51 protein-coding genes are annotated in these 51,630 nt (G+C 72.9%); 20 read left to right on the top strand and 31 right to left on the bottom strand.

Translation table 11 applies throughout. From position 1 onward, the window contains the following. The first annotated feature begins 102 nt into the window (after positions 1-102). Complete coding sequence (locus ACZDWJ_RS16640; protein WP_463522718.1) at positions 103-474, top strand: helix-turn-helix domain-containing protein; 372 nt, start codon at positions 103-105, stop codon at positions 472-474. Between the two features lie 40 nt (positions 475-514). Here the strand turns inward: ACZDWJ_RS16640 and ACZDWJ_RS16635 are convergent, their stop codons facing one another. Then, entirely contained in the window at positions 515-1,108 is a 594-nt protein-coding gene (locus ACZDWJ_RS16635) for a ClpP family protease (RefSeq protein WP_463522716.1), read from the bottom strand. After that, positions 1,105-1,713 (bottom strand): ClpP family protease, encoded by a 609-nt coding sequence (locus ACZDWJ_RS16630; RefSeq protein ID WP_463522714.1) that lies wholly within the window; start codon positions 1,711-1,713, stop codon positions 1,105-1,107. The genes ACZDWJ_RS16635 and ACZDWJ_RS16630 overlap by 4 nt, the downstream gene beginning before the upstream one ends. A 113-nt stretch (positions 1,714-1,826) precedes the next feature. On the opposite strand from ACZDWJ_RS16630, the gene map reads away from it, so the two are divergent. After that, the gene (gene map / locus ACZDWJ_RS16625; protein WP_463522712.1) at positions 1,827-2,594 is read left to right on the top strand and encodes a type I methionyl aminopeptidase; all 768 of its coding nucleotides are present in this window, start codon (positions 1,827-1,829) and stop codon (positions 2,592-2,594) included. A gap of 124 nt (positions 2,595-2,718) precedes the next feature. On the opposite strand, the gene ACZDWJ_RS16620 is transcribed toward map, so the two are convergent. Continuing rightward, positions 2,719-3,966 (bottom strand): cytochrome P450, encoded by a 1,248-nt coding sequence (locus ACZDWJ_RS16620; RefSeq protein ID WP_463522710.1) that lies wholly within the window; start codon positions 3,964-3,966, stop codon positions 2,719-2,721. A 66-nt stretch (positions 3,967-4,032) separates the two neighbouring features. Further along, positions 4,033-5,283, bottom strand: a complete 1,251-nt coding sequence (locus ACZDWJ_RS16615; RefSeq protein WP_463522708.1) for a cytochrome P450 — start codon at positions 5,281-5,283, stop codon at positions 4,033-4,035. A gap of 121 nt (positions 5,284-5,404) precedes the next feature. Between ACZDWJ_RS16615 and ACZDWJ_RS16610 the strand changes: the two genes are divergently transcribed. Together ACZDWJ_RS16610 and ACZDWJ_RS16605 are read left to right on the top strand one after the other, a co-directional pair. After that, positions 5,405-6,568, top strand: a complete 1,164-nt coding sequence (locus tag ACZDWJ_RS16610) for a steroid 3-ketoacyl-CoA thiolase (RefSeq protein WP_463522706.1) — start codon at positions 5,405-5,407, stop codon at positions 6,566-6,568. A 203-nt stretch (positions 6,569-6,771) separates the two neighbouring features. Beyond that, complete coding sequence (locus ACZDWJ_RS16605; protein ID WP_463522720.1) at positions 6,772-7,707, top strand: type IV toxin-antitoxin system AbiEi family antitoxin domain-containing protein; 936 nt, start codon at positions 6,772-6,774, stop codon at positions 7,705-7,707. Positions 7,708-7,792: 85 nt separating this feature from the next. Here ACZDWJ_RS16605 and ACZDWJ_RS16600 read toward each other — a convergent pair whose 3' ends face one another. Together ACZDWJ_RS16600 and ACZDWJ_RS16595 are read right to left on the bottom strand one after the other, a co-directional pair. Next, positions 7,793-8,668, bottom strand: a complete 876-nt coding sequence (locus tag ACZDWJ_RS16600) for an SDR family oxidoreductase (protein WP_463522704.1) — start codon at positions 8,666-8,668, stop codon at positions 7,793-7,795. A 2-nt stretch (positions 8,669-8,670) separates the two neighbouring features. Beyond that, positions 8,671-9,456 (bottom strand): SDR family oxidoreductase, encoded by a 786-nt coding sequence (locus tag ACZDWJ_RS16595; RefSeq protein WP_463522702.1) that lies wholly within the window; start codon positions 9,454-9,456, stop codon positions 8,671-8,673. A 38-nt stretch (positions 9,457-9,494) separates the two neighbouring features. On the opposite strand from ACZDWJ_RS16595, the gene ACZDWJ_RS16590 reads away from it, so the two are divergent. The 4 genes from ACZDWJ_RS16590 to ACZDWJ_RS16575 are packed head-to-tail and all read left to right on the top strand — an operon-like array spanning position 9,495 to position 13,007. Then, entirely contained in the window at positions 9,495-10,250 is a 756-nt protein-coding gene (locus tag ACZDWJ_RS16590) for an enoyl-CoA hydratase family protein (RefSeq protein WP_463522700.1), read from the top strand. 5 nt (positions 10,251-10,255) lie between these two features. Continuing rightward, positions 10,256-11,146: a CoA transferase subunit A gene (locus tag ACZDWJ_RS16585; RefSeq protein ID WP_463522698.1), complete on the top strand. Its 891-nt coding sequence runs from the start codon at positions 10,256-10,258 to the stop codon at positions 11,144-11,146. Beyond that, positions 11,143-11,937 (top strand): CoA-transferase subunit beta, encoded by a 795-nt coding sequence (locus ACZDWJ_RS16580; RefSeq protein WP_463522696.1) that lies wholly within the window; start codon positions 11,143-11,145, stop codon positions 11,935-11,937. Before ACZDWJ_RS16585 ends, ACZDWJ_RS16580 begins: the two co-directional genes overlap by 4 nt. Next, positions 11,934-13,007, top strand: a complete 1,074-nt coding sequence (locus ACZDWJ_RS16575; protein ID WP_463522694.1) for an NAD(P)H-dependent flavin oxidoreductase — start codon at positions 11,934-11,936, stop codon at positions 13,005-13,007. Before ACZDWJ_RS16580 ends, ACZDWJ_RS16575 begins: the two co-directional genes overlap by 4 nt. A gap of 116 nt (positions 13,008-13,123) precedes the next feature. Here ACZDWJ_RS16575 and ACZDWJ_RS16570 read toward each other — a convergent pair whose 3' ends face one another. Beyond that, entirely contained in the window at positions 13,124-15,217 is a 2,094-nt protein-coding gene (locus ACZDWJ_RS16570; RefSeq protein ID WP_463522692.1) for a M4 family metallopeptidase, read from the bottom strand. Positions 15,218-15,457: 240 nt separating this feature from the next. Between ACZDWJ_RS16570 and ACZDWJ_RS16565 the strand changes: the two genes are divergently transcribed. Then, the gene (locus ACZDWJ_RS16565; RefSeq protein WP_463522690.1) at positions 15,458-15,943 is read left to right on the top strand and encodes a hypothetical protein; all 486 of its coding nucleotides are present in this window, start codon (positions 15,458-15,460) and stop codon (positions 15,941-15,943) included. Positions 15,944-15,989: 46 nt separating this feature from the next. On the opposite strand, the gene ACZDWJ_RS16560 is transcribed toward ACZDWJ_RS16565, so the two are convergent. The 4 genes from ACZDWJ_RS16560 to ACZDWJ_RS16545 are packed head-to-tail and all read right to left on the bottom strand — an operon-like array spanning position 15,990 to position 19,854. Continuing rightward, on the bottom strand, positions 15,990-17,153 hold the full coding sequence (locus ACZDWJ_RS16560) for an acetyl-CoA C-acetyltransferase (RefSeq protein WP_463522688.1): 1,164 nt from the start codon (positions 17,151-17,153) through the stop codon (positions 15,990-15,992). Positions 17,154-17,189: 36 nt separating this feature from the next. Next, positions 17,190-17,822, bottom strand: coding sequence for a TetR/AcrR family transcriptional regulator (locus tag ACZDWJ_RS16555; RefSeq protein WP_463522686.1), 633 nt, complete (start codon positions 17,820-17,822; stop codon positions 17,190-17,192). Between the two features lie 15 nt (positions 17,823-17,837). Then, positions 17,838-18,644: an SDR family oxidoreductase gene (locus ACZDWJ_RS16550; RefSeq protein ID WP_463522684.1), complete on the bottom strand. Its 807-nt coding sequence runs from the start codon at positions 18,642-18,644 to the stop codon at positions 17,838-17,840. 10 nt (positions 18,645-18,654) lie between these two features. Then, complete coding sequence (locus tag ACZDWJ_RS16545) at positions 18,655-19,854, bottom strand: acyl-CoA dehydrogenase family protein (RefSeq protein ID WP_463522682.1); 1,200 nt, start codon at positions 19,852-19,854, stop codon at positions 18,655-18,657. A gap of 42 nt (positions 19,855-19,896) precedes the next feature. On the opposite strand from ACZDWJ_RS16545, the gene ACZDWJ_RS16540 reads away from it, so the two are divergent. The 6 genes from ACZDWJ_RS16540 (at position 19,897) to ACZDWJ_RS16515 (ending at position 26,524) form a co-directional block, all read left to right on the top strand. Next, on the top strand, positions 19,897-21,423 hold the full coding sequence (locus ACZDWJ_RS16540) for a FadD3 family acyl-CoA ligase (RefSeq protein WP_463522680.1): 1,527 nt from the start codon (positions 19,897-19,899) through the stop codon (positions 21,421-21,423). A gap of 2 nt (positions 21,424-21,425) precedes the next feature. Then, the gene (locus tag ACZDWJ_RS16535) at positions 21,426-22,574 is read left to right on the top strand and encodes an acyl-CoA dehydrogenase family protein (RefSeq protein WP_463522678.1); all 1,149 of its coding nucleotides are present in this window, start codon (positions 21,426-21,428) and stop codon (positions 22,572-22,574) included. Next, positions 22,574-23,482 carry an acyl-CoA dehydrogenase family protein gene (locus ACZDWJ_RS16530; protein ID WP_463522676.1) on the top strand — a complete coding sequence of 303 codons (909 nt, stop codon included), beginning with the start codon at positions 22,574-22,576 and terminating at the stop codon, positions 23,480-23,482. Before ACZDWJ_RS16535 ends, ACZDWJ_RS16530 begins: the two co-directional genes overlap by 1 nt. After that, positions 23,482-24,474, top strand: coding sequence for an acyl-CoA dehydrogenase family protein (locus tag ACZDWJ_RS16525; RefSeq protein ID WP_463522674.1), 993 nt, complete (start codon positions 23,482-23,484; stop codon positions 24,472-24,474). The genes ACZDWJ_RS16530 and ACZDWJ_RS16525 overlap by 1 nt, the downstream gene beginning before the upstream one ends. A 352-nt stretch (positions 24,475-24,826) precedes the next feature. Continuing rightward, positions 24,827-25,636 carry a cutinase family protein gene (locus ACZDWJ_RS16520; protein WP_463522672.1) on the top strand — a complete coding sequence of 270 codons (810 nt, stop codon included), beginning with the start codon at positions 24,827-24,829 and terminating at the stop codon, positions 25,634-25,636. Between the two features lie 39 nt (positions 25,637-25,675). After that, positions 25,676-26,524 (top strand): cutinase family protein, encoded by an 849-nt coding sequence (locus ACZDWJ_RS16515; RefSeq protein WP_463522670.1) that lies wholly within the window; start codon positions 25,676-25,678, stop codon positions 26,522-26,524. Between the two features lie 35 nt (positions 26,525-26,559). On the opposite strand, the gene ACZDWJ_RS16510 is transcribed toward ACZDWJ_RS16515, so the two are convergent. From ACZDWJ_RS16510 to ACZDWJ_RS16470, 9 genes are all read right to left on the bottom strand, one after another. Next, positions 26,560-27,579 carry a S66 family peptidase gene (locus ACZDWJ_RS16510; protein ID WP_463522668.1) on the bottom strand — a complete coding sequence of 340 codons (1,020 nt, stop codon included), beginning with the start codon at positions 27,577-27,579 and terminating at the stop codon, positions 26,560-26,562. Positions 27,580-27,643: 64 nt separating this feature from the next. After that, entirely contained in the window at positions 27,644-28,285 is a 642-nt protein-coding gene (locus ACZDWJ_RS16505) for a flavin reductase family protein (RefSeq protein WP_463522666.1), read from the bottom strand. Positions 28,286-28,354: 69 nt separating this feature from the next. Next, a complete protein-coding gene (gene hsaC / locus ACZDWJ_RS16500; RefSeq protein ID WP_463522664.1) occupies positions 28,355-29,254 on the bottom strand; it encodes an iron-dependent extradiol dioxygenase HsaC in 900 nt (299 codons plus the stop codon). Then, positions 29,251-30,174: a 4,5:9,10-diseco-3-hydroxy-5,9,17-trioxoandrosta-1(10),2-diene-4-oate hydrolase gene (hsaD, locus tag ACZDWJ_RS16495; RefSeq protein WP_463522662.1), complete on the bottom strand. Its 924-nt coding sequence runs from the start codon at positions 30,172-30,174 to the stop codon at positions 29,251-29,253. The genes hsaC and hsaD overlap by 4 nt, the downstream gene beginning before the upstream one ends. Beyond that, positions 30,174-31,340, bottom strand: a complete 1,167-nt coding sequence (hsaA, locus tag ACZDWJ_RS16490) for a 3-hydroxy-9,10-secoandrosta-1,3,5(10)-triene-9,17-dione monooxygenase oxygenase subunit (RefSeq protein WP_463522660.1) — start codon at positions 31,338-31,340, stop codon at positions 30,174-30,176. The genes hsaD and hsaA overlap by 1 nt, the downstream gene beginning before the upstream one ends. Positions 31,341-31,443: 103 nt before the next feature. Further along, the gene (locus tag ACZDWJ_RS16485; RefSeq protein ID WP_463522658.1) at positions 31,444-31,830 is read right to left on the bottom strand and encodes a VOC family protein; all 387 of its coding nucleotides are present in this window, start codon (positions 31,828-31,830) and stop codon (positions 31,444-31,446) included. 177 nt (positions 31,831-32,007) lie between these two features. Beyond that, positions 32,008-33,102 (bottom strand): 4-hydroxy-2-oxovalerate aldolase, encoded by a 1,095-nt coding sequence (gene dmpG, locus ACZDWJ_RS16480; RefSeq protein WP_463522656.1) that lies wholly within the window; start codon positions 33,100-33,102, stop codon positions 32,008-32,010. Between the two features lies 1 nt (position 33,103). Next, positions 33,104-34,006, bottom strand: a complete 903-nt coding sequence (locus ACZDWJ_RS16475; RefSeq protein WP_463522654.1) for an acetaldehyde dehydrogenase (acetylating) — start codon at positions 34,004-34,006, stop codon at positions 33,104-33,106. Positions 34,007-34,050: 44 nt separating this feature from the next. Next, positions 34,051-34,848: a 2-keto-4-pentenoate hydratase gene (locus tag ACZDWJ_RS16470; RefSeq protein ID WP_463522652.1), complete on the bottom strand. Its 798-nt coding sequence runs from the start codon at positions 34,846-34,848 to the stop codon at positions 34,051-34,053. Positions 34,849-34,882: 34 nt separating this feature from the next. Between ACZDWJ_RS16470 and kstD the strand changes: the two genes are divergently transcribed. Further along, the gene (kstD, locus tag ACZDWJ_RS16465) at positions 34,883-36,601 is read left to right on the top strand and encodes a 3-oxosteroid 1-dehydrogenase (protein ID WP_463522650.1); all 1,719 of its coding nucleotides are present in this window, start codon (positions 34,883-34,885) and stop codon (positions 36,599-36,601) included. Beyond that, positions 36,601-37,485: a MaoC/PaaZ C-terminal domain-containing protein gene (locus ACZDWJ_RS16460; RefSeq protein ID WP_463522648.1), complete on the top strand. Its 885-nt coding sequence runs from the start codon at positions 36,601-36,603 to the stop codon at positions 37,483-37,485. The genes kstD and ACZDWJ_RS16460 overlap by 1 nt, the downstream gene beginning before the upstream one ends. Positions 37,486-37,499: 14 nt before the next feature. On the opposite strand, the gene ACZDWJ_RS16455 is transcribed toward ACZDWJ_RS16460, so the two are convergent. The 3 genes from ACZDWJ_RS16455 to ACZDWJ_RS16445 are packed head-to-tail and all read right to left on the bottom strand — an operon-like array spanning position 37,500 to position 40,717. Beyond that, on the bottom strand, positions 37,500-38,015 hold the full coding sequence (locus ACZDWJ_RS16455) for a hypothetical protein (protein WP_463522646.1): 516 nt from the start codon (positions 38,013-38,015) through the stop codon (positions 37,500-37,502). Further along, entirely contained in the window at positions 38,015-39,229 is a 1,215-nt protein-coding gene (locus ACZDWJ_RS16450) for a DUF480 domain-containing protein (protein ID WP_463522644.1), read from the bottom strand. Before ACZDWJ_RS16450 ends, ACZDWJ_RS16455 begins: the two co-directional genes overlap by 1 nt. A gap of 9 nt (positions 39,230-39,238) precedes the next feature. Continuing rightward, positions 39,239-40,717 carry a cryptochrome/photolyase family protein gene (locus ACZDWJ_RS16445; protein ID WP_463522642.1) on the bottom strand — a complete coding sequence of 493 codons (1,479 nt, stop codon included), beginning with the start codon at positions 40,715-40,717 and terminating at the stop codon, positions 39,239-39,241. 68 nt (positions 40,718-40,785) lie between these two features. Between ACZDWJ_RS16445 and ACZDWJ_RS16440 the strand changes: the two genes are divergently transcribed. Continuing rightward, positions 40,786-41,517, top strand: a complete 732-nt coding sequence (locus ACZDWJ_RS16440; RefSeq protein WP_463522640.1) for a dienelactone hydrolase family protein — start codon at positions 40,786-40,788, stop codon at positions 41,515-41,517. Further along, positions 41,514-42,581 carry an AbrB family transcriptional regulator gene (locus ACZDWJ_RS16435; RefSeq protein ID WP_463522638.1) on the top strand — a complete coding sequence of 356 codons (1,068 nt, stop codon included), beginning with the start codon at positions 41,514-41,516 and terminating at the stop codon, positions 42,579-42,581. The genes ACZDWJ_RS16440 and ACZDWJ_RS16435 overlap by 4 nt, the downstream gene beginning before the upstream one ends. On the opposite strand, the gene ACZDWJ_RS16430 is transcribed toward ACZDWJ_RS16435, so the two are convergent. From ACZDWJ_RS16430 to uvrB, 3 genes are read right to left on the bottom strand one after another with little or no spacing between them, the layout of a single operon-like run. Further along, positions 42,535-43,854 carry an MFS transporter gene (locus tag ACZDWJ_RS16430; protein WP_463522636.1) on the bottom strand — a complete coding sequence of 440 codons (1,320 nt, stop codon included), beginning with the start codon at positions 43,852-43,854 and terminating at the stop codon, positions 42,535-42,537. The two genes, ACZDWJ_RS16435 and ACZDWJ_RS16430, sit on opposite strands and share 47 nt — an antisense overlap. Positions 43,855-43,898: 44 nt before the next feature. After that, entirely contained in the window at positions 43,899-44,339 is a 441-nt protein-coding gene (locus tag ACZDWJ_RS16425; RefSeq protein ID WP_463522634.1) for a VOC family protein, read from the bottom strand. Between the two features lie 21 nt (positions 44,340-44,360). After that, the gene (gene uvrB / locus ACZDWJ_RS16420) at positions 44,361-46,499 is read right to left on the bottom strand and encodes an excinuclease ABC subunit UvrB (RefSeq protein ID WP_463522632.1); all 2,139 of its coding nucleotides are present in this window, start codon (positions 46,497-46,499) and stop codon (positions 44,361-44,363) included. A 72-nt stretch (positions 46,500-46,571) separates the two neighbouring features. Between uvrB and ACZDWJ_RS16415 the strand changes: the two genes are divergently transcribed. After that, positions 46,572-46,871: a hypothetical protein gene (locus ACZDWJ_RS16415; RefSeq protein ID WP_463522630.1), complete on the top strand. Its 300-nt coding sequence runs from the start codon at positions 46,572-46,574 to the stop codon at positions 46,869-46,871. Between the two features lie 29 nt (positions 46,872-46,900). Here ACZDWJ_RS16415 and ACZDWJ_RS16410 read toward each other — a convergent pair whose 3' ends face one another. From ACZDWJ_RS16410 to ACZDWJ_RS16390, 5 genes are all read right to left on the bottom strand, one after another. Then, positions 46,901-47,863, bottom strand: coding sequence for a hypothetical protein (locus ACZDWJ_RS16410; protein ID WP_463522628.1), 963 nt, complete (start codon positions 47,861-47,863; stop codon positions 46,901-46,903). A 150-nt stretch (positions 47,864-48,013) separates the two neighbouring features. Next, entirely contained in the window at positions 48,014-48,562 is a 549-nt protein-coding gene (locus ACZDWJ_RS16405) for a hypothetical protein (RefSeq protein ID WP_463522626.1), read from the bottom strand. Further along, on the bottom strand, positions 48,559-49,659 hold the full coding sequence (locus tag ACZDWJ_RS16400) for an MCE family protein (protein ID WP_463522624.1): 1,101 nt from the start codon (positions 49,657-49,659) through the stop codon (positions 48,559-48,561). The genes ACZDWJ_RS16405 and ACZDWJ_RS16400 overlap by 4 nt, the downstream gene beginning before the upstream one ends. Continuing rightward, positions 49,656-50,801, bottom strand: coding sequence for an MCE family protein (locus ACZDWJ_RS16395; protein WP_463522622.1), 1,146 nt, complete (start codon positions 50,799-50,801; stop codon positions 49,656-49,658). The genes ACZDWJ_RS16400 and ACZDWJ_RS16395 overlap by 4 nt, the downstream gene beginning before the upstream one ends. Beyond that, on the bottom strand, positions 50,798-51,630 hold an 833-nt coding region (locus ACZDWJ_RS16390), incomplete at its 5' end, for an MCE family protein (RefSeq protein ID WP_463522620.1). The genes ACZDWJ_RS16390 and ACZDWJ_RS16395, both read right to left, overlap by 4 nt.

Here is a 51,630-nt window from a genome sequence, read left to right as displayed (position 1 = left end):
GCTACGACGAGACCTGCCCGTCCTCCGACGGCGCATGCGCCCTGGTGATCGTCTCAGCCGAAGCCCTGGCGGCCCTCCGCGCGCTCCTCGTACCGTCGAGGGATGGGTGAGCTGCTCGCGTTCTCGGTCCGTCCCTCCGATGCTGCGTCAGTCGCTCCTGCCGCCCCGACTCCGCCGGCGCGACCGGCCGAGCCGGAGCCGCTGTGGCGCGAGCTGGTCGGCGCCCGTCTCCGCGAGGCCCGCACCGCGGCCGGACGCACGCTGGGCGACGTCGCCCGCGAGGCCGGCATCTCGCTGCCCTACCTCTCCGAGATCGAGCGCGGCCGCAAGGAGCCGAGCTCGGAGGTGCTCGCCGCCGTGGCCGGAGCGCTGGGGCTGGGCCTGGTCGACCTCACCGCGGCCGTCACCCGCACCCTCGTCTCCTCGCCTCTGCGTGGGACCGCGCCGCGCGGCCCGGTCGCGCTCGCCGTCTGAGCCCGTCCGCCCGTCCGGCGCACCCCCTCCGGCTCCTCGGTCACGGCGCCCGGCTCTCCAGGACGCCGTCGGCCAGGCCGTAGGCCACCGCCTGGGCCGCGGTGAGGATGAGGTCGCGGTCGGTGTCCTCGCGCAGCCGCTCCACGCTCTGGCCGGTGTGCTCGGAGAGCACCTGCTCCATCTCGCCGCGCAGCCGGACGATCTCCGCGGCCTGCACCTGGAGGTCGGGCAGCGCACCGCGTCCGCCGCCGCTGGGCTGGTGCAGCACCACGCGCGAGCGCGGGAGCACGAACCGGCGTCCCGGCGTGCCGGCCGCCAGCAGCACCGCGGCCGAGGACGCCGCCTGCCCGATGCAGGTCGTGCCGACCGGCGAGCGGACGAAGCGCATCGTGTCGTAGACGGCGAGCATGGCCGTCACCGAGCCGCCCGGGGAGTTGAGGTAGAGGCTGATCGGCTGGTCGGGGTCCTCGGCCTCCAGGTGCAGCAGCTGGGCGATGACGGCGTTGGCGACGCCGTCGTCGATCTCGGTGCCGAGGTAGACGATGCGCTCGCTGAGCAGCCGGCTGTAGACGTCGAGGGACCGATCGCCGCGCGGGCTGCGCTCGATCACGTTCGGGATCATGTAGGTGCTCATGCGCGTGCTCCCGCCAGGCCGAAGGTCGCGCCCGGACGGCCCGGCGTCACCGAGCCGACCGTCTCCAGCACGGCGTCCGCGATGCCGTACTCGACCGCCTCCTCGGCGGTGAACCAGCGATCGCGCCGGGCGTCGCGCTCGACGCGAGCGACCTCCTGCCCGGTGTGCTCGGCGATGAGGGCCATCATGACGTTCTTGGTGTGCTCGAGGTTCTCGGCCTGGATCTCGATGTCGATGGCGGTGCCGCCGATGCCGGCCGAGCCCTGGTGCAGCAGCACCCGGGTGTGCGGCAGGACGAAGCGCTTTCCCGGCGTCCCGGCGCCGAGCAGGAACTGGCCCATGCTGGCGGCCAGGCCGAGGCCCAGGGTGCTGACGTCGTTGGGGATCAGGCGCATCGTGTCGTAGATCGCCAGACCGGCGCTCACCGAGCCACCGGGGGAGTTGATGTAGAGGCTGATGTCGCGCACCGGGTCCTCGGCCGAGAGCAGGAGCAGCTCGGCGCACAGCCGGTTGGCGATGTCGTCGTCGACCTCCTGGCCGAGCAGGAGGATCCGCTGGTGGAGCAGCCGGTCGGCCGCGGTGGGCGTGTGGACGGTCGTGGTCATGGCTCCACCCTGGGCCGCCCCCGGCCGGCGTCCCAGGGATTCTGCTGCGGGGCGATCTGCCCTCGGCAGAGCCGCGTCGTCCGGCGACCGTGCCGCCCGCCTAGGCTGATCCCATGATCGAGCTGCGCACCCCCGCCCAGATCGAGGAGATGCGGGCCGCCGGCCGGTTCGTCGCCTCGGTCATCACCCGCCTCGCCGAGGTGGCCGACGTCGGGGTGAACCTGCTCGAGCTCGACGCCGAGGCGCACCGGATGATCCGGGAGGCCGGCGCGGAGTCCTGCTACATCGACTACCACCCCAGCTTCGGCGCGTCCCCGTTCGGCAAGGTGCTGTGCACCTCGGTCAACGACGCCGTCCTGCACGGACTCCCCCACGACTACCGGCTGCGCGACGGCGACCTGCTCAGCGTCGACTTCGCGGCCTCGGTGGACGGCTGGGTGTCGGACTCGGCGCTGAGCGTCGTCGTCGGCACCCCGCGCGAGGAGGACCTGCGGCTCATCGAGGTCACCGGGCGCGCGCTCGAGGCCGGCATCGCCGCAGCCAGGCCGGGCAACAAGATCGGCGACATCTCCCACGCCATCGCGACCGTCGCCCGCGAGGCCGGCCTGCGGATCAACACCCAGTTCGGCGGCCACGGCGTCGGGCGCACCATGCACGGCGACCCGCACGTCCCCAACGACGGGCGCCCGGGCCGGGGCTTCAAGCTGCAGCCGGGCCTGGTGATCGCGATCGAGCCGTGGTTCCTGCACACCACCGACGAGATCCTCACCGACCCCGACGGCTGGACGCTGCGCAGCGCCGACGGCTCGCGCGGCGCGCACATGGAGCACACCGTCGCGATCACCGCCGACGGGCCGCTGGTGCTCACCGCACGCGACTGAGACCGGTCGACGGGGCCGCGGCCGACGGCGCTCCGGCATGGGACCGCCCCGCCCGCCATCGGGGGGATGAGGCGGGAGGGGCGGCGTCGGGGGACGTCCCGGGACGTCGGATCGTGCGAGAGCGTCAGGAGTAGGCGACCTCGAGCCGCTTGATGCCGTTGACCCAGGCGTGCCGCAGCCGGTCGGGCTCGGCGAGCTTGCGGATGTCGGGCGCGTGGTCGGCGAGGGCGTCGAAGATGACCCGGATCTCCTGGCGCGCCAGGTTCGCGCCCAGGCAGTAGTGCGCGCCGTGGCCGCCGAAGCCGACGTGCGGGTTGGGGTCGCGGGTGATGTCGAAGCGGAAGGGGTCCTCGAAGACGTCCTCGTCGAAGTTGGCGCTGGCGTAGAACAGCCCGACGCGCTGGCCCTTGCGGACCGCGACGCCGCCGACCTCGGTGTCGTTCAGGGCCGTGCGCTGGAAGACGCTGATCGGGCTGGCCCAGCGGACCACCTCGTCGACCATCGTCTCGGGGCGCTCGCGCTTCCACAGCTCCCACTGCTCGGGGTGGTCGAGGAAGGCGTTCATGCCGTGGGTGATGGCGTTGCGCGTGGTCTCGTTGCCGGCCACCGCGAGCAGGATGACGAAGAAGCCGAACTCGTCGTCGGTGAGGCCGCGATCGCCCTTGTGGGCGGCGATGAGCTTGGTGACGATGTCCTCTCGCGGGTTCGCCTTGCGGTCGGCGGCGAGCATCATCGCGTAGCCGAGGATCTCCGCCGCGGCGATCTCCGGGTTGCCCTCGATGTCGGGGTCGTCGTCGGAGGCGAGCATCTGGTTGGACCAGTCGAAGAGCTTGTGCCGGTCCTCCTGCGGGACGCCGATCAGGTCGGCGATGGCCTGCAGCGGCAGCTCGGCGGCCACCTGCTCGACGAAGTTGCCCGAGCCGGCGGCGACCGCCTCGGTGACGATCGTGCGCGCGCGGGAGACCATCGTCTCCTCGAGCTCGTTGATCGAGCGCGGGGTGAAGCCGCGGGAGACGATCGCCCGGTGGGCGGTGTGGTGGGGCGGGTCCTGGTTGAGCAGGATCGTGCGCTGCAGCTCGATCTGCTCGCGCAGCATGCCCTCGGAGAAGCGGATGATCGCGCCGTTCTCCTCCGCCGACCAGTCGCGGCTGTTCTTCGAGACGGCGGCGACGTCGGCGTGCCGCGTCACCGCGAAGTAGCCCGAGCCCGACTCCGGCGCCATGCCGTCGTAGGTGCCCGGCGCCTGCTCGACCCAGGTGACCGGGAACTGGCGGCGTGCGGCGGCGAAGGCCTCGTGCGGGATGCCCCGCACGATGAGGGACGGATCGGTGAAGTCGGAGATGTCCTCGGGCAGGACGTCGCTGACGGTCACGGGCGGGCTCCTCGGGGTGTCGTGGGGTGGCGGTGTGTCGTCCGGACGGTGGGCGATGCGGCGGCGTCAGCGCTGGTAGGCGACGCGCAGCTCCTTGACGCCGTTGAGCCAGCCGCTGCGCAGGCGGCGGGGCTCGCCGCGCTGCTCGATGCGCACGCCGGCCGCGGCGGCGTCGGCCAGGGCGTTGAACATGAGGTCGACCTCGAGCCGGGCCAGGTTGGCGCCGATGCAGTAGTGGGCGCCGTGACCGCCGAAGGCCTGGTGCGGGTTGGGGTTGCGGGTGACGTCGAAGGCAAAGGGGTCGGTGAAGACCGTCTCGTCGAAGTTGGCGCTGGCGTAGAGCAGGCCGACGCGCTCGCCGGCGGGCACGGTGACGCCGCCGATCTCGACGTCGCGCAGGGCGGTGCGCTGGAAGGCCGTCACCGGGGTGGCCCAGCGGATGATCTCGTCGGTGGCGGTGCGCGGGCGGTCGGCGCGGAAGAGCTCCCACTGGGCGGGGTTGTTCAGGAAGGCGTGCATGCCCCACGTGATGGCGTTGCGGGTGGTCTCGTTGCCGGCCACGGCGAGCAGGATCATGAAGAACCCGAACTCGTCGTCGGTGAGGCCGCGGCCGTCGACGTCGGCGGAGACCAGCCGGGTGACGATGTCGTCCTGCGGGTTGCGGCGGCGCTCGTCGGCCAGCGCCATGGAGTAGCCGAGGATCTCGGCGAAGGCCACCATCTGGTCGCCCTCGACCTCGGGGTCGTCGTAGCTCATCAGCTGGTTGGACCAGCTGAACAGCCGCCCGCGGTCCTCCTGCGGGACGCCGAGCAGCTCGGCGATGGCCTGCAGCGGCAGCTCCGCGGCGACGTCCTCGACGAAGTCGCCCTCGCCCTTCTCGATCGCCTCGGCGACGATCGTCGTCGCGCGCTCGCGCAGGTTGTCGTGCAGGGCGTTGATGGCGCGGGGGGTGAAGGCGCGGGAGACGATCTGGCGCAGCTTGGTGTGGTCGGGCGCATCGTGGTTGATGAGCAGGAAGCCCGAGCCCTCGCGCTCGTCCTTGGTCATCCCGGGCGCGAACCGCATGATCACGCCGTTGGCCTGGGTGGAGAAGTCGGTCTGGTTCTTCGAGACCGCGGCGACGTCGGCATGGGTGCTGACCGCCCAGAAGCCGGTGTGGTCGGGGAAGCCGGCGCGGGCGTCCTCGTCCTGGGCGACGAACGACACCGGTGCCGTGCGTCGCATCGCCAGCAGCTCCTCGTGGGGCACGCGCTCGGCCAGGACGTCGGGGTCCGTGGGGTCGAACGAGGCGAGCGGCACGTCAGGGGCGAGGGTCACGGTGATCTCCCGGGTCGGTGGAACCTGTTCTAGTGATCAGGGTTACATACCCGCAGTACGCAGGGAAGGGCATCTCGGCGAGTCTTGCCGAAAAACAGGAACTTGTTCTAGTTTTCGACGCATGGGCAATCCCGTGATCATCGACGCCGTCCGCACCCCCCTCGGCCGCCGCAAGGGCTGGCTGGCCGGCGTCCACCCGGCCGTGCTGCTCGGCTTCGTCCAGCGCGAGGTCTGCGAGCGGGCCGGCCTCGACCCCGCGCTCGTCGAGCAGGTGATCGGCGGCTGCGTCACGCAGGCCGGCGAGCAGAGCAACGACATGGTGCGCCGCGCCTGGCTGCACGCCGGGCTCCCCCAGCACACCGCCGGCACCGCCATCGACGCCCAGTGCGGCAGCGGCCAGCAGGCCGCCCACCTCGTCCACGACATGGTGGCCGCCGGCTCGATCTCGGTGGGCATCGCCTGCGGCGTCGAGGCGATGTCGCGCATCCCGCTCGGCGGCAACGTGCCCCCCGGTCTCGGCGACCCGCGTCCGGACGACTGGACCATCGACATGCCCAACCAGTTCGAGGCCGCCGACCGCATCGCCCGCCACCGCGGGATCAGCCGCGCCGACCTCGACGCGTTCGGCCTGGCCTCCCAGCAGAAGGCGCGCGTCGCCGTCGACGAGGGCCGCTTCAAGCGCGAGATCGCCCCGTTCACCGCGCCCGTCCTCGACGCCGAGGGCAACCCGACCGGCGAGACCCGGGTGGTCGACGCCGACCAGGGGCTGCGCGAGACCACCGCCGAGGGCCTCGCCGGCCTGCGCACCGTCCTCCCCGACGGCCTGCACACCGCCGGCACGTCGTCCCAGATCTCCGACGGCGCCTCCGCCGTCCTGATCATGGACGAGGACCTCGCCCGCTCCCTCGGCCTCACCCCCCGCGCCCGCATCCGCACCCACACGCTCGTCGGCTCCGACCCGTACTTCCACCTCGACGGCCCCGTCGACGCCACCCGCCGCATCCTCGAGCGCGCCGGCATGACGATGGCCGACCTCGACCTCTTCGAGGTCAACGAGGCCTTCGCCTCCGTCGTCCTCTCCTGGGCCTCGGTGCACCAGCCCGACCTCGACCGCGTCAACGTCAACGGCGGCGCCATCGCCCTCGGCCACCCCGTCGGCTCCACCGGCGTCCGCCTGATCACCACCGCCCTCCACGAGCTCGAGCGCCGCGACGCCTCCACCGCCCTCCTCTCGATGTGCGCCGGTGGCGCCATGGCCACCGGCACGGTGCTGGAGCGGGTGTAGGGGGCGTACGCGCGCAGTTTCATCGGCTGACCGATGAAACTGGTGGTTGCACGCTGAAACTTCATCGTCCAGGTGACAGTTTCAGGCGCAGATCGACACCCGGGAAGGCCTCGATCCGTCCACAGGCCCTCGCCTGACGCGGTCGCTCACAGATGGCAGCCCGACACTCGATCAAGGCGCCTCCGCTCGCCAGGGTGGACGCCATGGTCGATCACCTCGCCGACGACATCGGCGTCATCCTCCGACGGGACGCCCTGCTCGATGGCGTCGACGATCACGAGCTCCGCCGTCTGGTGCGCTCCGGATTCCTGGTCAAGCTGCGTCACGGCGCCTACGCGCTGGGCGAGCCCTGGAACGACGGCACGGCGGCCGACAGGGTGCTGATGCTCGCACGGGCCGTGATGCGGCGTTGGGGGACGCGCGTCGTTCTCTCCCACGACAGCGCGTGCCTGCTCCAGGGAGGACCGACGCGCGGGATGGACACCAGCCAGGTCCACGTCACGGATCTCTTCCGCCGCGGGGATCGGCATCAAGCCCGCGTGGTGCACCACCGGGGCACGCTGCTCGTCGGAGATGTCACCCGGGCTGACGACCACTGGATCACGAGCCCCACGCGGACCGCCCTCGACACCGCGAGCCGTCACGCTCGCAGCACGGCCGTCGCGATCATGGACGACTTCGTCCACCGCGGACTGACGACCGTGGCCGAGCTCGAGGCCGGCTCTCAGCGGCGCGAGCCGTGGCCGGATCACGCCGCCCTGCGTCGCAGCGTCGACCTCGTGCGCACCGGTTCGGAGTCGGTCGGCGAGACGCTCCTGCGCCTCGCTCTTCACGATCTCGGGCTGCCGGAGCCGCTCCGTCAGCTCGAGGTCCACGACGGACGCGGACGGTTCGTGGGCCGCGTCGACCTCGCCATCCCCTCGATGCGCCTTCTGATCGAGTTCGACGGCATGGAGAAGTACCACCGATTCCGACGGCCCGGTGAGTCGATTGCCGACATGGTGATGCGGGAGAAGCATCGCGAGGACCAGCTACGGGAGGCGACGGGGTGGATGCTGATCCGCGTCACCTGGGCGGACCTCCGCGATCTGCCGGAGCTCGCGCGTCGCATTCGCGCGGCCGCGCGTCTGGCGGCGTGATCTGCGCACGAAACTGGCGCCTGCACGGTGAAACTTCAGCGTGCGAGCGCCAGTTTCATCGGTCAACCGATGAAACTGCTCGGCCTCACGCCCCGTACACCGGCTCCGGATCAACCGACTCGGCGAGCAGGCGGCGGAGGGCGGGGCCGACCTCGGGGGCGTCCCAGCGGCGGCCGAGGTCGTGGGAGGCGTCGTGGCGCCAGCCGGACTCGACGGTGAGGCGGGAGCCGTCGATCTCGAGGACGCGGCCGGTGACGTCGGCGGCCTCCTCGGAGGCCAGCCAGGCGACGATCGGGGAGTTGTCCTCGGGCAGGGCCATGGCGGAGGTGTCGAAGGCGCCCTCGGTCATGCGGGTCTTGGCGACGGGGGCGATGGCGTTGACGGTGACGCCGTAGCGGCCCATCTCGGCGGCGGCGACGAGGGTGAGGCCGGCGATGCCGGCCTTGGCGGCGGAGTACGTGCCCTGGCCGATGGAGCCCTGGAGGCCGGCGCCGGAGGAGGTGTTGATGACGCGGGCAGCACGCTGACGACCCTCCTTGGCCTCGGCGCGCCAGTACGCCCCGGCGTGGCGCAGGGGCGCGAAGTGGCCCTTGAGGTGCACCCGGACGACGGCGTCCCACTCCTCCTCGGAGGTGTTCACGAGCATCCGGTCGCGCACGAAGCCCGCGTTGTTGACCAGGATGTCGAGACCGCCGAAGACGTCGATGGCCTGCTGCACCATGGCGGCGGCCTGGGCGAAGTCGGCGACGTCGGCGCCGTTGGCGACGGCCCGGCCGCCGGCGGCCTCGATCTCGGCGACGACGGCGTCGGCGGGGCTCTCGCCGTCGCCCTCGCCGGCCAGGGTGACGCCGTAGTCGTTGACGACGACGGCGGCGCCGTGGCGGGCGAGCTCGAGGGCGTGGGCGCGGCCGATGCCGCGGCCGGCTCCGGTGACGATCGCGATGCGACCTTCCAGCAGCATGGTCAGCCTTCCTGGGATGACGCGGCCGCGTGCGCGCGGCCGATGTGGAGGAACACGGGGGGCTCGCCGCCGCCGTCGCAGGCGACGCGGGCGCCGGAGACGTAGGAGGCCAGCGGGCTGGCGAGGAAGGCCACGACGTGGCCGACCTCCTCGGGGCGGGCCATACGGCCGGCCGGGATGGTGGCCTCGACGGCGGCGACCTGGGCGTCGTCGCCGTAGTGGTCGTCGGTGTGCTCGGTGCGGCACAGCCCGACGTCGACGGCGTTGACCCGCACCCGCGGCCCCCACTCCATCGCCAGCGATCGGGTCAGGGAGTCGACGCCGGCCTTCGCGGCGGCGTACGCGGCGATGGTGGGCGCCGGACGGTGCGCGGAGATCGAGGAGATCATGACGATCGCGCCGCCCTCGGGCTGCTGCTGCATGACGGCGTTCGCCGCCTGCGCGCAGGCCAGCGGTGCGAGGAGGTTGAGGCCGACGATGCGCTCGTGGAAGCGCGACGAGGCGGTGGCGGCGTCGGTGGCCGGGGCTCCCCCGGCGTTGTTGACCAGCACGTCGAGGCGTCCGTGGTCGGCCACCACGGACGTCACCAGCGCGGCGACCGCCTCGGGGTCGCGGACGTCGCAGACCCGGTGGGTCGTGCCCGGCAGCGGGTCGTCGACGTCGCTGCGCCCGCAGGTGACGACGGTGGCGCCGGCGGCGACGAGCACCGCGGAGATGCCCCGGCCGATGCCGCGCTGGCCCCCGGTGACGAGGGCGACGCGACCGGCGAGGTCCAGGGCGAGCGACATGCTGACGACCATACCAAGCAAGTGTTAGGTTGGCATCTATGCCGATCACCTCCGAGCTCCGATCCGACGGCATCCGCGTCGTGACGATGGAGCATCCGCCGGTCAACGCCCTGCCGGTCCAGGGCTGGTACGACGTCGCGGCCGCCCTCGACGCCGCCACCGCGGATCCCGCCACCAAGGTCGTCGTGCTGCGCGCCGAGGGACGCGGCTTCAACGCCGGCGTCGACATCAAGGAGATGCAGCACACCAGCGGCTTCGAGGCGCTCCTCGGCGCCAACCGCGGCTGCTACGCCGCCTTCAAGGCCGTCTACGAGTGCGCGGTGCCGGTGATCTCGGCCGTCAACGGGTTCTGCGTCGGCGGCGGGGTCGGCCTGGTCGGCAACAGCGACGTCGTCATCGCCAGCGACGACGCCTACTTCGGCGTCCCGGAGGTCAACCAGGGCGCGCTCGGCGCGGCCACCCACATGGCCCGCCTGGTCCCCCAGCACATGATGCGCACCCTCTACTTCACCGCGCGCACCATCAAGGCCGTCGACCTCGTGCAGTTCGGCTCCGTGCTCGAGACCGTCCCCCGCGCCGAGCTCCTCGACGCCGCCCTCGCCGTCGCCGGCGAGATCGCCGCCAAGGACGGCCGGGTCATCCGCGCCGCGAAGGCCGCGCTCAACGGCATCGACCCGATCGACGTCAACAAGAGCTACCGCTTCGAGCAGGGCTTCACCTACGAGCTCAACCTCGCGGGCGTCGCCGACGAGCTGCGCGACGAGTTCGCCGGCACCACCAAGGCGAAGGGCTGATCGCGATGGGCGCCACGCCGCGCGACAAGCGCATGAGCATCGACGACGTCGTCGCCTCCCTCGAGGACGGCATGACGATCGGCATCGGCGGCTGGGGTCCGCGGCGCAAGCCGATGGCCCTCGTCCGCGCGATCCTCCGCTCGGACCTCACCGACCTCACCCTCGTCAGCTGGGGCGGCGCCGACGTCGGCCTGCTCACCCGCGCCGGGAAGGTCCGCCGGCTGGTCTACGCCTTCGTCAGCCTCGACTCGGTGCCGCTGGAGCCCAACTTCCAGCGCGCCCGCCAGCTCGGCACGATCCCGGAGGTCGTCGAGCTCGACGAGGGCATGTTCCAGACCGGGCTCAGGGCCGCGGCCGAGCGGCTGCCGTTCCTGCCGATGCGCGCGGGTCTGGGCTCCGACGTCCTGGTCAACAACCCCGACCTCCGCACGGTCACCAGCCCCTACGACGAGGGGTTCGGCCACGAGGAGCTCGTCGCGGTGCCGGCGCTGCGCCTCGACGTCGCGCTCGTGCACCTCAACCGCGCCGACAGGCACGGCAACGCCAGCTACCTCGGCCCCGACCCGTACTTCGACGACCTCTTCGCGATGGCCGCCGACCGCACCTACGTCAGCGTCGAGCAGGTCGTCGACACCGCCGGCCTCACCGTCGACACCCCGGTGCAGCGGCTGCTCCTGAGCCGGATGATGGTCACCGGCGTCGTCGAGACCCCGCACGGCGCGCACTTCACCACCTGCACGCCGGACTACGAGCGCGACGAGCGCTTCCAGCGCGCCTACGCCGCCGCGGCCGGCGGCACCGAGGAGGAGTGGGCGGCCTTCGAGCAGCGCTTCCTCGCCGGCGACGAGGACGCCTACCAGGCCGCCGTCCGGGCCTTCGCCGAGGAGCAGTCGTGAGCCAGCCAGTGAGCCAGTCCCCCACCCGCGCCGACGTCTGCGCCGCCGCGATCGCCGACGCCTTCGCCGACGACGGCGAGATCTTCGGCAGCCCGATGGGCCTCCTGCCGATGCTCGGCGTCCGCCTGGCCCGCCTCACCAGCAACCCCGACCTCGTCATCTCCGACGGCGAGTCGCTGCTGCTCGGCGGCACCCCGCCGCTGTTCGCCAAGGCCGACGTCGTCGAGGGCTGGATCCCGTTCCGCCGGGTCTTCGACGTCGTGGCCTACGGCAAGCGCCACGTGATGATGGGCGCCACCCAGATCGACCGCGACGGCAACCAGAACATCTCCGCCATCGGCCCGTTCGACCGACCCACGCGCCAGCTGCTCGGCTCGCGCGGCGCCCCGGGCAACACGGTCAACAACCGGACGTCGTACTGGGTGCCGCGCCACGGCCCGCGGGTCTTCGTCGAGCACGTCGACGTCGTCTCCGGCGTCGGGCCGCGTCGCGCCCGCGAGGCCGGCCCGGCCGCGGCCCGGTTCAACGACATCCACCGCATCGTCACCAACCTCGGCGTCCTCGACGTCCGCGGGCCCGACGACACGGTGCGGCTGATCTCGGTGCACCCCGGCGTCACGGTCGAGGAGGTCGTCGACGCCACCGGCTTCGAGCTCGCGATCGCCGACGACCTCATCACGACGCGCGAGCCCACCGAGACCGAGCAGATCCTCATCCGCGAGGTGCTTGACCCGAAGGGTCTGCGCTTCAAGGAGGTCCCAGAGCCTGCGTCCACCGAGGAGTCGCGATGATCGAGCAGCTGATCCGCACCCCGTTCACCGACCTCGTCGGCGTGCGCCACCCCGTGGTGCAGACCGGCATGGGCTGGGTCTCCGGGCCGCGCCTGGTGAGCGCGACCGCCCGCGCGGGCGGGCTGGGCATCCTGGCCAGCGCCACGATGACCTTCGCCGAGCTCGAGCAGGCCATCATCGAGGTCACGGGACGCATCCCCGAGGGCACGCCGTTCGGCGTCAACCTGCGCGCCGACGCCGGCGACGCCGCGGACCGCTGCCGGCTGCTGATCGACCACGGCGTCAAGGTCGCGTCGTTCGCGCTGGCGCCGAAGCCCGAGCTGATCGCCACGCTCAAGGAGCACGACATCGTCGTGATGCCCTCGATCGGCGCGGCCAAGCACGCCCGCAAGGTCGCCTCGTGGGGCGCCGACGCGGTGATGGTGCAGGGCGGCGAGGGCGGCGGCCACACCGGCCCGGTGCCCACCACGCTGCTGCTGCCCACGGTGCTCGACGCCGTCGACATCCCGGTGATCGCCGCCGGCGGCTTCTTCGACGGACGCGGCCTCGCCGCCGCCCTCTCCTACGGCGCCGCCGGCGTCGGCATGGGCACCCGCTTCCTGCTGACCTCGGACTCCGCGGTGCCCCAGGCCGTCAAGGAGCTCTACCTCGGCCACGACCTCACCGGCACCGTCGTCACCGCGAAGGTCGACGGCATGCCGCACCGGATGCTGCGCACCGACCTGGTCGCCGAGATCGAGGAGACCAGCACCCTGCGGCGTCTGGGCCCGACGATGCGGCGCACCCTGGAGTTCAAGCGCGACAGCGGCATGGGCTGGGGCCGCCTGCTCAGCGACGGTCGCGCCATGAAGCGCACCCAGGGCCGCACCCTCGGCCAGATGGCGCTGGCCGCGAACACCCCCACGATGCTCAAGGCCGGCCTGGTCGAGGGCGACACCTCGGCCGGCGTGCTGGCCAGCGGCCAGGTGGTCGGCGTCATCGACGACCTGCCCAGCTGCGAGGAGCTGCTCGACCGCGTCGTCACCCGGGCGGCCGCCGAGCTCTCCCGGGCTCGCACCTACGTGCTCTGACGCCGCTCTGACGCTGCTCTGACGCCGACGGCCCGCCCGCTCCCCCGAGGGAGCGGACGGGCCGTCGTGGTGGTGAGGCGGAGCGAGCCCAGGATCAGCCCAGGATCAGCCCAGGATCAGCTGAGCGTCAGCGCGGTGTCGTCGATGACGAAGCTCGTCTGGGCCGAGGCGTCCTCGGTGCCGGAGAACGAGACCGTGATCGTCTGGCCGGCCAGGCTGGAGACGTCGAAGGACTTGAGCGCGTACCCGGTGTTCGCGTTGAGGTTCGAGTAGGTCGCCAGCGTGGTCGAGCCCGCCTTGACGGTGAGCTTGTCGTACGCCGTGGCCGTGGTGGTCTCGGCGGTGTCGACGTGCAGGTAGAGGCTGAGCGTGGCCTTGCAGCCCGACGGGATCGTCACCGACTGGGTGACGGAGTCGGTGTGCGCCGAGCCGTAGCCGTTCAGCCACGCCTTGTAGCTGCCCGAGCGGGCGGCCTCGCCGGTGTCGGTGGTGATGACGCCGGTGCTGGCCGTCCAGGAGGTGGTGCCGGACTCGAAGCCCGGGTTGAGCAGCTTGTTGCCCGTGGCGGTGCAGGTGGCGGTGCCGCCACCGGTGCCGCCGCCCGTGCCGCCGCCGGCGGTGCAGGTCGGGTCGCCGGCCTGGGCCGGGACGCTGACGGCGTCCCAGGCGGCCTTCACGGCGTTGAACTCGGTGCACGAGGTCGGGTAGAGGTTCTTGGCCGCGGTGAGGGTCCAGGTGCGGTACTTCAGGTACGACGACGCAGAGGTCTTCTGCTGCATCGCGTTGTACATGATCGTCATGGCCTTCTGGATGCCGATGCCGGTGACCGAGGAGCCGTTGCAGGTCGGGCTGGTGGGCTGGCCGTTGGTGGGGCTGGTGCCCTCCGCGAGCAGGTAGAACCAGTGGTTGCCCGGGCCGGCGGCCGCGTGGACCTCCTGGGTCGGGGTGCTGCTGGAGTAGCAGTTGTCGTCGCCGGCCAGCGACGGGTCGTACATGTAGCGGATCGGGCCGGAGCCGACGAGGTTGACCTGCTCGCCGACGGTGAAGTCGGGCTTGTCGGTGGGGTTGTTGGCGAACCACTCGGTGGAGGCGCCGAAGGTGTCGGCGACGAACTCCTGGGTGTTGCCGCCGGAGATGCCACCGGGCGTGTGGTCGTCGACGCCGTGGCCGAACTCGTGGGCGACGACGTCGATCGAGCCGATCCACTTGCTGCCGGTCTGGGTGTGGCCGACCTGCACCTGGGTGCCGTCGTAGTAGGCGTTGACGTCGTTGAGGCCGACGCGGATCGGCACCCAGCCGCCGGCGCCGTCCATGCCGCTGCGGCCCAGCCAGGTGCTGAGCATCTGGCGCTCCTGCTCGGCGGCGTAGAAGGCGTCGACGCAGCCGGTCTCCTTCGAGGTCGCGACGCCGGTGCCCCAGCTGTCGGTGGACTTGGTGAGGGTGGTGTTGGTCGCGGCGTCCTGGCAGACCAGCGACGAGGCGTTGCTGTTCTTCATCGAGAACGACGAGCCGCTGCCCGAGGTCGGGATCGAGACGGTGCCGGCGTAGGCCGAGGAGCCGGTGCCCTCGGCGATGTGCTCCTGGGTGCGCAGGACCGTGCCGGTGAGGGCGTCGACGTCGACGGTCAGGCGGGAGGCCTCGCCGTCGCGGATGCCGCGGACGGTGGTCTCCCAGGCCAGGTGGCTGGTGCCGCGCTGGACGACGACGAGGCGGGTGGCGGAGTCGTAGCGACCCGAGCGCACCTGGCGCAGCGCGGTGCCGCGGGCGGTGCCGCGGGCGACCTTCGGGGTGACCGAGGCGAGGCTGACCGGGCGGGTCTGGGCGACGCTGGTGCCGAGCAGCGCGCCGTCGGCGTTCGTGGTGACGACGAAGTCGCCGCCGACGACCGGCAGGTGGCGGTAGGTGCGGTCGTAGGCGACGTAGGACAGGCCGTGGGAGGTCTGCGCGCTCCGCTCGACGAAGTCGTCGTGGGCCGAGGGCTTGAGCACCGACGAGCGGCGTGCGACCAGGCTGCGGGCGGTGTCACGGGCGCGACGCTGCGCCACGGCGGGGCTGACCTGACGACCGGCGTCGAGGCTGGTGGTGCGGGCGGTGCCGTGGTCGGAGGCACCCGGGGTTCCCGGGGCGGCGGCCTGGGCGGCGGTGAGGCTGGCGGTGGCCAGCGCGGGGGCGAGGGCGACGCCGAGGGCGCCCACGAGGAGTCGTTTCACGCGACACTCCTACTGACGAGGGATCCCTGCTGCGAGGGATCCGTGAGGGGACGTCGACCCGGGGTGCGGGCGCCGTGGCGGCGCCGGATCGGCGTGCTGAACCTCGCGCCACCGGACGATCTGCGTCAACGGAACGTTCCTGCGAGAAGATGCAGTGCGCAGACACGCAGCGACGTGCACGCCTGAGACGGCTCCCGCGAACGCCGGACGACACCGCTCCGGCTCCCCTACGCTCCCGACGTGAGCGAGACGATCACCGGACGCCGGACCCTCCTGGCGATGATCCCCCTCAACCTGCTGCTGCTGGCCTGGGCCTGGTTCGGCCGCGTCGTCTTCGGCGTCTTCGGCTGGTTCGCCCTGGTGCTGCTGCCGGTCGTGCTGGTCGTGGGCGTGGCGCTGCTGATCACCACGGTCCTCGCGCTCCTCAAGCGCGATCGCCCGCGGCGGCTCTCCCGGCCCGAGGTCTTCTGGCAGTGGATGGTGTGGCTGGGGCTCTTCGTCTTCGGACTGTTCCTGCCCGACTTCGGCGACACCGAGGAGAGCCACGTGTCGGTGCTGACCCGGGCCTTCGGGCCCTCCGACGCCCTGCTCGACGTGAGCTACGCCCTGGCCTTCGGCGCCGGCGCCCTGGTCGTCGTGGCGTGGTTCGGCCTCCTCATCAGCCTGGTCGTCGGGCCGCGCCGCCCCGGCCAGGTCTACTCCGCCGACGCTCCCCCGGTCGGCTGAGCAGCCCGGCCAGCCCGGCCAGCCCGGGCGAGAGGCAGCAGCGGGGTCAGAGCCGCTCGAGGATCGTCACGTTGGCCTGGCCGCCGCCCTCGCACATCGTCTGCAGCGCGTAGCGACCACCGGTGCGCTCGAGCTCGCCCAGCAGGGTCGTCATGATCCGGGTGCCGGTGGCGCCGATCGGGTGGCCCAGCGCGATGCCGCCGCCGTTGACGTTGACCTTCTGGTGCGGGATGTCGAGCTCCTTCATCCACGCCTGCACCACCGAGGCGAACGCCTCGTTGCACTCGAAGAGGTCGATGTCGTCGACCGAGAGCCCGGTGCGCTCGAGGGCGTGACGCGTGGCGCCGATCGGGCCGGTGAGCATCCAGACGGGGTCGTCGCCGCGCACCGAGAGGTGGTGCACCCGTGCCCGCGGCGTCAGGCCGTGCTCGGCGACGGCGCGCTCGGAGGCGACGAGGACGGCCGAGGCGCCGTCGCAGATCTGGGAGGCGACGGCCGCGGTGATGCGTCCGCCGGGCGCCAGCGGCTGCAGGCCGGCCATCTTCTCCAGCGTCGTCTCGCGTGGGCAGGAGTCGGTGTCGACGACCGTGCCGTCGGGCAGGGTGATCGGGGCGATCTCGCCGGCGAAGCGGCCCTCGGCGATCGCGGCGAGCGCGCGCTGGTGGGAGGCGAGCGCGAACTGCTCCATCTGCTCGCGGGTGACGTCCCACCGCTCGGCGATCATCTCCGCGGAGCTGAACTGGCTGACCTCGACGTCGCCGTAGCGCGCCTGCCAGCCCGGCGACTCCGCGAAGGGGGTGCTGAAGCCGTACTGCTGGCCGACGAGCATGGCCGCGGAGATCGGGATGGCCGACATGTTCTGCACCCCGCCGGCGACCACGAGGTCCTGGGTGCCGGACATGACGCCCTGGGCGGCGAAGTGCACGGCCTGCTGGGAGGAGCCGCACTGGCGGTCGATGGTCACGCCGGGCACGTGGTCGGGCAGGCCCGCCACGAGCCACGCGGTGCGGGCGACGTCGCCGGCCTGGGAGCCGATGGTGTCGCAGCAGCCGAGGATGACGTCGTCGACGGCGCCGGCGTCCAGGCCGGTGCGCTCGACGAGCGCGCTCAGCACGTGCGCGGCGAGGTCGGCGGAGTGGACGCCGGCCAGCGCGCCGCCGCGTCGGGTGACGGGGGTGCGGACGGCGTCGACGAGGTAGGCCTCGGGCATGGGGGGACTCGCTCTCGGGAGGGTGCGGGACGGGCGTCAGCCGGCGGCGATGCCGTCGAGCAGGATCGTGAGGTACTGGTCGGCGATCTCGGTGTGGGCGTGCTGGCCGCCTGGGCGGTACCAGCGCACCGCCACCCACACGGTGTCGCGGATGAAGCGGTAGGTGAGCGTGAGGTCGAGGTCGGCGCGCAGGACGCCGGTGCGCACGCCCTCCTCGAGCAGCGTCATCCACACCTGCCGCGACTGCGCGTTGCGCTCGGCGAGGTAGGCGAAGCGCTCGGAGGCGCCGAGGTGGGCGGCGTCGTTCTGGAAGATCGCCACGGCGTCGCCGTGCTCGTGGATGGCGTCGAAGGAGAGCCGGACGGCGCGCTCGAGCTTGGTGCGGGCGTCGTCTCCGCTGCCGAGGATGTCGTCGTAGGCGGCGAACAGGCCGTCCTGGAAGGTCCGCAGGATCTCGTCGACCATCGACTCCTTGGAGTCGAAGTGGTGGTAGAGGCTGCCCGACAGGATCCCGGCGGCGTCGGCGATGTCGCGGACGGTGGTGTTGGTGAAGCCCTTCTCGGCGAAGAGGCGGGCCGCCAGGCGCAGCAGCTCCTCGCGGCGCGAGGGGACGGCGTCGGAGGATGCGTCGGGGGCTGGGCCAGCAGCGGGGCGGGAGGCGGGCGTCATGGCAGGCATCCTCGCTCAGGCGTGCTGGCTGCTCACCGAGAGCACCTCGCCGGTGAGGTAGGAGGAGTAGGAGGAGGCCAGGAAGATCATCACGTTGGCGACCTCCCACGGCTCGGCGGCGCGGCCGAAGGCCTCGCGCTGGGTGAGCTCGTGGAGCAGCTCGTCGGAGGTGACCTTCGCCAGGAACGGGTGCATCGCCAGGCTCGGGCTCACGGCGTTGACGCGGATGCCGTGCGGGGCGAGGTCGAGGGCGGCGCAGCGGGTGAGCGCCATGACGCCGGCCTTGGCCGCGGCGTAATGGGCCTGGCCCTCCTGGGCGCGCCAGCCGATCACCGAGGCGTTGTTGACGATCACGCCGCGGGTGCCGGCGGCGACCATCCGCTGGCCGACGGCCCGCACGCAGCGGAAGGTGCCGGTGAGGGTGATGTCGAGGACGCGGCTCCACTGCTCGTCGGTCATCTCCAGCACCGACGCGGTGCCACCGAGGCCGGCGTTGTTGATCATCACCTCGACGCCGCCCACCTCGTCGGCGACGTCGAGCAGGTGCTGCACCTGCGCCTCGTCGGTGACGTCGCAGACCACCGAGCGCACCCGCTCGGAGCCGAACTCCGCACCCAGGGCCTCCTCGGCCTCGGCGAGGCGTCGCTCGTGGGTGTCGGAGAAGACGACCGCGCGAGCGCCCTCCTCGAGGGCGCGGCGCACCACCGACGCGCCGATGCCGGCGCCGGCGGCGGCGGTGACGACGACGGTGCGGTCGGCGAGCAGGCCGTGGCCGGGCACGTAGTCGGGGGTGGGCTGGACGGGGCGGGCGGTGGGGCTCATGGGGCTCAGGTCATCCTCGGGGCTCGCGGGGAAGGCCGAGCACGCGCTCGGCCAGGATGTTGCGCTGCACCTCGTCGCTGCCGCCGTAGATGGTGTCGGCGCGGGAGAACAGGAAGATGCGCTGCCAGGCGGACAGCTCGTAGGGGGCGGCGTCGGCGAGCAGACCGCCGGTGCCGACGACCTCCATCGCGAGCTCGCCGAGGCGTCGGTGCCAGTTCGCCCAGACCAGCTTGAAGATCGAGCCCGCGCCGCCGCCGGCGGCGGAGTCGTCGCCGCCGGTGACCAGCGAGAGCACGCGCAGCGCGTTGGCGCGCATCACCTCGAGCTCGACCTTCGACTGCGCGAGGCGGTCGCGCAGGACGAGGTCGTCCCAGGCGCCGTTGGCCTGCGCGAGGTCGATGACGGCGTCGAGCTCGCGGGCGAACCCGACGACCTGACCGAGGGTGGAGACGCCGCGCTCGAAGCCGAGCAGGCCCATCGCGACGCCCCAGCCCTGGCCGGGCTCGCCGACGATGAGGTCGGCGTCGGTGCGGGCGTCGGCGAGGAAGACCTCGTTGAACTCGGAGCCGCCGGTGAGCTGCTCGATGGGCCGCACCTCGACGCCGGGCTGGTCGATCGGCACGAGCAGGAACGAGAGGCCCTGGTGGCGCTGGGAGCCCGGCTCGGAGCGGGCGACGACGAAGAGCCACTGGGAGAAGTGGGCGTTGGAGGTCCAGACCTTCTGCCCGTCGAGCACCCACTGGGAGCCGTCCTCGGAGAGCCGGGCGCGGGTCTGCACGTTCGCGAGGTCGGAGCCGGCGCCGGGCTCGGAGTAGCCCTGCGCCCACAGCTCCTCGACGGCGAGGATCGGCGGGAGGAACCGCGCGCACTGCGCGGGGGTGCCGAAGGCCATGAGGGTGGGGCCCATGAGCTCCTCGCCGAGGTGGTTGACGCGGCCGGGCGCGTCGGCTCGGGCGTACTCCTCGTGGAAGATCACCTGCTGCCACAGGCTCAGGCCGCGGCCGCCGTGCTCGGTAGGCCAGCCGACGCACGTCCAGCCCTCGCGGGCCAGGTGTCGGTTCCAGGCCAGGCGCTCGGGCAGGGCCTCGTGGTCGCGGCCGGGGCCGCCGAGGCCCTTGAGCCCGCGGAACTCCCCGGCGAGGTGGTCCTCGAGGAAGGCGCGCACCTCGGCCCGGAAGGCCTCGTCGGCAGCGGAGTAGGTCAGGTCCACGGGTGCTACGCTACCAAGCAATTGTTTGGTTGGGCGAGTGAGGTGAGGAACCTGGAGACGATCCCCCGGGCCCTGCAGGCGGCGGCCGCCCGTCACGGCGACGCACCCGCCTACGTCGAGGGCGAGCGCACGGTGTCCTTCGCCGCGCTGCACCAGCACGTGCGCGCCGTCGCGGCCCGCTACCTCGCCCACGACCTGCCCGCCGGCTTCCGCGCGGTGGTGTGGGCGCCCAACAGCGTCGAGTGGGTGGTGGCCGCGCTGGCCGTCACCTATGCCGGCGGCACGCTGATTCCCGCCAACTCCCGCTACACCGCCCACGAGGTCGCCGAGCTCGTCGAGCGCACCGACGCCGCGATCGTCGTCGTGGCCGACGGCTTCCTCGGCCGCACCCAGGTCGCCGACCTGCGCGCCGCCTCCGACCTCACCGGCGTGCGGGAGGTCGTCGAGATCGCGGGCCTCCTCGACGCGGCACATCCAGCTGCCGACCTGCTGGCCCTGGCCGACGCGCGGGCCGAGGCGGTCTCCCCCGACGACGTCGCCGACATCCTCTTCACCTCCGGCACCACCGGACGCCCCAAGGGCGCCATGTCCGCGCACCGCCAGACCGTCGGCGTCGCCCGCGTGTGGGGCGAGCTCGGCGGGGTCACTGCGGAGGACCGCTACCTCGTCGTCAACCCGTTCTTCCACTCCTTCGGCTACAAGGTCGGCATCGTCACCGGCCTGCTCACCGGCGCCGCGCTCTATCCGCTGGCGACCTTCGACGTCGCACTGACCCTCGAGCTGATCGAGCGCGAGCGCATCACCGTGCTGCCCGGCGCGCCGACGATCTACCAGTCCCTGCTGGCCGCACCCGATCGCGAGACCCGCGACCTCTCCTCGCTGCGGCTGGCCGTCACCGGCGCCGCCGTCGTCCCGACGGTGCTCATCGAGCGAATGCGCGAGGCCGCACCGAGCGGGCTGGGCATCGCCCAGGTCGTCACCGCCTTCGGCATGACCGAGGCCGTCGTCGTGACGATGTGTCGCGAGGGCGATCCGGCCGAGCTCGTCGCCACCACCTGCGGCCGCGCGATCCCGGGCATGGAGGTCCGCATCGCCGACGACGGGGAGCTGCTCGTCCGCGGCGAGCACGTCATGCTCGGCTACCTCGACGATCCCGAGGCCACCGCCGCGGCCATCGACGCCGACGGCTGGCTGCACACCGGTGACGTCGGCGTGCTCGACGACGCCGGCAACCTGCGCATCACCGATCGACTCAAGGACATGTACATCTCCGGCGGCTTCAACGTCTATCCCGCCGAGGTCGAGCAGGCGCTGGCCCGGCTCGAGGGCGTCGCCGACGTCGCGGTCGTCGGGGTGCCCGACGAGCGGCTCGGCGAGGTGGGCGCGGCGTTCGTCGTCGCGGCCGATACCCCCGCCGGCCGCGCGCTGACGCCGGACGCCGTGCTCGCCTTCGCCCGCGAGCGGCTGGCCAACTTCAAGACCCCCCGTCGCGTCGAGCTCCTCGACGCCCTCCCCCGCAACCTGTCCGGCAAGGTCCTCAAGACCGAGCTGAGGAAGACCCCGAGGTAGAGATGGACCTGACCCTCAGCGCGTCCGAGCTGGCCTTCCAGGCCGAGGCCCGGGCCTGGCTGGCCGCCCACGTGCCGGCCGAGCCGCTCCCGTCGATGGACACCCCCGAGGGCTGGCGCCTGCACCAGGAGTGGGAGGCGACGCTGGCCGCCGACCGCTGGTCGGTCGTCTCCTGGCCGCGCGAGCTCGGCGGGCGCGAGGCGTCGCTGGTGGAGTGGGTGGTCTTCGAGGAGGAGTACTACCGCGCCGGAGCGCCGGGCCGCGTCTCCCAGAACGGCATCTTCCTGCTCGCGCCGATCCTCTTCGAGCACGGCACTCCCGAGCAGCAGCAGCGGTTCCTGCCCTCCATGGCCACCGGCGAGCGGATCTGGGCGCAGTGCTGGAGCGAGCCCGAGGCCGGCTCCGACCTCGCCTCCCTGCGCTCGACCGCGCGCCGTGACGACGAGCGCGGCGGATGGGTGCTCAACGGCCAGAAGACCTGGTCCTCGCGCGCCGCGATGGCCGACTGGGGGTTCGGGCTGTTCCGCAGCGACCCCGAGGCGCAGAGGCACCGCGGGCTCACCTACTTCCTCTTCCCGCTCGACGCCGCGGGCGTGACCGTGCGTCCGATCGCGCAGCTCGACGGCGAGGCCGGGTTCGCCGAGGTCTTCTTCGACGACGTCTTCGTGCCCGACGCCGACGTGCTCGGCGGCGTGGGCGAGGGCTGGAGCGTCGCGATGTCCACGGCCGGCAACGAGCGCGGCCTCTCGATGCGCTCCCCCGGACGCTTCTGCGCGGCCGCCGACCGGCTCGTCGACCTCTACCGACGCACCCCTGAGCCGCCGACCTCGGCGGGCGACGCCGTCGTCGACGCCTGGATCCGCGCGCAGGCCTACCGGCTCTACACCTGGGGCACGGTCACCCGCCTGGCCGACGGCGGCGACATCGGCGCCGCCGGCTCGGTGAACAAGGTCTGGTGGAGCGAGCTCGACGTCGCGCTCCACGAGACGGCGCTCGACCTGCTCGGCCCCGAGGCCGAGCTCGACTCGACGTGGCTCGACGGCTACGTCTTCTCCCTCTCGGGACCCATCTACGCGGGCACCAACGAGGTGCAGCGCAACATCGTCGCGGAGCGCATCCTGGGCCTGCCGCGCGAGGCGAGGGGCAGCTGATGCGTTTCGAGCACACCACCGACCAGCGCGACTTCGCGGCCTCCCTCGAGCGGCTGCTCGCCGGCGCCGACGCCGTCGGCGTCGCGCGCGCCTGGGCCGCCGGCGACCACGCCCCCGGCCTCGCGCTCGGGCACCGCCTGACCGAGCAGGGCCTCACCGCCCTGGCCACCGACGCCTCCCCCGTCGAGCTGGCGATCGCCTTCGAGGCGCTGGGCCGCCACGTCGTCCCGGGCCCGTGGATCGAGACCGCCGCCTACCTGCCGGTCGCGCTCGGCGCCGAGGTCGAGGGCCTGGCCACCGTGGCCGACGCACCGCTGGCGCCCTACGCCGTCGACGCCGCGGTGGCCGAGGCCGTCTACGTCGTGCGCGACGGCGTCCTGCACACCGCGACGCCCGGCGCCGCGCACGTCTCCATCGACCGCACCCGCACGCTGTCCGAGGTCGAGCCGGGCACGCCGGTCGAGCACGGCGATCTGGACGCCGCGCGTCGCCTGGCGGTCCTGGCCGCGAGCGCGGAGCTGCTCGGCGCCGGCGAGCGGGTGCTCGCCGACACCGTCGCCTACGTCAAGCAGCGGCGGCAGTTCGGCCGCGAGATCGGCGGCTACCAGGCCGTCAAGCACGCCCTGGCCGACGTCCGCATCGCCCTCGACTTCGCCCGTCCCCTCCTCGACGGCGCCGCGCTCTCGCCGGGCGAGCGCGAGGTGGCCGCCGCGAAGGTCGCCTGCTCCGAGGCCGCCTACCGTGCCTCGCGCACGGGCCTGCAGCTGCACGGCGCCATCGGGTACACCGCCGAGTTCGACCTCAGCCTGTGGCTGACGCGGATCCGCGCGCTGGTCGGCGCCTGGGGCGGGCCGGCCCACCACCGGGCCGTGCTGCTGGCCTCGCTGGTGAAGGACGGAGCGGCCTGATGGACTTCGCCCTCGCCGAGGAGCAGACCGAGCTGCTGGCCACCGTCCGCGCAGTGCTCGCCAAGCGCTCGGACCCGACCGCTGTCCGAGCAGCGCTGACCCAGCCACTCGGGCACGATCCGGGCCTCTGGACGACGCTGTGCGAGCAGGTGGGCGTCGCGGCGCTGAACGTGCCCGAGGAGCACGACGGAGCGGGCGCCTCGCTGCTGGAGTCGCTGCTGGTGCTCGAGGAGCTCGGCCGGGCGCTGGCCCCGACGCCGCTGCTCTCGAGCATCCTCGTCACCGAGGCCCTCCTCGCCGGCGGCACCGCCGACGCCCGGGCCGAGCTCCTGCCGCGGCTGGCCGCCGGCGAGACCGCGGCGTTCGTCGATCTCGACTCGCCCACCGGGGTGGTCGACGCCGACCGCGCGTCGATCCTGCTGATCGCCGACGGCGACCGGCTCGGCGTCCTGGACGCCTCGGACGCCGAGATCGCCTGGACGCCGACGATGGACACCACGCTGCGTCTGGGCACCGTGCGTCCCACGGGTGTGCCTCGACCGGTCGGCGACGCCGTCGCCGCCCGCGAGCGGGTGGCGCTGGTCGGCGCGGCCGCGGTGGCGGCGCTCGCGGTCGGCTGCGCGGCGCGCGGCCTGGAGATGACCGTCGAGCACAGCCGCACCCGCGTGCAGTTCGGTCGCCCGATCGGCTCCTTCCAGGCGCTCAAGCACCGGATGGCCGACATGCTGGTGCGCGTCGAGATGGCCCGCTCGGCCTCCTGGGCGGCGTCCTTCGCGCTCGCCACCGACCAGCCCGGAGCCGCCGACGCCGTCCACGTGGCGGCGTCGTACGCCGTCGAGGCCGCCGCGCACGTGGCCGCCGAGACCGTGCAGCTGCACGGCGGCATCGCGATCACCTGGGAGCACGACGCGCAGCTGGTCTTCAAGCGCGCCCACGCCCTCGGCCAGCTCTTCGGCACCCCGCGCGAGCACCGCGCGGTGCTCGTCGGCTGAGGTCGTCCGCTGCTCCCAGGCGACGTGGGACAGGTCACAGGCCGAGCACCCCGAGAGCACAGGTGCCCGACGAGAGGGCTCCCTAGGATCGGGGTCATGGACACCTTCGAGCCCGCCCCCCAGCTGGAGTCCGACGCCGTCGAGGAGCTCGAGCAGCTCACCGGCGAGATGGTCGCCAACCCCCGCCGCACCCGCATCTGACTCCCCTCCCCACCCCCGCATCACCCCCGCATCACCCCCGCATCACACCGGCCCTCCAGCGCAGCAGGTCTGGACCTGGAGGCGGGCCAGCCGCCCCGCCCTAGGCTCGCCCGACTCCCCTCCCCGCCCTCCCCCGCTCCGAGGACCCCCTGTGCTGCTGCGCCGCATCCTCGCGCCCGCTCTCCTGATCGGCTGCGCGCTCCCGCTCCTGTCCGTCCCCACCCAGGCCGCGCCGTCCGAGGTCGCGTCCTCCTCCTGCTACGACGTCGTGCTCTACGGCATCCGCGGCTCCGGCCAGGCCGTGACGGCCTCCGAGGGCCGACCGGTCGGCTTCGGCTGGCAGGCCGGCACCCACGCCGTCGCCGCCGCCGACCGGCTGCGCAGCTCCTCCACCGGAGCGCGGACCGTCGGGTACGAGTACGACGCCTACCCCGCCGCGCCGGTCACCCCGAACGCGCTCGGCACGGCGACCGCCGAGGCCACGATCGACTCCTCCGCGCGGGCCGGCGTCGCCCAGGCGCTCCAGGACCTCCAGTCGACGGCCGACCGCTGCCCGCGCACCCGGGTCGTCGTCATCGGCTACAGCCAGGGCGGCCTGGTGGCCGACCTGCTGGCGCGGGCGCTGGCCGACCCGGCCAACGCGAAGGCCGCCAGGCCGTTGGCGGGCATCGTGACCCTCGCCAGCGCCGGACGTCACGCGACGGACCCGGGCGCGACCCCGCTGCTCCTCGCCGGCGCGGCGAGGTGGGACGGGATGATGGGCTCGCACGTGCCCGGCCACACCACCGGGCCGGCGGCCCGCCGCGTCCTCGCGGTGTGCAACAGCAAGGACAAGGCCTGCAACCAGGAGCCCGGCACCAAGCTCTACCTCACCGAGGAGCACACCACGCCGTACGTGGCCTCGAGCGTCGTGGCCTCGACGAGCAGCTGGATCCACCAGATGATCACCGGTCGCCCCTGAGGGATGCGGCGAGGGCGCTGAGCCTGCCAGGATGCGTGGATGCGTCTCTCGGCCCACCGTCCCACCCGTCCCTCGCTGCGCCGCGGTGCCGTCCTCGCCCGGCTGCTCGGACTGCTCGGGCTGCTCGCCCCGATGACGGCGAGCCTCGCCGCGCCGGCGTCGGCGGCCTCGACCGACCCCGCGCCGGCGTGCACCGACGTCGTGCTCTACGGCATCCGCGGCTCCGGGCAGACCGTCGGCTCCAGCTCGCCGGCCGGCTTCGGGCCGCAGGCCGCGGCCCACGCCCTGCTCGCCGCCACGGCGCTGCGCTCGGGCGCGCAGGGCCCGGCCCGCACGGTCTCCTTCCAGTACGACGACTACCCGGCGGCGCCGATCGCGCCGCCGCTGCTGGGCTCGTTCGCGATCGACCTGCTGGTCTCCTCGGCCCAGAACGGCGCCCAGCGCGCGGTGGCCGACCTCGCCGGCATCGTCGCGGCCTGCCCGTCCACGAAGATCGTCGTGATCGGCTACAGCCAGGGCGGCATGGTCGCCGACTACCTCGTGCGGCTCCTCGGCCCCGCGGCCTCGACGCCCACCGCGCGTGCCATCGTCGGCGTGGTGACGCTGGCCAGCCTGACGCGCCACGCGAACGACCCGGCCGTCGTCGACGCCGTGTTCCGCGGCCAGGCGCCCTGGGACGGCTGGCTCGCGCCGCGCCTCCCCTCGCTCGCGCCCGCCGCGGCCGCGGGCCGGGTGCTCAGCGTGTGCAACGCGCTCGACAAGGCCTGCGACCAGCAGCCCGGCACGCCCATGACGCTCACCACCGAGCACTCCGACGCCTACTACGACCCCGCGGTGCTCGCCGGCACCGCCGCGTGGATCGGACGTCAGGTGGCCCGCGCCGGCTGACCGCCGGCGACGGGGCGGCGCGGTGATGCGCCGGCTCAGGCCAGGGTCTGGGTGATCTCGCGACGCTCGCCGTCGACGACCACCCGCGCCAGCGCGCCGTTGACCAGCGGCAGGTGCGGCGGGACGTGACCGATCTCGAGGTCGAGGACGATCGGCAGGTCCAGCCGGCCGAGGGCGTCGAGCACGGCCTCGTGCTGGGTGAGCGTCGGGCCGTCGGGGGCGCTGGTGCGGCCGACCAGCACCGCCCGCGCGTGCTCGAACCAGCCGGCCAGGCGCAGGCCGTGCAGGTTGCGGCAGATGGTGGGGGCGGCGTCCTCGGCCGCCTCGACGTAGACGATCAGGCCGTCGTCGGCGTGCGCGCGACCGAAGGCGGCGACGTCGCCGTAGGGCGTGCCGGCGAGGTTGGCCAGGGTCTCGATGCAGCCGCCGATCAGGCGGCCGGTGACGTCGAGGGTGTGCGCGCCGTGCAGCGTCCAGGAGCCGCGTCCGACCTCGGGCCACACGGTGGCGCGGGTGTCCTGCTCGAAGCGCACCCAGGTGGCGATCAGGCCGGAGTCGCGCTGCAGGTGCGGACCGGTGCCGGCGGCGATCTCGCGCCACGACAGCAGGCCGTCGGGCACGGCGTAGGGCGTGTCGGCCAGGTTGTCGCCGTGCAGGGTCGCCCAGCCCAGGCGGGTCGTGAGGGGCAGCAGCACCGTGGAGAGGTCGGAGTAGCCCACCAGCCAGGTGGGCTCCGCGGCGGCGAGGGCGTCCCAGTCGAGCAGGTCGAGGAGGTCGATCGCCGTCTCGCCGCCCCACGGCGGCACGACCGCGCGGATCGCGGGGTCGCACAGCATCGCGGTGAGCTCGTCGGCGCGCTGCTGCGCGGGGCCGGAGGTGATGCCGGTGCCGTCCATCATCGTGCCGACGACGACGTCGAACCCCTCGGCGCGCAGCCCCTCGACGGCGACGTCGATGCGCTCGCGGGCCGCGCCGGAGGCTCCCGCCGACGGCGCGGTGACGCCGATGCGGTCGCCGGGACGCAGGGGCGCGGGGTAGCGGATCCGAGGGCTCACGCGCCCGACCCTCCCACGCGGCCTCGCGCCGTCGCCACCGGGTTCGGCCCCGGCTCGGCCGACCTCAGCGGGTCGTGCGGTACTGGCCCTGGAAGAAGAGCAGCGGGTCGGCGGACTCGCCGCTCTCCCCGTCACCGACCTCGAGCGCGACGACGCGTCCGATGACGACCCAGTGGTCGCCGGCCTCGTGGACGGCGTGGATCGTGCAGTCGACGTGGGCCAGCGAGCCCTCGATCACCGGCGAGCCGGTGCCGGCGGCGGGGTGCCAGGCGATGCCGGCGTACTTGTCGGCGCCGCGGCTGGCCATCTGGTTCGAGACGTCGGCCTGGTCGGCGGCGAGGAAGTTGACGCAGAACGTGCCCGAGCGCTGGATCGCCGGCCAGGCCCGCGAGGTCTTCGCCGGGATGAAGAGCACCAGGGGCGGCTCGAGGGAGACGCTGGAGAACGACTGGCACGTCAGCCCCACGGGCTCGCCGTTGCTGATCGCGGTGACCACCGTGACGCCGGAGGCGAAGCGGCCCAGGACGTCGCGGAACCGGCGCGCCGAGGCGACGGCGTCGGGGTCGGTGGCGTCGACGACGACGTCCTCGCCCGGGTGCAGCTGGAAGTCGTAGGCCAGCCAGGAGTCGATGAGCTCGGGGCTGGGCCAGGTCTGCGCCGCGTCGGGACGCATGCCCTCGGGCACGGGGCTCGACGGGGAGGACATGGTGCCCACGGTAGCGGCGACGACGCCGGTGGCGGTGAGCGACCCGTCGTCCGGGTGGGGCCTCACCGCTCAGCGCCCGCCGCTGAAGTCGTGGCCCCAGTACGAGACGGCCGTCGACTCGCGCGCCACCCAGGAGGAGTCCTCGACGGTGAGGCCGTCGGTGCCGAACTCGACGTCGAAGCCACCGGGCGAGCGCACGTAGAAGGAGATCATCTCGTCGTTCATGTGCCGCCCGAGCGTCGCCGAGAGCGGCGCCTGGTGCTTGCGGACCCGCTCGAGCGCGCGGCCCACGTGGTCGAGCTCGTCGACCTCCAGCATGATGTGGACGCACTTCGCGGGGTTCGGCATCGGCAGGAACGCCAGCGAGTGGTGGCGCGCGTTGACGCCGAGGAACCGCAGCCAGACCTTGCTGCCGGGCTCCTTGCCGACGAACTCGCCGGGCATGCTCATGGAGTCGCGCAGCCGGAAGCCCAGGACGTCGGTGTAGAACCGCAGCGCCTCGACGTCGTCGCTGACCGGCACGACGATGTGGCCCATGCCCTGCTCGCCGGTGACGAACCGGGCGGCGTACGGCGTGACGAGCGGACGGGCCTCGTAGGTGATGCCGTGGAAGAGCTCGAAGACGTTGTCGAAGGGGTCGCTGAACCGGATCATCTCCTGCACGCGACGCTCGTCGAGCTCGGCCGTGGTGGCCTCCTCGAACTCGACGCCGGCCTTCTGCAGGTGCTCGCGCGCCTCCTGGAGGGCGGCGTGGTCGGCGAGCTCCCAGCCCGAGCACGCGAGCTGGTCGACCTCGCCGGGGACGACGACCAGTCGCTGCGAGACCTGGTCGATGCGGTAGTAGAGATGCTCGGCCGAGGGGCCACGGGTCTCGGCGAGCCCGAGCACCTTGCCGGCGAAGGTGCGCCACTGCTCGAGGTCGGTGCTGGTGACCCGGACGTAGCCCATGGATCGGATGTCGATGGTCATGAGGCGGCACCTCCCGAGCGCGCACGCTCCACGTGACGGGCGAGGAACGCGGTCGCGACCTCGCGGAACTCCTCGGCCGCCTCGATCTGCGCCCAGTGGCCGCAGTTCGGGAAGACGTGGAGGCTGGCCCTGGGGATCACCTTGAGGGCGACCAGCGCGCCGTCGAGGGGGTTGACGCGGTCCTCGCGGCCCCAGGTGAGCAGGGTGTGCTTGCGCAGCCGGTGAGCCTCGCGCCACAGCATCCCGTCCTCGGCGGTCTCGGGGTTGAAGAACGACCAGCCCATGCTGGCCATCGCGGCCTGCGCGCCGGGGGCGGTGGCGTCGGCGAAGCGCGCCTCGACGAGCTCGTCGGTGACCAGCGACTGGTCGACGACCATGCACTCGATGAACGCCCGCAGGTTCTCCCGCGTCGGCTCCTTGCCGAAGTCCATGAGCCGCTGGACGCCCTGGGTGGGGTCGGCGTGGAAGAGGTTGAGGCTCAGCCCGCCGGGGCCCATGAGGATCAGGCGTCCGACGCGGTCGGGATAGGAGAGCGCGAGCCGCATCGCGGTGCCGCCGCCGAGGCTGTTGCCGAGCAGGTGGACCTTCTCGATGCCCAGGGAGTCGAGCAGCGCCACGACGGCGTCGGCGGAGAAGCGGTAGTAGTTGCCGACGACGGCGGGCTTGTCGGAGCCGCCGAAGCCCGGCTGGTCGACCAGCAGGGTGCGGAACTGCTGGGCGAAGCCCGGCAGCGCGGGGCCGAAGTTCGACCATGCCGACGCGCCGGGGCCGCCGCCGTGCAGCATCACCAGCGGCAGGCCGGCTCCGACCTCCGTGGGCTCGCCGGCCTCGTAGTAGGTGAGCGCGATCTCCCCCGCGGCCTCCGTGGCGACGGTGGCGGTGCGGCGGAGGTCGTCCTTCGTGGGCGCGGTCTGCGTCATCAGTACATCCCCGGATCGATCTGGTGCCCGAACTCGTGCGCGCCGAACATCTGCAGCGCGCGCTCGGGGTCGTTGGCGGCGTGGACGCGGCCGGCGTGGGCGTCACGCCAGGCCCGCTGGAGGGTGGAGCCCTGGGCCAGCGCACGCCCGCCCGAGGCCTCGAAGAGCGAGTCGATGGCCTCGATGGCGCGCTCGCTGCCGATCACCTGGTCGCGGCGGACCTTCAGCCGCACGCCCAGCGGGATCTGCTCGCCGCGGGCGACGTAGGCCTGCTCCTCGCGGATGTTGGCCACCAGCAGCGCCCAGGCGGCGTCGATCTCGTTGGAGGCGCGGGCCACGCGGACGGCGGCGAACGGGTCGAGGCTGGCGCGCTCGCCGAGGTAGGCGGCGCGGACGCGCTGCTTCTGCATCGCGACGTGCTCGGCGTAGGCGCCCCGGGCGATGCCGATCATCGGCGTGGTGATGGTGCCGGTGAACAGCGAGTGGAACGGCAGCCGGTAGAGCTCGGAGGTGTTGACGGCCTGCCCGGGCCCGCGGCACTGGCCGGTCTCGCTCATCGAGAGCGTGAAGGCCTCGGGCACGAAGACGTCCTCGACCACGATGTCGTTCGAGCCCGTGCCGGCCAGGCCGACGGTGTGCCACACGTCGACGATCGCGTACTGGCTGCGCGGCAGCAGGAAGGTGCGGAAGTCGACGATCGCGCCGTCGGCGTTGTGCACCAGACCGCCGAGCAGCACCCACTGGCAGTGATCGGCGCCGGAGCTGAAGCCCCACTTGCCGCTGAGCCGGAAGCCGCCGTCGACGACCTCGGCGCGGCCGGTGGGCGCGTAGGAGGAGGAGACGCGGGTGTGCTGGTCCTCGCCCCACACGGCCTGCTGGGCGGCGTCGTCGAACAGGGCGATCTGCCAGGGGTGGACCCCGACGACGCTGGCGACCCAGCCGGTGGAGCCGCAGGCCGAGGCGATGTCGCGCACCGCGGTGTAGAAGTCGATGGGGTCGGCCTCGAGGCCGCCGTGACGCCGCGGCTGGAGCATCTGGAAGAAGCCGGTCTCGTCGAGCTCCTTGATGCTGGCCTCGGGGACGACGCGCAGCCGCTCGGCCTCCTCGGCGCGCTCGCGCAGGCCGGGGAGCACCTCGCGGACGGCGTCCACAACAGCCTGGGTCATCGGCACACTTCCTCATCGGAGGGATCTCGTGACCTCAGACTAGAACACGTTCTCGTTTTGGCGCCAGTCCCGCGCGGTCGCGGTGCCTGCCGCGCGCGGCACCTCAGTCCTGGCGGGTGAGGATGCAGAACTCGTTGCCCTCCGGGTCGGCGAGCACCGCCCAGCCGCGATCGCCGTCGCGCAGGTCGTTGACCATCGTCGCGCCGAGACCGAGGACGCGCTCGACCTCCTCGTCGCGGGTGCGGTCGGTGGGCCGCAGGCACGGGTGGACGCGGTTCTTCAGCTCCTTGCCCTCCGGCACCGCGAGGAAGAGGAACGCCTGACGGCCCTCGACGCTCTCCAGCCCGGACTCGTGGGCGCCGGGGTGGTTCCAGCCCTCCTGGGTGTCCTCGGGGTCGAAGACGAAGTCGTCGAGCACCTGGCCCCACCACTGGGCCTGGGCGTAGGTGTCGTGGGCGTCGAAGCAGATGTTCGCGAGACGGGAGGCCATGCGTCCCACCCTCGCCCAGCTCGCCGTCGTCGCGCCAGTCGATTCGGAGTCACGACACCCGCGGGGGACGACGGAACCTTTCGGTTGGCGTCCGAACCTTCGAACGCCAACCGTGCGTTTCGACGGCCGACCGCTGAGGCTTCGGCGGTCAGCCGCCGAAGCGCTCGCCGGTCGACCTCACGCGTTCGCCGCCGCCTTGTCCTGCTCGGCCCGCAGCATCAGGGCGATGTCGATGAGCTGGTCCTCCTGGCCGCCGATCAGCTTGCGGCGGCCGGCCTCGAGGAGGATCTGGGCGCCGGAGACGCCGTAGCGGTCCGCGGCGTTGCCGGCGTGCTTGAGGAAGGAGGAGTAGACGCCGGCGTAGCCCATCATCAGCGTCATCCGGTCCAGGCGGCACTCCTCGGGCATCGCGGGGGCGATGACGTCCTCGGCGGCGTCGACGATCTGCAGGAAGTCGACGCCGGTGCGCCAGCCGAGCTTGTCGCAGACCCCGATGAACGCCTCGAGCGGGGTGTTGCCGGCGCCCGCGCCGAAGCGGCGCACCGAGCCGTCGATCTGGGTGGCGCCCGCGCGGGCGGCGATGACGGTGTTGGCGACGCCGAGGCCGAGGTTCTCGTGGCCGTGGAAGCCGACGTCGGCCTGGTGGCCGATCTCGGCGACGACGGCGGAGACGCGGTCGGCGGTCTGCTCCATCACCAGCGCGCCGGCGGAGTCGACGACGTAGACGCACTGGCAGCCGGCGTCGACCATGATCCGCGCCTGCCGGGCCAGCACCTCGGGGCTCTGGGTGTGGCTCATCATCAGGAAGCCGACGGTCTCCAGGCCCAGCTCGCGGGCCAGGCCGAAGTGCTGGATCGAGACGTCGGCCTCGGTGCAGTGGGTGGCGATGCGGCAGATCTGGCCGCCGTTGTCCTGCGCGGCGCGGATGTCGTCCTTGGTGCCGACGCCCGGGAGCATGAGGAAGGCGATCTTGGCGCGCTGCGCGGTCTCGGCGGCGATGCGGATGAGCTCCTGCTCGGGGGTGCGCGAGAAGCCGTAGTTGAACGACGAGCCGCCGAGCCCGTCGCCGTGGGTCACCTCGATCACCGGGATGCCGGAGGCGTCGAGGGCGCGGACGATGTCCTCGACCTCCTGGCCGGTGAACTGGTGGCGCTTGTGGTGCGAGCCGTCGCGCAGGCAGGTGTCGGTCAGGCGCAGGTCGAGGTCGCCGAACGGCTCGGTGCCGTGCGTGGCCGACCAGGTGCGGGACAGCTCGTGGGTCGTGTCGGTCATCTCAGGCTCCAGCCAGGATCGAGCGGGCGATGTTCTGGCCGACCTGGGTGGCGGCGGCCGTCATGATGTCGAGGTTGCCTGCGTAGGGCGGCAGGAAGTCGCCGGCGCCCTCGACCTCGACGAAGATCGAGACCTTCACCTGGCCGCGGGTGGCCTCGGACGGCTCGTCGATCTGCGGCTCCTGCAGCAGCCGGTAGCCGGGGACGTACTCCTGCACTGCCTTCTCCATCGCCACGATGGAGGCGATGATCGCGTCGCGGTCGGCGTCGGGGCCGACGGCGCAGAAGATCGTGTCGCGCATGATCATCGGCGGCTCGGCGGGGTTGAGGATGATGATCGCCTTGCCCTGCTCGGCCCCGCCGATCTCGGTGACGCCGCGGCTGGTCGTCCGGGTGAACTCGTCGATGTTGGCGCGGGTGCCCGGGCCGGCGGAGACGCTGGACACCGACGCGACGATCTCGGCGTAGGACACCGGCGTGGCCCGCGAGACCGCCGCGACCATCGGGATGGTGGCCTGGCCGCCGCAGGTGATCATGTTGACGTTCCACGCCCCGACGTGGGCCTCGCCGTTGACCGGCGGGATCACCGCCGGGCCGACCGCCGCGGGCGTCAGGTCGATCGCCCGGATGCCGGCCTCCTGGTAGCGCGGGGCGTACTCGCGGTGCACGTAGGCCGAGGTGGCCTCGAAGAGGAGGTCGGGCAGCTCGTCCTGCTTCAGCAGCCAGTCGACGCCCTCGTGCGAGGCCTCGAGGCCGCGGGAGGCGGCGATCCGCAGCCCCTCGGAGCTCGGGTCGACGCCGATCATCCAGCGCGGCTCGATCACGTCGGACCGGAGCAGCTTGAACAGCAGGTCGGTGCCGATGTTGCCGGGACCGACGATGGCGGCGGTCAGCTTCTGGGCCACGGGCTTCTCTCTTCTGTGGGTGGCGGTGGCGGGAGGGTCGGGAGTCAGTCGGCGAAGTCGGCGACGAGCGGGGCGAAGCCGCTGATCGAGGCCTCGACGCGGTCGCCGGGCGCGAAGGGCACGAACGGGCCCAGCGCCCCGGAGAGGATCAGATGGCCCGCGCGCAGCGGGTCGCCGTAGCGGTAGGCCTGGACGGCGAGCCAGCGCAGCGCCTCGAGCGGGTCGCCCAGGCAGGCGGCGCCGGTGCCCGAGGAGCGCTCCTCGCCGTTGATCGTGAGCGACATGACGACGTCGACGGGCTCGACCTCGTCGAGCGGACGGCCGTGCTCCGCCACCACGTACAGGCCGCTGGAGGCGTTGTCGGCGACGGTGTCGGTGAAGCCGATGTCCCAGGCGGTGATGCGGGAGTCGACGATCTCCAGCGCCGGAAGGGCGACCTCGACGGCCTCGCGCACCAGCGCGAGGGTGATCTCGTCCTCGTGCTCGGGGGCGACGTCGCGGGCCAGCACGAACGCGACCTCGGCCTCGACGCGCGGCTGCACGAGGGTGCGCATCGAGATCGGCCGGTGGGCGCTGACGTCCATCTCGTCGAGCAGGTAGCCGAAGTCGGGCTGGTCGACGCCGAGCTGGCGCTGGACGGCCTCCGACGTGGCGCCGATCTTGCGGCCGACCACGCGGGCGCCGGCGGCGACGCGGGCCTGCACCAGGCCCTGCTGGACGGCGTAGGCGGCGTCGAGGTCGTCGGTGCCGATGAGGTCGCGCACGGGGGCGCAGGGCTCACGGGTCGCCTGGGCCTGCGCGAGGCGGGCGACGGCGGCGGCGACGGCGGCGTCAGAGGTCACACGCGCATAGTAGAACCTGTTACAGTTTTGTGCCATGACGGGTGGTTCGACGGGCGCTCTGCCCACGGAGGTCGACGTCGTCGTCGTCGGAGCCGGGGCCGCGGGCATGTCCGCGGCGCTCCGGGCGGCGTCGCACGGCCTCGAGACGGTCCTGCTGGAGAAGAGCGCCTACTTCGGCGGCTCGACGGCGCGCAGCGGCGGCGGGGTGTGGATCCCCGGCAACTACGCGCTGCGCGAGGCCGGCCAGGTGGCCGACGACGACGCCGCACAGGCCTCGCTCTACCTCGACTCCATCGTCGGCGAGGTCGTGCCGAAGGAGCGCCGCCAGGCCTACCTCGACGCCGGTCCCGAGGTCATGGACTTCATCAAGGCCCGCACGCCCCTGCGCTTCCGCTGGGTGCCGCAGTACGCCGACTACCACCCCGAGGCGCCGGGCGGCCGCGCCGCCGGACGCTCCGCGGAGCCGGTGCCGATGGACGCCCGCTTCCTCGGCGAGGAGCTCTCCCGCCTGCACCCGCAGTACACCAAGGCGCCGGCGAACATGATCGTCACGCAGGCCGACTTCCGGAAGATCAGCCTCGGCCTGCGCACCCTGCGCGGCCCGATCACCATGATGATGGTGCTGCTGCGCCGGATGGTCAGCCTCGTGCTGCGCCGCCGCATGTACGCCATGGGCAACGCCATCGCCATCGGCCTGCGCCAGGGTCTGGTCGACGCCGGGGTGCCGGTGCACTACGAGGCGCCGCTCACCGAGCTGCTGCTCGAGGGCGGCCGCGTCGTCGGCGTCGTCGTCGAGCGCGACGGCGTGCGCCACGAGGTGCGCGCCCGCCGCGGCGTCGTCCTCGGCAGCGGCGGCTTCGAGCGCAACCTGGAGATGCGCGAGAAGTACCAGCCGAAGCCGACCTCCACGGAGTGGACCACCGGCTCGCAGTTCAACGACGGTGCCGGCCAGCTCGCCGGCATCGCCGTCGGCGCCGAGGTGGCGCTCATGGACGACGCCTGGTGGGGGCCCACGATCCCGCTGCCGAGCGGCCCGTGGTTCTGCCTGGCCGAGCGCAACCTGCCCGGCTCGATCATCGTCAACGGCGAGGGCCGCCGCTTCATGAACGAGGCGCTCCCCTACGTCGAGGCCACCCACGCGATCTACGAGGGCGAGGCCACCGGCGTCCCGCACGTGCCGGCCTGGATGGTCATCGACCAGCGCTACCGCAACCGCTACCTCTTCGCCGGCCTCTTCCCGCGCCAGCCCTTCCCGGGCCGCTGGTACAAGCACGGCACCATCAAGAAGGCCGCCACCATCGAGGCGCTGGCCGCGGAGATCGACGTGCCCGCCGAGAACCTCGCCGCCACCCTCGAGCGGTTCAACGGCTTCGCCCGCAGCGGCGTCGACGAGGACTTCCACCGCGGCGAGTCGGCCTACGACCAGTACTACTCCGACCCCACCGTGAAGCCGAACCCCTCGCTGCACGTCATCGACGAGGCGCCGTTCTACGCCGTCAAGATCGTGCCCGGCGACCTCGGCACCAAGGGCGGCCTGGTCACCGACGAGCACGCCCGGGTGCTGCGCGCCGACGGCAGCGTCATCGACGGCCTCTACGCCGCCGGCAACGTCTCGGCCGCCGTCATGGGCCACACCTATCCCGGCCCCGGCGGCACCATCGGGCCCGCGCTGGTCTTCGGCGCGCTCGCCGCCGACGACCTCGCGACGCGCGCCGCCACGTCTGACCGCGCCGCCGCGGAGGAGACCGCCTGATGCCCATCGACCCCGCCGTCGCGATCGGCGCGGCCACCGGCACGACGACCTTCTCCTGGGCCTCCAGTGACGTCCTGCTCTACCACCTCGGCATCGGAGCGGGCTCGCGCCCGGGCGACTTCGTCTCCCCCGCCGCGCTGCGCTACACCCTCGACGGACCGGACCTGCAGGTGCTGCCGTCCTTCGCCGTCGTCGCCCCCACCTTCCACGCCACCGACCCGCCGCCGCTGGACCTCCCCGGCTGCGACATCGACCTCGCGCAGGTCGTCCACGGCTCGCAGTCGATCCGCCTCGCGGCGGGCGCGACGCTGCCGGCCGAGGGCACCGCGACGCTGAGCACCCGCATCACCGACGTGTGGGACAAGGGCAAGGCCGCGGTCATCTGGCAGGAGGGCACCGCCGTCTCCCCCGCCGGCGAGGAGCTGTGGACCGTGCGGTCCTCGATCTTCGTGCGCGGCGAGGGCGGCTGGGGCGGCGACCGGGGCACCTCCGAGGCCGTCGAGGTGCCCGACCGCGCACCCGACGCCGAGGTCGACTACGCCGTGACCCCCCAGCAGGCGCTGCTCTACCGGCTCTGCGGCGACCGCAACCCGCTGCACGCCGACCCCGCGTTCGCGCAGGCGGCCGGCTTCCCCGCGCCGATCCTGCACGGACTGTGCTCCTACGGCATCGCGCTGCGCTCGCTCACCGACGCGCTCCTCGACGGCGACGCCGCCGCCGTGGGCGGCTTCACCGCCCGCTTCGCCGGCGTGGTCTTCCCGGGCGAGACGATCCGGGTGCGGGGCTGGCGCGAGGACGGACGCGTCGTCGGCTCGGCGTCGATCAGCGGCGGCCAGCGCGACGGCGCTCCCGTGCTGGCCGACGTGGTCGTCGAGACCCGCTAGCCGCAGCCCGCGGCTCAGCGCGCCTGGGCCACCACGGTGACCCGGCCGAGGTCGGGGTCCCAGCGTCGGATCTCGGCGAGGGTCAGCTCGTCCTCGCCGTCGGTGCCGAGCACCTCGAGGGCGCGGGGCAGATCGGCGCGGTTGACCCGGCGCGCCAGCGTCACGTGCGGGAGCCAGCCCGGGAACCGCCGGTCGGGCACCTGCACCCGCACGGCCAGCACCCGGCGCACGACGTCGTCGTCGAGCTCGAGGCTGCGCGCGATCGTCACCGCGTTGCCCGAGCCGAGGAGCAGCAGGCCGGAGAGGCGTCCGACCACGGGCAGCATCGCGCCGAGCCGCACCACGGCGACGTCGATCGCCTCCGGTGGCAGGGCGGGTGCGGAGACCAGCGTGGCGTGCGGGGTGTCCGAGACGCCCGGACGCACCAGCTGCGAGGGCAGGCCGGCGTCGGCCAGGCGCTGCCACTGGGCACGGATCAGCGCTCGGCCTGCCTCGTCGGGCACCAGCTCGAGGGCGTGGACCGGCGCCATCAACCGGCCTGCGGGCGGCGGGCGATGACGTAGAGCCGCTCGGTGGCCTCGTTGCGAGCCTGGATCGGGCCGCGGCGGTACCACTCGACGTCGACGAGGCCGGCCTCGGCGAGCACCCGCGCGACGTCGTGCTGCTCGTGCAGGGCGATGTCGACGTCGACCTGGTGCTCGAACCACACCGGCTGGTGCTTGACCCCGGCGCCGGCGTGGAGCGCCAGCACGAGCCAGCCGCCGGGCAGCAGCGGCCGCGTCAGCGCGGCGACGGCCTCGGGCAGCTCGCTGGCGGCCAGGTGGATGAGGGAGTACCAGCCGACGACGGCCGACCAGCCGGCCGCCTGCTCGGGCCGCATCAGGCGACGCAGGTCGCCCTGCTCGTAGCGACCCTCGGGGAAGCGACGGCGGGCCTCGGCGACCATGCCGGGCGAGAGGTCCACCCCGACCGCCTCGGCGCCGAGCGCGGCCAGGTGCGCCGTCACGTGCCCAGGTCCTGAGCCGACCTCGACCAGTGGCGCGTCGAGCTCCTGCGCGTGCGCGGCGATGCGCCCCAGCAGCCAGCGCTCGAAGGGCATCTGCTCCAGCTCGGGCACCAGCGTGGCGGCGTAGGGCTCGGCGATGGCGTCGTAGGTGGCCACGACCCGGGCGTCACGGGCCTCGGCGCCCTCGCGCAGCACGCCCTCGGTGTCGGCCGCGGGAGCGGCGGGGGCCGTCGCCTCCTCGGCGGGCGCGCCGAGGAGGTGGGTCCAGCGGTGGTCCTGCTCGCGGGGACGCCGCTCGAGCCGCTGCACGAGCGGCTCGGGCCGGGCGGCGAGACCCTGCAGCACCGCCTCGACGGCGTCGCGGTCGGCGAAGGCGTGCAGACGCTCGGTGCGGGTGCGCAGCTCGCCGGGCGACTGGGCGCCGCGCAGCAGCAGCACCGTGACGACGGCGCGCTCGGCGTCGTCGAGGCCGAGCCGCTCGTCGAGGGTCTGATGGTGCTTGAGCGTGCGGCGCCCGGTGTCGGACCAGACGATGCGCAGCAGACCGTCGTCCTTGAGCCGGCGCACCGCCTGCTCGAGGGTGGCGTCGTCGAGGTCCATGACGGGCTCGCGGCTGCTGGTCTGGTTGCAGGCCGAGCGCAGCGCGCTGAGGGTGAGCGGGTAGGTGGCCGGCACGGTCACCTGCTTCTCCAGCAGGCTGCCGAGGATGCGCTGCGCCACCGGGTCGAGGTCGATCACGCTGCGACCCTAGCCCTCGAGCCAGGCGTGGGCCCGCCGGGTGTGGGCGGCCTTCTTCGCCGGGTCGAGTCGGTCGTAGAGGGTGGCGATCATCTGCGAGCGCGGGTTGCCGGCGAAGACGTCGAGGTGGTCGCGGACGAAGGTCCAGTACAGGCCGTCCCAGTCGGCCTCCCAGTCGCCCCGGGGCAGGTCGCTCATCTTGCGCAGGTAGTTGCTGCCCGAGACGTAGGGCTTGGTGGTGATCGCGGGTCCGGCGGCGAACTGGCTCATCGCGTAGACGTTGGTGACCATCACCCAGTCGTAGGCGTCGATGAACATCTCCATGAACCACTCGTAGGCGGCGTCGGGCTCAGCCCGCAGGAGACACAGGGCGTTGCCGAAGACCATGAGCCGCTCGATGTGGTGGGCGTAGCCGGTGTCGAGCACCCGCTCGAGGCAGTGGTCGACGGGCGCGAGGCCGGTCTCGGCAGTCCACCAGCCCGGGGCGAGCGGACGCGCATGCTCGAGGTGGTTGCCCGAGCGCAGCCGGCGGCCGAACCAGACGTAGGTGGCGCGCATGTACTCCCGCCAGCCGATCACCTGCCGCACGAAGCCCTCGAGCGAGGCGATCGGCACGTCGTCGGCGCGCTCCAGCGTCAGCTCCAGCACCCGCTGGGGGGAGATGAGGCCGACGTTGAGCGCCGGGGTGAGCAGCGCGTGGAAGACGAACGCGTGCTCGCGGGAGATGGCGTCCTCGTACGGGCCGAACTGCTCGAGCCGCTCGTCGAGGAAGGCGACGAAGGACGCCTCCGCCTCCTGCGCCGACGTCGGCCAGGCGAAGGACTCCAGCCGGCCGGGGTTGTCGGGGAACTCCTCCTCGACCCACGCGATCGCCTCCGCGACGCGCCGATGCGGCTCCTCCCGCACGGCCGGGATCGACGGGACCGGATGGTTCTTCGGCAGCTTCTTGCGGTTGTCCTCGTCGAAGCTCCACCGGCCGCCGGTGGGGCCGCCGTCGTCGTCGAGCAGGACGCCGAGCCGGCGACGCTGCCAGGTGTAGAAGTGCTGCATCCGCGCGAACTTCGCGCTCGTGCTGGAGCGGTACTCCGCGAGCTGATCGCGGGTGGTGAGGAAGCCCGGCGACTCCAGCCACTCCTCGACGACGTCGGCGAGATCGCGCTCGAGCCAGTCGTCGACGACGTCCACGCACGACACGTGCACCTCGCCCTCGGCCCGCAGCCCGTCGAGCACCTCGTCGAGCTGCTCGCGGCTGGCGCGCTCGGCGCTGCTGCGCACGTGGTGCACCTGGGCGCCGGCCTCGCGCAGGGCGTCGGCGAAGCGGTCCATCGAGGCCCGGTGCAGCACCAGCTTCTGCCGGTGGAAGCGGTACTGCCGGAAGAGCAGGTCGTGCTCGACGAGCACGAAGACGGCCTCCGGCGCGGCCTCGAGGTGCTCGGCGAAGAGCTGGTGGGGCAGCACGAGTCGCACGGGGCGCACGGGGGTGGTCATGGCCGCCAGCCTAGGAACCACCCGGTTGGTGACGCCCCGATCGGGCGGGCCGCTCCTAGGCTGACCCCATGGCGCTCGAGAGCTGGACGGCGGGCGAGCACACCGCCGACGGGATCACCCACCCCACCTACCGCAAGGGCAGCGGCCCCGGCGTCATCGTCGTGCACGAGGTGCCCGGGCTGACGCCGAAGGTGGCCGCCTTCGGCGAGGAGGTCGTCGACGCCGGGTTCACCGTCGTGATGCCCAGCCTGTTCGGCACGCCCGGCGCCCCGATGAGCGGACGCAGCGTCGCGCGGGCCATCGCCCAGGTGTGCATCAGCAAGGAGTTCACCAAGCTCGCCACCGGCCAGACCACCCCGGTGGCCGGCTGGCTGCGCAGCCTGGCGCGCAGCCTCCACGCCGAGCTCGGCGGCCCCGGCGTGGGTGCGCTCGGCATGTGCTTCACCGGCGGGTTCGCGCTGGCGATGATGGTCGACGACGCCGTCGCCGCCCCCGTGCTGTGCCAGCCGTCGGTGCCGTTCACGCTCGGGGAGACCCGCAAGGCCGACGTCAACCTCTCTCCCGCCGACCTCGACGTCGTCCGCGAGCGCGTGCGGGGCGGCTGCCCCGTGCTCGGCATCCAGTACGCCTCCGACCCGCTCACCGGCACCCGCTTCGACACCCTCGACCGCGAGCTCGGCGAGGGCTTCCTGCGCGTCGACCTGCCCGGCAAGGGCCACAGCGTCGTCACCGAGCACCGCGACCAGGGCGCCGTCGAGCGGGTCCTCGCGTTCTTCGACGAGCGCCTGCGCCCCGCGTGAGCCGGGCCGAGCGTCCTCCTCGCTCCCGCGGCGCTGCCGCCGCGCTGGTCCTCGGCGTCACGGTCGTCTCCAGCCTGCTGCTCTCGCTGGCCGGGCTGCCGTCGGCCGTGCTCTTCGGCGGCCTGATCGGCGGGATGGCGCACGCACTCACCTCGCCGACCGTCCTGGAGCTCCCGGCGGCGTCGTTCCGCCTCGCCCAGGCGCTGGTCGGCGTCACGATCGGCTGCGTGGTCTCCAGCGAGGCGCTGCGGGCGATGGGCGCGGATCTCGGCACCATCGGACTGATCACCCTGGGCACCGTCGTCGTCAGCCTGGTGGCCGGGCGACTGCTCGCGCTGCGCCGCGACGTCTCCCCCGTCACCGGTGCGTTCGCGCTCATCGCCGGCGGCGCGTCCGGCGTCGTGGCGGTCGCAAGGGACCTCGGCGCCGACGACCGTGTCGTCACCGTCGTGCAGTACCTGCGCGTGCTCGTGGTGCTCGTGACCCTGCCGCTGGTGACCAGCCTGGTGTTCCATCCCGATCGCGGACTCGGCACGAGCGCGGCCGATCCGGCCCTGGGCGCGTCCCTGATCGTGACGCTGATCGCCGTCGTCGGCGGCCTCCTGCTGGCCCGCATCGTGCCGATCCCCACCGCCACCCTGCTGGTCCCCATGCTCCTCAGCGCGGTGCTCGCCGCGGGCGGATGGCTCGGCGGTCCGCTCGCCGTGCCGACGCCGCTGCAGTGGCTCGCCTATGCGCTCCTCGGCGCCCAGGTCGGCCTGCGGTTCACCCGCGCGAGCCTCGCCTCGATCACCCGGATGCTGCCCGCGGTGCTGGCGATCATCGCCGGCATGGTGGTGGCCACCGGAGCGATGGGCGCCCTGCTCGCCGCGGTGACGCCCGTCGACGGGCTCACCGCCTACCTCGCCACGACGCCGGGCGGGCTCTTCGCCGTGCTGGCCACGGCCGCCGACAGCGGCGCCGACGTCACCTACGTGCTCGCCGTGCAGGTCTTCCGCCTGCTGGTGGTGCTGGCGCTCACTCCGGCACTGGCTCGCCTGCTGTCAGCGCGACCCGATCGGTGACGGCCCGCGCCGAGGCCCGGTGCCGCAGGATCTGGACGACGCCGATCGCCCACACCACGTACTGCGTGGCCATCGCCCAGCGGAACGCCGAGGCCGGGTAGTCGCTGCCCCCGCCCGGGGTGAGCGCGTCGAGCACGATGCCGATCACCACCACCAGCACGAGGGTGGCGACGAAGCCCGCGACGTTGACGATGCCGGTGGCGCTGGCCAGCCGCGAGCCGGGATTGCTGGTGCGGGCGATGTCGAAGCCCACCACCGACGCTGGACCGCCGACGCCGACCACGACGACCAGCAGCACCAGGACGCCCAACGGCGCCTGGCCGGGCCAGGCCAGCACCAGGGTCCACATCAGCGCCATCGCCGCGACGATGCTCAGCACCATCGTCGAGCGGTGCCAGGGGTGGCGGGAGATGAGCGCGCCCAGCACCGGGCCGGACACGACGACGGCGACGACCATCAGCGTCAGCAGGGTGCCGGCCTCGCCGGAGGTGCGGCCCTCGCCGCGCACGAAGAAGGGGTAGCCCCACAGCAGCGCCAGCACGTTGGCGCTGAAGGGCGTGGAGAAGTGCACCCAGAAGCCCAGGCGGGTGCCGGGCTGGGCCCACGAGCTGCGCAGGCTGGCGAGCACGCCGGAGCGTGAGAGCGCCGCGCCGCGCAGGGTGCGTCCGGCCGGTCCGTCGCGCAGCGCCACCACGGCCACCACCGCGACCACCGCGCTCAGCCCGGCCGTCACGAGGTAGGCGCGGGTCCAGCCCAGGTGCGAGAGCGCCCAGGTCATCGGCACCGCGGCGCCGATCGAGCCGAGCTGGCCGAGCGTGCCGGTGATCTGGGTGAGCAGCGGGATCCGTCGCCGCGGGAACCACGAGGACAGCAGCCGGATCACGCAGATGAACGTCATCGCGTCGCCCGCGCCCACCAGGAAGCGCGCCAGCAGCGCCACCGGGTAGGAGCCGGCCAGTGCGAAGGAGCCCTCCCCGACCGCGAGCACCACCGCACCGGTGAGCGCCACGCTGCGTGGACCGAAGCGGTCGACGGCCAGGCCCACCGGGATCTGCAGACCGGCGTAGACGGCCAGCTGCAGCATCGTGAAGGACGCCAGCGCCGAGGCCGAGATGTCGAAGCGGTCGACGGCCGCGAGGCCCGCGACCGAGAGGGCGGAGCGGTGGAAGACCGCCAGGGTGTAGAGCGCCAGGGCGACGCCCCAGACCGTCCACGCCGTCCGACTCGGGGTCCCGTGCGGGGTCGTGACGGGATCGGCGGCGGGGGTGCTCACCCCCTGATCATCCGCCCCGGGACGCCCGGGCGACGAACCCGGGGTCAGTCCAGGCAGAGCTCGTTGCCCTCGGGGTCGGCCATGACGATGATGCCCTCGTCCATCGACGTGGCCTCCAACCGCTGCAGGACCCGCCCGCCGAGCCCCTCGAGCCGGGCGGCGACGGCGTCGAGCGCGGCCATCCGCTCCTCGCCGGTCAGCCCGGGCGCGGAGCGGACGTCGAGGTGGACCCGGTTCTTGGCGACCTTGCCCTCCGGCACCCGCTGGAAGAACAGCCGCGGACCCCGGCCCGTGGGATCGACCGCGGCCGACCGGGAGTCGCGCTCCTTTGGCGGCACGCCGTGATGGTCGAGGAAGGCGTCCCAGGAGTCGAAGCCGTCGGGCGGCGGCTGGACGACGTATCCGAGCACCTCGGCCCAGAACGCCGCGAGCGCGGCCGGCTGGGCGCAGTCGAAGGTGATCTGGACCTCGCGGACGTGAGTCATGGCGGGCGCTCCTCCCCCGGCCTACTTCGTGGCTTCCATCATCTGCCGGAGCTCCTTCTTGAGCTCGGAGATCTCGTCGCGCAGGCGGGCCGCCACCTCGAACTGGAGGTCGGCGGCGGCCTCCTTCATCTGGTCGGTGAGCTGCTGGATCAGCTGGGCGAGGTCACTGCTCGGGATGCCGGTGAGGTCGGCGGCGCCGGCGGAGTGCTTCTCGCCGAGCATCGGCGTCGGGGACTTGCCCTTGCCGGCCTTGCCCGCGCGGCCCTTGGCCTCGGTGCCGGCCCAGGTCTCGAGGAGCGCCTGGGTGGACTCGTCCTCGCGGGCCAGCATCTCGGTGATGTCGGCGATCTTCTTGCGCAGCGGCTGGGGGTCGATGCCGCGCTCGGTGTTGTAGGCGATCTGCTTGGCGCGACGACGGTTGGTCTCATCGATCGCGGCCTCCATCGACGGCGTGATCCGGTCGGCGTACATGTGCACCTGGCCGGAGACGTTGCGCGCCGCGCGCCCGATGGTCTGGATCAGCGACTTGTCCGAGCGCAGGAAGCCCTCCTTGTCGGCGTCGAGGATCGAGACCAGGGAGACCTCGGGCAGGTCGAGGCCCTCGCGCAGCAGGTTGATGCCGACCAGCACGTCGTACTCGCCCAGGCGCAGGTCGCGCAGGAGCTCGATGCGCTTGAGGGTGTCGACCTCGGAGTGGAGGTAGCGGGTGCGCAAGCCGGCGTCGAGGAGGTAGTCGGTGAGGTCCTCGGACATCTTCTTGGTGAGCGTGGTGACCAGCACGCGCTCGTTGCGCTCGGTGCGCAGCCGGATCTCGTGGATGAGGTCGTCGATCTGGCCCTTGGTGGGCTTGACCACGATCTCGGGGTCGATCAGGCCGGTGGGGCGGATGATCTGCTCGACGACGTGCGGCGGGGTGGAGCCGCCGGCCTTGTCGAGCTCGTAGTCGCCCGGGGTGGCCGAGAGGTAGATGGTCTGGCCGATGCGCTCGAGGAACTCCTCCCACCGCAGGGGCCGGTTGTCCATGGCGCTGGGCAGGCGGAAGCCGAACTCGACGAGGTTGCGCTTGCGGGACATGTCGCCCTCGTACATGCCGCCGATCTGCGGCACGGTGACGTGGGACTCGTCGACCACGAGCACGAAGTCCTCGGGGAAGTAGTCGAGCAGGCAGTTGGGCGCCGAGCCGCGCTCGCGGCCGTCGATGTGCATCGAGTAGTTCTCGATGCCCGAGCACGAGCCCACCTGGCGCATCATCTCGATGTCGTAGGTGGTGCGCATGCGCAGCCGCTGGGCCTCGAGCAGCTTGCCCTCGCGCTCGAAGGTCGCGAGCTGCTGCTCGAGCTCGGCCTCGATGCCCGCGATCGCGCGCTCCATGCGCTCGGGGCCCGCGACGTAGTGGGTGGCGGGGAAGACGTAGAGCTCCTCGTCCTCGGTGAGGACCTCGCCGGTGACGGCGTGGAGCGTCATGAGCCGCTCGATCTCGTCGCCGAAGAACTCGATGCGCACGGCGTGCTCCTCGTAGACCGGGAAGATCTCGAGGGTGTCGCCGCGCACCCGGAAGGTGCCGCGGGTGAAGGTGAGGTCGTTGCGCGTGTACTGGATCTCGACCAGGCGGCGCAGGATGGAGTCGCGGTCGTGCTCCTCGCCGACCCGCAGCCGGATCATCCGGTCGACGTACTCCTGGGGCGTGCCGAGGCCGTAGATGCAGGACACGGTGGAGACGACGATGACGTCGCGCCGCGTCAGCAGCGAGTTGGTGGCCGAGTGCCGCAGCCGCTCGACCTCCTCGTTGATCGAGGAGTCCTTCTCGATGTAGGTGTCGGTCTGGGGGACGTAGGCCTCGGGCTGGTAGTAGTCGTAGTAGGAGACGAAGTACTCCACCGCGTTGTCGGGGTAGAGCTGGCGCAGCTCGTTGGCGAACTGCGCGGCGAGGGTCTTGTTGGGCTGCAGCACCAGCAGCGGACGCTGCAGCTGCTCGGCCACCCAGGCGACCGTGGCGGTCTTGCCGGTGCCGGTGGCGCCCAGCAGGACGACGTCCTGCTCGCCGCCGGTGATGCGCTTGGTGATCTCGGCGATCGCCGCCGGCTGGTCGCCGGACGGGGAGTAGTCGGAGACGACCTTGAAGGGGGCCACGCGGCGTTCGAGATCGGTGACGGGACGCATGCTGGCGAGACTACGGTGGACCACCGACAGTCCTGCTCCCCCGATCCGTCCCTCGAGCTCCCAGGAGACCCCATGGCCCTCGGCCTCAACCCCGTCGGCGACGTCCTCAAGCGGGCCGACAAGGTGCTCAGCGGCGCCGGCGCCACGCTCGACGTCGTCGAGGGCAAGCTGGAGAACGTCGACCAGACCCTGGCCAAGGTCGACGCCCGGATGACCACCGTCGACGCCACCCTCGCCGAGACCCGCGACGTGCTGGGCCAGGTGCAGGGCCTTCTCGCCGAGCTCACCGAGGAGATCGCGCTGATCAAGCAGATCCCCGAGCTGCGCGCCCGCCTCGACGAGGTGCACGCGGCGGTGACCGCCGGGGGCTGAGCCCCGACGGCCACCTCGGTGCGGGTCGATCAGGACAGCTTGCCGAGCCAGTCGGTGCCGTTGAGCGCCCACTCGGCGTTGGTGCCGGCCGGGTCGTTCCAGCCGTCGTAGAGGGTGTTGCCGGACTGCCCGGTGCCGTCGTCGACCGGGGAGGAGTCGCCCCAGAGGATGACCCGGCCGGTGCCGAAGGTGCTGACGGCCAGGAAGCAGCCGGTGGTGCCGGTGTTGGAGACGCCCTTGCGGTAGAGCAGGCACTTCGCGGCCGGGTTGGCCGAGGTGGAGAGGTTGAACGTGGTGGCGCCGCGCAGGATCGACTTGCTGGCCGTGCCCCACGCGCCGTTGACGACCGGGTGCGTCGAGGCGCCCGAGCCGAGGTTCGTGGTGTCCTCGCTGCTGATGTTCTGGTAGGCGGCGGTGACGCCGAACGGGTCGGTGTTGTCGAGGCCGTTGCTGCTGAACAGCTGGTTGGCGATGTCGACGGAGTCGACGCCGTCGTTGTTCCGGTCCGACTGGTCGTGGTCGATGATCAGGTAGAGGCCGCCGCCGTTCTTGACGAAGGTCATGATCGCGGTGCGCTCGGCCGCGGTGAACGCGGTGTTGGGCTCGTCGATCACCAGCACGTCGTAGTTGGCGAGGTCCTGGGCGTTCGAGGTGGAGCCGTAGGTCAGCGCGCGACCCGAGGGGTTGGTGGCCAGCTGGTACTCCGCCGGGTACTGCGCCAGCGAGACGCCCCAGGCGGAGATGGCGCCGGTCCAGTCGGTCTCCGTCGTGGGCGCGGACTTCTGGTTGTACGGGCTGGGCTGGGAGGTGGAGATGATCCAGTCCGCGTTGCCGGCGGTCTGCGCGTGGGCGTTGTCGAAGAGGACGCGCACGGGCGAGGCCGCGGTGGTGGCGGGGGCCGTCGTGACCGCACCGAGCAGGCCGGCGCCGAGGGCGGCGACGGCGAGGCCGGCGAGGGCGGTGCGAGGACGACGGAGGGAGGAGATGGGCACGAGTGCTCCGTATCGGTTCGGTGGACCACCCCGAGTGGTGATCCGGCCGCGGGCCATCCTGGCGCTCGCAGGACGATCCGTCGACCCTCCCCGGCGCGAACGGCGGGCGAACGCCGGGTGCCGAGCCGCCCGAGCCAGCCCCCGGGGCGCTCAGCCGACGTTCTGCTGCAGCTGGAGGTCGTCGACGAGCCAGCGTCCACCCTCGCGCACCATCGCCAGGGAGACCCGCGGCTGGTCGACGCGCTGGTCCTTCGTGCCGCCCGCGCCGGTGCCGATCGTCTGGTCGACGAAGACCAGCACGGTGACGTGCGTGGGGTCGCGGACGTCGGTGCCGACCGAGACGACCTCGCCCTTCGCGGTGGCCCCGACCTCGGTGATGATCTGCCGCGCCCGGGCGGCGGTGGCCTCGAAGGAGCGCTGGAAGGACGGCGTGCCGGCGGTGCGCACCCACGCGAAGTCCTCGTCGAGGGTGTCGGGGGCGTAGGAGGTCAGGCTGACGACGGCCTTGCGCGCCGCGGCCGCGGCGTCCCGGGCCGCGGTCTGCTCGGCGACGGCCCGCTCCCCCGCCTGCGCGTCGGAGCGGGCGCCGTGCCAGGCCCAGCCGAGCCCGCCGCTCACCAGCGCCAGGACGACGACGAGCGTCCACGCCACCGTCGTGGAGCGGCTGCGCGCGGGCGGCGGGAGCTCGGGCTCGCTCACGGCGCCGGGGCGTACGCGGCGCCGCGCTGCAGGTTCGGGATCGACGCCGGGCAGACGCCGCCGGTGGGCAGGTCCTTCGGCGAGATGTCCCTGGCCGGACGGCGCGGGTTGCCGTAGTCGCAGCGGGTGTCGTCGCTCAGGATGATCGAGAGGAAGAGCTTGTCGTCATGGACGAACTCCGTGAGCGTGCGCAGGCCCGGGGCGTACTGGGCGAGGAGCTCGCGGAAGCCGGCGTCGCGACGGGTGACGATGTCGCCGAGGCGGATCGTGACGCGCAGGAAGCCCGGGAGCACCTGGTTGGCCTCGCCGACGAGCCGGTCGAGGTCCTCCAGCTGCTGGGGCGCCTTCTTCAGCAGCGAGCGGAAGCGCGGGTCGTAGTCCTTGAGGAACGCGCCCAGCTGCTTGGCGGAGGTGCCCAGCGTCGAGAGGTCGGCCTGGTTGTCGGTGATCGTGCTCAGCGCGGGGTCGAGGTTGCGCAGCAAGCGTGCGGTCTCGGGGTAGGCCTTGTCGAGCTCGTCGAGGACGAGGCCCGCCTGGTCGACGAGCCGGCCGATCTCCTGGCCGGTGCCCTGCAGGCCGGTGGAGAGCTCGGTGAGGAGGCTGCGCAGCTTCTTGTCGTCGATCTGGTCGAGCAGCTTGCTGACCGCGAGCACGGTGGAGCCCAGCGTCTTGGGCAGGTCGCCGGCGCCGGCCTTGAGGCTCGCGCCGTCGGCGAGGTAGGGCCCGCCCTTGGTGCGCGGCTGGAGGTCGAGGTACTGCTCGCCGACCGGCGAGAGGCTGCGGATCGCGACGCGGGTGTCGGCCGGGATCTCGAGGTCGTTGATGCGCGCGGTGGCCACGACGCCGTCGGGCGTCAGGGAGATGTGGGTGACCCGGCCCACCGAGACGCCGCGGTAGGTGACCGCCGAGCCCTCGAACAGGCCGCCCGTGGAGGCCATCGAGACCTTGACGTCGATCGGCTGGCCGGTGAGCGGCCGGTCGAGCACCCCGCCGAACAGGTAGGCCACGGTGACCGCGAGGACGCCGAGGATGCCGAGCGCCGAGAGGTAGAGGCGGTTGGTGAGGACGCCGCGCACGGCGCTGCCCGCGCGGCTCATCGCGTCGCTCCCGTGGTGGTGGTGGTGGTGCCGGTGCCGGTGGCCGCGCCGTCGAGGCGTCGGGCCGCGGCGAGCGCCTCGCTCATGGCGGAGGCGGCATCGGTGGCGCTGGCGGTGCGGGCCGAGCCACCCGTGGCGCTGCCGAGCCGGCCGCCGCCGGACCCGACGTCGAGGCCGTCGAGGTGCAGCAGGAGGCCGATGTTGAGGTAGTCGCCCGGCACGACGCCGGCGAGGGTGTTGCCGAGCGTCACCAGGGCCTCCAGGGACCGCCGGTACTCCGAGCTCTGCGAGGCGGCCTCGGCGAGCACCGGCTGCGCCTCGCGCAGCACGGTGAGCAGCTGGGCGCGGGTCGCGAGCACGGTCTGGTTGGCGACGCCGGCGAACCGGTCGACCTCCGCCAGGAGCTGGGTGAAGTCGGGGGTGAGGTCGCGCAGCACCTTCGCGGCGGGCTGGACGTCGCGCAGCGCGGCGTTGATCGTCGACTGCCGGCTGCGCAGCAGACGGCTCACCGAGACCAGCGCCCGCAGCGCCCGGTCGAGGTCGCCGGTGGTGGCGTTGGCCTGGCTGAGGAAGCGGTTGGTGCGCTGCAGCAGTCCGCGGATGCGCTCCTCACGGCCGCCGATGGCGTCGTCGAGCTCCTTGGTGACGGTCTGCAGCTGGGCCAGGCCGCCGCCGTTGACCAGCAGCGAGGCCTGGGACAGGGCGTCCTCCACGGTCGGCGCCGTGCTGGTCTCGTCCTCGCCGAGCTTCGCACCGTCGGCGAGCGCGGTGCCCTTCGTGGGGTTGGTGATGTCGACGAACAGCTCGCCGAGCGGCGTCGTGTAGCGCAGGCGGGCGGTGGCGCCCTCGCGCAGCCGCGCGGCGGTGCTGACCTTGAAGGTCACGCGGGCCTTGAAGTCGACGGCCTGCACCGAGGTGACGCGGCCGCTGTCGACGCCGTCGACCTTGACGGTGGCGCCCTGGGCGAGGTTGAGCGCCTCGGCGAAGTCGGCGGTGATCGTGATGGTCTGGCCCGGGACGCCCGCGCCGGGCAGGACGTCGTCGAGGCGCGGTCCGCCGCCGCAGGCGGTCAGGCCGGTGGCCAGGGCCAGGGCGCAGACCGCGGCGGTGGCCGCGGTGCGCAGGCGGTGGACGAGGCTCATCGGGCGCCTCCCGTCGTCGAGCCGGCCGGGGCGCTGGAGCGGCCGAGGATGCCGCCGATCCCGCCGAGGATCGGCCCGAGGATGCCGTCGAGGAGATCGCCGACCGGGCCGAGCGCGGCGCAGAGCGGCCGCGCGGGCGTCTGCCTGCAGACGGTCTGCAGGAGGTCGCCGAGGTTGATCAGGGCGGCGGGCGTCAGACGCACCCGCAGCTGGTCGCCGTCGGAGACGCGCTGGAGGTTCTGCAGGGCCAGCGGCATGACGTCGAGGATCTCCTCGAGCTGCTTCTGCCGCGAGGTGACGCTGCTGATGACCTTGCCGGCGCTGCGGATCGAGCCGACGAGGTCGGCCCGGTTGTCGACGGCGAACCGCGCGACCTCGGTGACGGCACGCTGCAGCGCGTCGAGGGCGGTGCGCAGGTTGGTGCGCTCCCCCGCGAGCTGCTCGCTGGCGGTCGAGACCTGGGTGATGAAGTCGTCGACGGTGCGGCGGTTCTGGGTGACCGACGCGACGAGGTCGTCGAGCGCCTTGAGGGCCGCGACGATCTGCTTGCGCTGGGTGGCGATGGCGTTGGTGGCGCCGGCGAGCGAGCCGATCGTGGAGTTCAGGGTCTGGCCCTGGCCGGAGAAGGCCTTCTGGCCCGCGTCGATGAACCGCTTGACGGCCTGGGTCGTGCGCTTGCTGCCCGAGATGCCGGTGGCGAACTCGTTGAGCGCGTCGAGCACCTGGTCGAACTCCACCGGGGTGCGGGTGCGGTCGTTCTTGATGACCGCACCGGTCGTGAGCACGGGACCCTTGCTGTAGACCGGCGTCAGCTCGACGTAGCGGGGGG

The organism is Nocardioides sp. B129/18 (assembly GCF_055282735.1).
Note: the sequence above shows the minus strand (reverse complement) of the source record. Positions and strands in the feature narration are given on the sequence as shown.

Bases quoted from the DNA above. Each gene is read 5' to 3' on its own strand.
- ACZDWJ_RS16640 (WP_463522718.1), top strand. From the start codon at position 103: ATGGGTGAGCTGCTCGCGTTCTCGGTCCGTCCCTCCGATGCTGCGTCA.
- ACZDWJ_RS16635 (WP_463522716.1), bottom strand. From the start codon at position 1,108: ATGAGCACCTACATGATCCCGAACGTGATCGAGCGCAGCCCGCGCGGC.
- ACZDWJ_RS16630 (WP_463522714.1), bottom strand. From the start codon at position 1,713: ATGACCACGACCGTCCACACGCCCACCGCGGCCGACCGGCTGCTCCAC.
- map (WP_463522712.1), top strand. From the start codon at position 1,827: ATGATCGAGCTGCGCACCCCCGCCCAGATCGAGGAGATGCGGGCCGCC.
- ACZDWJ_RS16610 (WP_463522706.1), top strand. From the start codon at position 5,405: ATGGGCAATCCCGTGATCATCGACGCCGTCCGCACCCCCCTCGGCCGC.
- ACZDWJ_RS16605 (WP_463522720.1), top strand. From the start codon at position 6,772: ATGGTCGATCACCTCGCCGACGACATCGGCGTCATCCTCCGACGGGAC.
- ACZDWJ_RS16600 (WP_463522704.1), bottom strand. From the start codon at position 8,668: ATGCTGCTGGAAGGTCGCATCGCGATCGTCACCGGAGCCGGCCGCGGC.
- ACZDWJ_RS16595 (WP_463522702.1), bottom strand. From the start codon at position 9,456: ATGTCGCTCGCCCTGGACCTCGCCGGTCGCGTCGCCCTCGTCACCGGG.
- ACZDWJ_RS16590 (WP_463522700.1), top strand. From the start codon at position 9,495: ATGCCGATCACCTCCGAGCTCCGATCCGACGGCATCCGCGTCGTGACG.
- ACZDWJ_RS16585 (WP_463522698.1), top strand. From the start codon at position 10,256: ATGGGCGCCACGCCGCGCGACAAGCGCATGAGCATCGACGACGTCGTC.
- ACZDWJ_RS16575 (WP_463522694.1), top strand. From the start codon at position 11,934: ATGATCGAGCAGCTGATCCGCACCCCGTTCACCGACCTCGTCGGCGTG.
- ACZDWJ_RS16560 (WP_463522688.1), bottom strand. From the start codon at position 17,153: ATGCCCGAGGCCTACCTCGTCGACGCCGTCCGCACCCCCGTCACCCGA.
- ACZDWJ_RS16555 (WP_463522686.1), bottom strand. From the start codon at position 17,822: ATGACGCCCGCCTCCCGCCCCGCTGCTGGCCCAGCCCCCGACGCATCC.
- ACZDWJ_RS16550 (WP_463522684.1), bottom strand. From the start codon at position 18,644: ATGAGCCCCACCGCCCGCCCCGTCCAGCCCACCCCCGACTACGTGCCC.
- ACZDWJ_RS16535 (WP_463522678.1), top strand. From the start codon at position 21,426: ATGGACCTGACCCTCAGCGCGTCCGAGCTGGCCTTCCAGGCCGAGGCC.
- ACZDWJ_RS16530 (WP_463522676.1), top strand. From the start codon at position 22,574: ATGCGTTTCGAGCACACCACCGACCAGCGCGACTTCGCGGCCTCCCTC.
- ACZDWJ_RS16525 (WP_463522674.1), top strand. From the start codon at position 23,482: ATGGACTTCGCCCTCGCCGAGGAGCAGACCGAGCTGCTGGCCACCGTC.
- ACZDWJ_RS16515 (WP_463522670.1), top strand. From the start codon at position 25,676: ATGCGTCTCTCGGCCCACCGTCCCACCCGTCCCTCGCTGCGCCGCGGT.
- ACZDWJ_RS16505 (WP_463522666.1), bottom strand. From the start codon at position 28,285: ATGTCCTCCCCGTCGAGCCCCGTGCCCGAGGGCATGCGTCCCGACGCG.
- hsaC (WP_463522664.1), bottom strand. From the start codon at position 29,254: ATGACCATCGACATCCGATCCATGGGCTACGTCCGGGTCACCAGCACC.
- hsaD (WP_463522662.1), bottom strand. From the start codon at position 30,174: ATGACGCAGACCGCGCCCACGAAGGACGACCTCCGCCGCACCGCCACC.
- hsaA (WP_463522660.1), bottom strand. From the start codon at position 31,340: ATGACCCAGGCTGTTGTGGACGCCGTCCGCGAGGTGCTCCCCGGCCTG.
- ACZDWJ_RS16485 (WP_463522658.1), bottom strand. From the start codon at position 31,830: ATGGCCTCCCGTCTCGCGAACATCTGCTTCGACGCCCACGACACCTAC.
- dmpG (WP_463522656.1), bottom strand. From the start codon at position 33,102: ATGACCGACACGACCCACGAGCTGTCCCGCACCTGGTCGGCCACGCAC.
- kstD (WP_463522650.1), top strand. From the start codon at position 34,883: ATGACGGGTGGTTCGACGGGCGCTCTGCCCACGGAGGTCGACGTCGTC.
- ACZDWJ_RS16460 (WP_463522648.1), top strand. From the start codon at position 36,601: ATGCCCATCGACCCCGCCGTCGCGATCGGCGCGGCCACCGGCACGACG.
- ACZDWJ_RS16455 (WP_463522646.1), bottom strand. From the start codon at position 38,015: ATGGCGCCGGTCCACGCCCTCGAGCTGGTGCCCGACGAGGCAGGCCGA.
- ACZDWJ_RS16445 (WP_463522642.1), bottom strand. From the start codon at position 40,717: ATGACCACCCCCGTGCGCCCCGTGCGACTCGTGCTGCCCCACCAGCTC.
- ACZDWJ_RS16440 (WP_463522640.1), top strand. From the start codon at position 40,786: ATGGCGCTCGAGAGCTGGACGGCGGGCGAGCACACCGCCGACGGGATC.
- ACZDWJ_RS16425 (WP_463522634.1), bottom strand. From the start codon at position 44,339: ATGACTCACGTCCGCGAGGTCCAGATCACCTTCGACTGCGCCCAGCCG.
- uvrB (WP_463522632.1), bottom strand. From the start codon at position 46,499: ATGCGTCCCGTCACCGATCTCGAACGCCGCGTGGCCCCCTTCAAGGTC.
- ACZDWJ_RS16415 (WP_463522630.1), top strand. From the start codon at position 46,572: ATGGCCCTCGGCCTCAACCCCGTCGGCGACGTCCTCAAGCGGGCCGAC.
- ACZDWJ_RS16400 (WP_463522624.1), bottom strand. From the start codon at position 49,659: ATGAGCCGCGCGGGCAGCGCCGTGCGCGGCGTCCTCACCAACCGCCTC.
- ACZDWJ_RS16395 (WP_463522622.1), bottom strand. From the start codon at position 50,801: ATGAGCCTCGTCCACCGCCTGCGCACCGCGGCCACCGCCGCGGTCTGC.